This window comes from Schaalia suimastitidis DSM 15538, from assembly GCF_000429105.1.
GTDB classification, from domain to species: domain Bacteria; phylum Actinomycetota; class Actinomycetes; order Actinomycetales; family Actinomycetaceae; genus Pauljensenia; species Pauljensenia suimastitidis.
Genome location: NZ_AUBF01000006.1, coordinates 57,672 through 115,342 on the forward strand (window position 1 = coordinate 57,672; position 57,671 = coordinate 115,342).

The 57,671-nt window shown below is 55.9% G+C and carries 48 protein-coding genes, 2 tRNA genes and 1 pseudogene (1 of these 51 only partly in view); 24 read left to right on the forward strand and 27 right to left on the reverse strand.

The features are described from left to right. Positions 1-344: 344 nt before the first annotated feature. Positions 345-1,427: a transaldolase family protein gene (locus G438_RS0100325; RefSeq protein ID WP_026459667.1), complete on the forward strand. Its 1,083-nt coding sequence runs from the start codon at positions 345-347 to the stop codon at positions 1,425-1,427. A 625-nt stretch (positions 1,428-2,052) separates the two neighbouring features. On the opposite strand, the gene G438_RS0100330 is transcribed toward G438_RS0100325, so the two are convergent. The 4 genes from G438_RS0100330 to G438_RS0100345 are packed head-to-tail and all read right to left on the reverse strand — an operon-like array spanning position 2,053 to position 6,433. Continuing rightward, entirely contained in the window at positions 2,053-3,372 is a 1,320-nt protein-coding gene (locus G438_RS0100330; RefSeq protein ID WP_026459668.1) for an alpha-L-fucosidase, read from the reverse strand. A 1-nt stretch (position 3,373) separates the two neighbouring features. Further along, positions 3,374-4,219: a carbohydrate ABC transporter permease gene (locus G438_RS0100335; RefSeq protein ID WP_026459669.1), complete on the reverse strand. Its 846-nt coding sequence runs from the start codon at positions 4,217-4,219 to the stop codon at positions 3,374-3,376. Continuing rightward, positions 4,212-5,171 (reverse strand): carbohydrate ABC transporter permease, encoded by a 960-nt coding sequence (locus G438_RS0100340; protein WP_240470937.1) that lies wholly within the window; start codon positions 5,169-5,171, stop codon positions 4,212-4,214. Before G438_RS0100340 ends, G438_RS0100335 begins: the two co-directional genes overlap by 8 nt. Positions 5,172-5,197: 26 nt before the next feature. Continuing rightward, the gene (locus G438_RS0100345; RefSeq protein ID WP_026459671.1) at positions 5,198-6,433 is read right to left on the reverse strand and encodes an ABC transporter substrate-binding protein; all 1,236 of its coding nucleotides are present in this window, start codon (positions 6,431-6,433) and stop codon (positions 5,198-5,200) included. A gap of 352 nt (positions 6,434-6,785) precedes the next feature. On the opposite strand from G438_RS0100345, the gene G438_RS0100355 reads away from it, so the two are divergent. From G438_RS0100355 to pknB, 7 genes are read left to right on the forward strand one after another with little or no spacing between them, the layout of a single operon-like run. Further along, complete coding sequence (locus G438_RS0100355) at positions 6,786-7,487, forward strand: FhaA domain-containing protein (RefSeq protein WP_026459672.1); 702 nt, start codon at positions 6,786-6,788, stop codon at positions 7,485-7,487. Continuing rightward, the gene (locus tag G438_RS0100360; RefSeq protein WP_026459673.1) at positions 7,484-7,984 is read left to right on the forward strand and encodes an FHA domain-containing protein FhaB/FipA; all 501 of its coding nucleotides are present in this window, start codon (positions 7,484-7,486) and stop codon (positions 7,982-7,984) included. Before G438_RS0100355 ends, G438_RS0100360 begins: the two co-directional genes overlap by 4 nt. A 2-nt stretch (positions 7,985-7,986) precedes the next feature. Then, entirely contained in the window at positions 7,987-9,315 is a 1,329-nt protein-coding gene (locus G438_RS0100365) for a PP2C family protein-serine/threonine phosphatase (RefSeq protein ID WP_034284523.1), read from the forward strand. Beyond that, positions 9,315-10,703: an FtsW/RodA/SpoVE family cell cycle protein gene (locus G438_RS0100370; protein ID WP_026459675.1), complete on the forward strand. Its 1,389-nt coding sequence runs from the start codon at positions 9,315-9,317 to the stop codon at positions 10,701-10,703. The genes G438_RS0100365 and G438_RS0100370 overlap by 1 nt, the downstream gene beginning before the upstream one ends. Further along, the gene (locus G438_RS0100375; RefSeq protein WP_026459676.1) at positions 10,700-12,154 is read left to right on the forward strand and encodes a peptidoglycan D,D-transpeptidase FtsI family protein; all 1,455 of its coding nucleotides are present in this window, start codon (positions 10,700-10,702) and stop codon (positions 12,152-12,154) included. The genes G438_RS0100370 and G438_RS0100375 overlap by 4 nt, the downstream gene beginning before the upstream one ends. Then, complete coding sequence (locus G438_RS0100380; protein WP_026459677.1) at positions 12,151-13,896, forward strand: serine/threonine protein kinase; 1,746 nt, start codon at positions 12,151-12,153, stop codon at positions 13,894-13,896. The genes G438_RS0100375 and G438_RS0100380 overlap by 4 nt, the downstream gene beginning before the upstream one ends. Then, entirely contained in the window at positions 13,869-15,863 is a 1,995-nt protein-coding gene (gene pknB / locus G438_RS0100385) for a Stk1 family PASTA domain-containing Ser/Thr kinase (RefSeq protein WP_026459678.1), read from the forward strand. Before G438_RS0100380 ends, pknB begins: the two co-directional genes overlap by 28 nt. 663 nt (positions 15,864-16,526) lie before the next feature. Here the strand turns inward: pknB and G438_RS0100390 are convergent. From G438_RS0100390 to G438_RS0100405, 4 genes are read right to left on the reverse strand one after another with little or no spacing between them, the layout of a single operon-like run. Next, a complete protein-coding gene (locus G438_RS0100390) occupies positions 16,527-17,168 on the reverse strand; it encodes an anthranilate synthase component II (RefSeq protein ID WP_026459679.1) in 642 nt (213 codons plus the stop codon). Positions 17,169-17,177: 9 nt separating this feature from the next. Next, positions 17,178-17,336, reverse strand: coding sequence for a hypothetical protein (locus G438_RS12425; RefSeq protein ID WP_026459680.1), 159 nt, complete (start codon positions 17,334-17,336; stop codon positions 17,178-17,180). A gap of 13 nt (positions 17,337-17,349) precedes the next feature. Next, entirely contained in the window at positions 17,350-18,099 is a 750-nt protein-coding gene (locus tag G438_RS0100400; RefSeq protein ID WP_026459681.1) for a class E sortase, read from the reverse strand. Then, entirely contained in the window at positions 18,100-19,143 is a 1,044-nt protein-coding gene (locus tag G438_RS0100405; protein ID WP_338054368.1) for a DUF881 domain-containing protein, read from the reverse strand. A 127-nt stretch (positions 19,144-19,270) separates the two neighbouring features. Here G438_RS0100405 and G438_RS0100410 point away from each other — a divergent pair, with 127 nt between their 5' ends. After that, positions 19,271-19,534: a cell division protein CrgA gene (locus G438_RS0100410; RefSeq protein ID WP_026459683.1), complete on the forward strand. Its 264-nt coding sequence runs from the start codon at positions 19,271-19,273 to the stop codon at positions 19,532-19,534. 1,390 nt (positions 19,535-20,924) lie between these two features. On the opposite strand, the gene G438_RS0100415 is transcribed toward G438_RS0100410, so the two are convergent. Next, the gene (locus tag G438_RS0100415) at positions 20,925-21,305 is read right to left on the reverse strand and encodes a winged helix-turn-helix transcriptional regulator (RefSeq protein WP_026459684.1); all 381 of its coding nucleotides are present in this window, start codon (positions 21,303-21,305) and stop codon (positions 20,925-20,927) included. A gap of 129 nt (positions 21,306-21,434) precedes the next feature. Between G438_RS0100415 and G438_RS0100420 the strand changes: the two genes are divergently transcribed. Then, positions 21,435-22,046, forward strand: a complete 612-nt coding sequence (locus tag G438_RS0100420) for an NAD(P)-dependent oxidoreductase (protein WP_026459685.1) — start codon at positions 21,435-21,437, stop codon at positions 22,044-22,046. A 167-nt stretch (positions 22,047-22,213) separates the two neighbouring features. Here the strand turns inward: G438_RS0100420 and G438_RS0100425 are convergent, their stop codons facing one another. After that, a complete protein-coding gene (locus G438_RS0100425) occupies positions 22,214-22,900 on the reverse strand; it encodes a rhomboid family intramembrane serine protease (RefSeq protein WP_240470938.1) in 687 nt (228 codons plus the stop codon). A gap of 461 nt (positions 22,901-23,361) precedes the next feature. After that, a complete protein-coding gene (locus G438_RS0100430) occupies positions 23,362-23,883 on the reverse strand; it encodes a peptidylprolyl isomerase (protein WP_026459687.1) in 522 nt (173 codons plus the stop codon). A 188-nt stretch (positions 23,884-24,071) separates the two neighbouring features. Here G438_RS0100430 and G438_RS0100440 point away from each other — a divergent pair, with 188 nt between their 5' ends. Beyond that, a complete protein-coding gene (locus G438_RS0100440; RefSeq protein ID WP_026459688.1) occupies positions 24,072-24,680 on the forward strand; it encodes a hypothetical protein in 609 nt (202 codons plus the stop codon). Positions 24,681-25,510: 830 nt separating this feature from the next. Here the strand turns inward: G438_RS0100440 and G438_RS11780 are convergent. Together G438_RS11780 and G438_RS0100450 are read right to left on the reverse strand one after the other, a co-directional pair. Continuing rightward, a complete protein-coding gene (locus tag G438_RS11780) occupies positions 25,511-26,596 on the reverse strand; it encodes an endonuclease domain-containing protein (protein ID WP_051259150.1) in 1,086 nt (361 codons plus the stop codon). A gap of 914 nt (positions 26,597-27,510) precedes the next feature. Then, positions 27,511-28,389 (reverse strand): Cof-type HAD-IIB family hydrolase, encoded by an 879-nt coding sequence (locus G438_RS0100450; protein WP_051259151.1) that lies wholly within the window; start codon positions 28,387-28,389, stop codon positions 27,511-27,513. A gap of 128 nt (positions 28,390-28,517) precedes the next feature. Between G438_RS0100450 and G438_RS10095 the strand changes: the two genes are divergently transcribed. The 6 genes and pseudogenes from G438_RS10095 to G438_RS0100480 all read left to right on the forward strand — a co-directional run bounded on the left by G438_RS10095 (position 28,518) and on the right by G438_RS0100480 (position 35,482). Beyond that, a complete protein-coding gene (locus tag G438_RS10095) occupies positions 28,518-30,545 on the forward strand; it encodes an adenosylhomocysteinase (RefSeq protein WP_240470939.1) in 2,028 nt (675 codons plus the stop codon). Further along, positions 30,542-31,884, forward strand: a pseudogene (locus tag G438_RS10100) (amidohydrolase family protein). The gene G438_RS10095 and the pseudogene G438_RS10100 overlap by 4 nt, the downstream one beginning before the upstream one ends. Next, positions 31,881-32,375: a cupin domain-containing protein gene (locus tag G438_RS0100465; RefSeq protein WP_240470940.1), complete on the forward strand. Its 495-nt coding sequence runs from the start codon at positions 31,881-31,883 to the stop codon at positions 32,373-32,375. The pseudogene G438_RS10100 and the gene G438_RS0100465 overlap by 4 nt, the downstream one beginning before the upstream one ends. Positions 32,376-32,581: 206 nt before the next feature. After that, positions 32,582-33,445, forward strand: coding sequence for an ABC transporter substrate-binding protein (locus G438_RS0100470; protein ID WP_026459691.1), 864 nt, complete (start codon positions 32,582-32,584; stop codon positions 33,443-33,445). Between the two features lie 388 nt (positions 33,446-33,833). Then, positions 33,834-34,733: an amino acid ABC transporter permease gene (locus G438_RS0100475; protein ID WP_084402884.1), complete on the forward strand. Its 900-nt coding sequence runs from the start codon at positions 33,834-33,836 to the stop codon at positions 34,731-34,733. After that, the gene (locus tag G438_RS0100480; RefSeq protein WP_034284527.1) at positions 34,733-35,482 is read left to right on the forward strand and encodes an amino acid ABC transporter ATP-binding protein; all 750 of its coding nucleotides are present in this window, start codon (positions 34,733-34,735) and stop codon (positions 35,480-35,482) included. Before G438_RS0100475 ends, G438_RS0100480 begins: the two co-directional genes overlap by 1 nt. A gap of 498 nt (positions 35,483-35,980) precedes the next feature. Here the strand turns inward: G438_RS0100480 and G438_RS0100485 are convergent, their stop codons facing one another. From G438_RS0100485 to G438_RS10105, 3 genes are all read right to left on the reverse strand, one after another. Beyond that, positions 35,981-36,439 (reverse strand): hypothetical protein, encoded by a 459-nt coding sequence (locus tag G438_RS0100485; RefSeq protein ID WP_131245691.1) that lies wholly within the window; start codon positions 36,437-36,439, stop codon positions 35,981-35,983. 80 nt (positions 36,440-36,519) lie between these two features. After that, entirely contained in the window at positions 36,520-37,872 is a 1,353-nt protein-coding gene (locus tag G438_RS0100490; RefSeq protein ID WP_026459695.1) for a hypothetical protein, read from the reverse strand. An 11-nt stretch (positions 37,873-37,883) separates the two neighbouring features. After that, positions 37,884-38,732, reverse strand: coding sequence for an ABC transporter ATP-binding protein (locus G438_RS10105; protein ID WP_420804709.1), 849 nt, complete (start codon positions 38,730-38,732; stop codon positions 37,884-37,886). Between the two features lie 211 nt (positions 38,733-38,943). On the opposite strand from G438_RS10105, the gene G438_RS0100500 reads away from it, so the two are divergent. The 3 genes from G438_RS0100500 (at position 38,944) to G438_RS0100510 (ending at position 40,951) form a co-directional block, all read left to right on the forward strand. Further along, entirely contained in the window at positions 38,944-39,735 is a 792-nt protein-coding gene (locus G438_RS0100500; RefSeq protein WP_051259153.1) for an NADPH-dependent oxidoreductase, read from the forward strand. 63 nt (positions 39,736-39,798) lie between these two features. Beyond that, positions 39,799-40,440: a hypothetical protein gene (locus tag G438_RS0100505; RefSeq protein ID WP_026459697.1), complete on the forward strand. Its 642-nt coding sequence runs from the start codon at positions 39,799-39,801 to the stop codon at positions 40,438-40,440. Between the two features lie 19 nt (positions 40,441-40,459). Next, positions 40,460-40,951 carry a 2-thiouracil desulfurase family protein gene (locus G438_RS0100510; protein WP_051259211.1) on the forward strand — a complete coding sequence of 164 codons (492 nt, stop codon included), beginning with the start codon at positions 40,460-40,462 and terminating at the stop codon, positions 40,949-40,951. 810 nt (positions 40,952-41,761) lie between these two features. Here G438_RS0100510 and G438_RS0100515 read toward each other — a convergent pair. From G438_RS0100515 to G438_RS0100525, 3 genes are all read right to left on the reverse strand, one after another. Beyond that, positions 41,762-41,941, reverse strand: a complete 180-nt coding sequence (locus G438_RS0100515; protein WP_131245693.1) for a hypothetical protein — start codon at positions 41,939-41,941, stop codon at positions 41,762-41,764. 129 nt (positions 41,942-42,070) lie between these two features. Continuing rightward, positions 42,071-42,331 (reverse strand): GlsB/YeaQ/YmgE family stress response membrane protein, encoded by a 261-nt coding sequence (locus G438_RS0100520; protein ID WP_026459700.1) that lies wholly within the window; start codon positions 42,329-42,331, stop codon positions 42,071-42,073. A gap of 291 nt (positions 42,332-42,622) precedes the next feature. After that, positions 42,623-45,481, reverse strand: a complete 2,859-nt coding sequence (locus G438_RS0100525) for a cation-translocating P-type ATPase (protein ID WP_026459701.1) — start codon at positions 45,479-45,481, stop codon at positions 42,623-42,625. 176 nt (positions 45,482-45,657) lie between these two features. On the opposite strand from G438_RS0100525, the gene G438_RS0100530 reads away from it, so the two are divergent. Continuing rightward, complete coding sequence (locus G438_RS0100530; RefSeq protein WP_026459702.1) at positions 45,658-46,143, forward strand: YchJ family protein; 486 nt, start codon at positions 45,658-45,660, stop codon at positions 46,141-46,143. Positions 46,144-46,485: 342 nt separating this feature from the next. Here the strand turns inward: G438_RS0100530 and G438_RS0100535 are convergent, their stop codons facing one another. Then, the gene (locus tag G438_RS0100535) at positions 46,486-47,199 is read right to left on the reverse strand and encodes a DNA alkylation repair protein (protein ID WP_026459703.1); all 714 of its coding nucleotides are present in this window, start codon (positions 47,197-47,199) and stop codon (positions 46,486-46,488) included. A gap of 296 nt (positions 47,200-47,495) precedes the next feature. Here G438_RS0100535 and G438_RS0100540 point away from each other — a divergent pair, with 296 nt between their 5' ends. After that, entirely contained in the window at positions 47,496-48,164 is a 669-nt protein-coding gene (locus G438_RS0100540) for a phosphatase PAP2 family protein (RefSeq protein ID WP_051259154.1), read from the forward strand. 324 nt (positions 48,165-48,488) lie between these two features. Beyond that, on the forward strand, positions 48,489-49,604 hold the full coding sequence (locus G438_RS0100545; RefSeq protein ID WP_051259155.1) for an oxidoreductase: 1,116 nt from the start codon (positions 48,489-48,491) through the stop codon (positions 49,602-49,604). On the opposite strand, the gene G438_RS0100550 is transcribed toward G438_RS0100545, so the two are convergent. After that, a complete protein-coding gene (locus G438_RS0100550) occupies positions 49,601-50,272 on the reverse strand; it encodes a DUF1801 domain-containing protein (protein WP_026459706.1) in 672 nt (223 codons plus the stop codon). The two genes, G438_RS0100545 and G438_RS0100550, sit on opposite strands and share 4 nt — an antisense overlap. An 821-nt stretch (positions 50,273-51,093) precedes the next feature. Here G438_RS0100550 and G438_RS0100555 point away from each other — a divergent pair. Continuing rightward, complete coding sequence (locus G438_RS0100555) at positions 51,094-52,080, forward strand: zinc-binding alcohol dehydrogenase family protein (protein ID WP_240470942.1); 987 nt, start codon at positions 51,094-51,096, stop codon at positions 52,078-52,080. A gap of 248 nt (positions 52,081-52,328) precedes the next feature. Here the strand turns inward: G438_RS0100555 and G438_RS0100560 are convergent. The 6 genes from G438_RS0100560 to gyrB form a co-directional block, all read right to left on the reverse strand. After that, positions 52,329-52,401: transfer RNA gene (locus tag G438_RS0100560), tRNA-Ala, on the reverse strand. A gap of 12 nt (positions 52,402-52,413) precedes the next feature. Further along, a complete protein-coding gene (locus tag G438_RS12430; RefSeq protein ID WP_165569214.1) occupies positions 52,414-52,551 on the reverse strand; it encodes a DLW-39 family protein in 138 nt (45 codons plus the stop codon). A gap of 32 nt (positions 52,552-52,583) precedes the next feature. Continuing rightward, positions 52,584-52,657 (reverse strand) — tRNA-Ile (locus tag G438_RS0100570). A gap of 110 nt (positions 52,658-52,767) precedes the next feature. Further along, a complete protein-coding gene (locus tag G438_RS0100575) occupies positions 52,768-53,163 on the reverse strand; it encodes a DUF3566 domain-containing protein (RefSeq protein WP_051259156.1) in 396 nt (131 codons plus the stop codon). Beyond that, positions 53,160-55,775 (reverse strand): DNA gyrase subunit A, encoded by a 2,616-nt coding sequence (gene gyrA / locus G438_RS0100580; protein ID WP_026459709.1) that lies wholly within the window; start codon positions 55,773-55,775, stop codon positions 53,160-53,162. Before gyrA ends, G438_RS0100575 begins: the two co-directional genes overlap by 4 nt. Before the next feature lie 48 nt (positions 55,776-55,823). After that, positions 55,824-57,671, reverse strand: partial view of a DNA topoisomerase (ATP-hydrolyzing) subunit B gene (gene gyrB / locus G438_RS0100585; RefSeq protein WP_026459710.1) — the 3' portion only. 171 nt of this gene lie beyond the right edge of the window; the window shows 1,848 of its 2,019 coding nt (coding positions 172-2,019); the start codon falls outside the window, past its right edge; it ends in the stop codon at positions 55,824-55,826.

The following is a 57,671-nucleotide window of genomic DNA, read 5'->3' on the forward strand; positions in this document are numbered from 1 at the left end:
CTCCGTGTCCACACCACCGCCAACAAGCACACTCTCCCCGCGCACGCACCATCGCGTCACTGGCCCCACACCTCCTCGACGATCCCGGACACTCTCCCCGCGCACGCACCATCGCCAATGTGCTTACCCCTACCGCCTACTTACCTCCACCAACCAGATCCCGCACCAGCGCCTCGACAAGCCTCTACGCGACCAACAACCCTGGAGGCACTACGGATAACACCACCAATCTCAATTTGTTCATACAATTAGTTGACATGTTCCATACAAACTATTAGGTTGGTGTCATCTGAACAAAAGACCTGCCAATGGTGGCATGTCTTCGAGACCTTTCAGGAGTCACCATGTCGACGATCACACCCACGCCAGGACCGCTACTGACAGCATCCCAACAATTTCCAACGGTGCTGTGGAATGACTCGTCAGACCTTGAGGAACTTCGTCAATCCATCTCTTTTGGCGGCGTGGGGGCGACGTGCAACCCTGTCATCGCCTACACCACCATTTCAAAACACCGTGATATCTGGGAACCTCGCATCCGACAAATCGCCGCAGATCACCCTACGTGGGGCGAATCGGAAATCGGATGGCAGGCAGTGAAAGATATGTCGGTTGAAGCGGCAGCACTCCTGGAGGATATCTTCGACCAACATCAGGGGCGTAACGGTCGCCTCTCTGTTCAAACCGACCCGCGCTACCACCGTGATGCCAAGAAACTCGCCGACCAAGCCGAAGAGTTCCACAACCTCGCCCGTAACATCGTGGTCAAGATCCCTGCAACCGCTGTTGGCTTAGAAGCCATTGAGGAAGCGGTATGGCGTGGTGTTTCTATCAATGTCACGGTTTCCTTCACCGTCGCACAAGCTGTCCAGGCAGCTGAGGCCATTGAGCGGGGACTTAACCGCCGCGAAGCTGCCGGACTCCCCATCGACCACATGGGGTGTGTCGTCACGATTATGGTGGGACGCCTCGATGATTGGTTCAAATCAGTGGTGGCTCGCGACCGTATCTTTATCGACGCCTCAGCACTCGAATGGGGTGGCATCGCCGCATTTAAACATGCGTACACAATCTTTAGCGAACGTGGATACCGTTCCCGGGTCCTGTGCGCAGCATTCCGTAACGTCAACCACTGGGCTGAGTTCCAAGGTGGCGATGTAGTTGTCTCGCCGCCCTTCGCCTGGCAGGAAATCATCAACGCGTCTGACTACACCGTCGAAGAACGTATGAGCGTCCCAGTGTCCGAGCACTACCTCCACGAACTGTCTCGCATCCCTGATTTCCGTCGCGCCTACGACATCGACGGTTTGTCAGTCGAGGAATTTGCTTCATTTGGGCCAACGCGTAATACGCTTCGACAGTTCCTTGACGCCGATGCCAAACTTGACGCCCTAGTCCGCGACCTCATTGTTCCCGCGGCACACTAACGCAATAGTGCGCGATGCGCCAGCAACATGCGGTGAAACCATTGGCATACCTGTACCCAGTGGAATAGCCGCCAATCGGTCGTGTGGTCTCGTTGCTGCTTGGTCGGGTGAAGCAAGCGTCATTCGTCCTTGACCGACTCCATGACAACCATTTCTGTGGCGAATCTGTTTTGTGACCGACGCTCACGGTCACAAAACAGATTCGCCACAGTTTTTATGCACACGTGGCAATTGCATGAGGAACGAAAGCCACCATGCCAAGCTCCGCCTCGCCAATTGTGGACCGACAACCAGCCTCCGCCCGATCAACACACGGTACGGTAGCGGCACTTCCGTTCCGTGTGTCGACCACGCACAAAACACCCTCCAACACCCCTCCACAGCACCATCAACACACCAAACGGACGCAACACGTCCATTCCGTGTGTCGACCCGTAGAGCTACCCCGCACACCCCACAAAAAGACACAAGACAACGGCACTACCTGCATCCAGCCCAACACCACGCGCGCCAACAACACCCGGAGATAGGGTTAAAGGACAAAACCAACATGTTTTGTCCTTTAACCCCGGAGATACAGTTCGGGCCGTAACCAAACGGTTACGGCCCGAACTCACTCTGCGTCCTAGCGGCGTCTCGCACGAACAATCAGAGGCAAACCTTCGCCAGAAGTCACGGTCAATTCACCGCTAGCCTCGTCAAATGCCACCGCTGCATCTGCACATGTCGCCCGCGCATCCGCCCAATCGAAACCTGCAGGGAGGTCACCAATGCGTACACGTTGCCCGGCCTCGACAATCAATGCGGCATGCTCATCGTGCCCAAGGGCACGTGCCCACCCATCACTTCGAAGCGGGTGAAGAACGTCGACACCAACAAGTTCAGCCTTACCGTCGACCATCCACTGCCCCATCGTCTCAAGACACTCGATCTGCTCAACAGGCAAAGTACCATCAGCTTTAGGACCGACATCAAGAAGCAAACGCCCGCCTCGTGCAACAACATCCACCAGGTGTTTAATAGCGTCATAACCCGACAGGTACTGCTCGGACGTTTCAGCCCGGTTGTATCCAAACGATAGGCCAATGCCACGACAGTTCTCCCACACGGCGGCCCCTTCAGAGGCCAACATGTGCTGATACTCGGATGTCAGAAAATCGGAGTACACACCGCCATAGCGGTCATTAGTGACGCCATCAGGGCAGTGAGCGTAGAAATACTCGAAGAAACGGCCAAGGCCGTATTCTCCAAAGTGCTTGCCTTCATCTGGCCAGTTAATGTCGTTCCAGAACACGTCCGGCTGATAACGATCCACCAGATCAACTGCATGCAGATAGCAGTATCGGGCGTAATCGGCATCCTTAGGCCGACACAAGTCATTGCAATCTTCATCAGCGATGATCGGCCTAAAGGGACGGTAATGCCAGTCGAGGCCACCCGAGTAGTACACCCCAAAGTGCATTCCTGCAGCGCGGGTCGCCTCGGCAATGTCACCAACAAGATCCCTTCGAGGACCTCGCCGAACAGTATTGCGATTACCCGTTTCAGGGGCATCCCACAGTGTCACACCGTCATGATGTTTCGTCGTGGGCACCACGTAGTCGGCGCCAGCACGGGCAAAGAGCGAAGCCCACTGCGCCGGGTCAAAGAGGTGCGGATCCCACATGTCAAGGAAGGCCTCGTAAGGCAGGTTGCCATAAAGGTCGCGGTGACGCTGTTGCGCTGGAGAGTCCTCGATACGGATGGTATTCCAGTACCACTCGGCATAAGCGTTGTGGGTGAACCAGGTTTTCCAATCGGCCTCAGTACCCAGTTCACCATGCGGTTCTGCCCAAGCGGGAACCGAGTAGGGGCCCCAGTGGATGAAGATGCCCAGGGGCGCATCCTTGTACCACTGTGGTGTGGGACGTCGGAGATCATCCCATGTGCGTGCTGAAAACTCCACGTTAACGACCTCCGAATGCGCCCAGCGCGACACCCTTTTCCAGCTGTCGCTGAAGCAGGACCACGATAAAGATCGATGGCAAAGTCGCCATGGTAACGGCAGCCATCATCGGGCCCCAGTCAGTTCCCCGTTCACCTGAGAACATTTGCAGACCCAACGGGATGGTCGCCAAATCAGAATCGTTGACAACGATGAGTGGCCACAGGAAGGTTGACCAATATTCAATAAAGGCGAATACACCGACAACGACGATGGGGGCTTTCAGCAGCGGCAGCAGCACATGGAAAAGGATGCGCAGGTCACCGCACCCGTCAATACGTGCTGCTTCTTCAAATTCTCCTGGCAGTGACATCAAGAATTGGCGGATAAGGAAGGCTCCAAATGCTCCGAATGCGAAGGGAACGATCAGTGCGAAATAGGAGTTCACCAACCCCATCTTTTGCATGCCGATGTACAAAGGGATGACGAGAACTTCCTGTGGCAGTACCAGTGTGCCAAGGAACAGCAAGAACAGGTGGTCACGGAAACGGAAACGCAGGCGCGCAAATGCGTATGCGGACAGGACCGACACTGTCATCACGAGGAGTGACCCTAAGGAGGCAACGATGATGGAGTTAAGGATGACCCGCCCAAAGGGGATGGAGGTCATCGCTGACGGGTAGTTTTCCCACCGAAGCTCAGAACCCATTAGTGACGTGCCCGAAGAGAAGACTTCGGCGGTGGGCTTCAGGGAGGTGACGATCATCCAGAAGAAGGGGAAGAGGAAGCAGATCGCCAAAAAGGTCAGTGCCACAGAAGAAATGATCTTCGCGAGGCGTTCCTTAGTATGGCGCGAAATATTAGGCATCGTAGTTCACCCACCTCTTCTGTTGGCTAAATTGCAGGGCGGTCAGCAGCATGACGACAACGAAAAGCACCCATGCCAGTGACGAGGCGTAGCCAAGTTTGTCGAATGCGAAACCGTTGCGGTACAGGTACAGCACGATGGTATTCGTGGATTCACCTGGGCCACCCATGGTGAGGAAATAGGGTTGTGCGAAGACTTTGAAGGCGCCGATAACAGTCATGACAGTGCAGAAGAAGACGGTCGGCGAAATCATTGGGAAAACAACAAGGAAGAAACGGTTCCATGCGTTGGTGCCGTCAATTTTTGCTGCCTCTAGGACGGAGGTGTTGAGGCCGTTCAGACCTGCCGTCAGCACGACGATGTTGTAACCCAGGCCCTGCCATAGCGACATCACCAGAAGTGATCCCATTGCCAGTGTTGGGTCGTTGAGCCACGGCACCATGTCGAATCCCAGCTTTTCAAGGGCTGAGTTCACCACGCCTTGGTCGTTCAGAAGCAGGCGCCAAATCAGAGCATTTCCTGCCATCGGGGTCACTACTGGGATGAAGAAGATGACACGCATGAGGCGTGAAAGCCACTCGGGGACTGATTGCAGCCAGTAGGAGATGGCAATAGCGATGATGAGGTTGAGAATCGTGTAGGCAATCGCGAAAACCACTGTATTTCGCATGACTGTCCAGAATGCTGGGTCAGCGCCACTAAGCATCCTCTTGTAGTTGTCCAGTCCAACGAATTCAGCACCGCCATGTAATGACCAGGTGAAAAGGCTGATTACAAGCGAGGCGAGGAGGGGGATCACGATGAAAAGTAGGAAGCCGATCATCCCCGGCGCGAGGTAAAGGGCAGCTTTCGCCCCATCACCGCGCGGCGTGTCCGCGGAGCGCTTGGCTCCGCGGACACGCTTGGGGTTCTCAGCGAGTTTCACCGTCGTTGAGGCGGTTGTGGTACTCACGATAGAACCTTTACATTCTCAGGTGGTCACTGTGCAGAGTCAGAAATTGTCTTGAGCATATCCGCAGCGGTCTGGGTGCCGCGGTAGCCTTCAGGGCTGTACTGCACAAATGAGGTGGACACTTGGTTCCACACGGAGTTGGTGACCAGTGGCTTGCCATTTTCCAGGAGGGTTTCGATGGCGGCAACATTGTCGGCGGCCTTGTTTTCGGCCCAGCGGTCGATCTGGCTGGCGACGGAGGGAACAGTGCCTTGCTTGGCGGCGACTGCGCCGATGACCTCGGGAGTGACCAGCTTCATGAGGTTAGCGAAGGCAGCTTCTTTGTTTTCGCAGGACTGGGCGATGCCGAAGCCGGAGCCTTGGATTACCGCTGTGGTCTTGCCTTCGGGGCTGGGGATAACAGCGACACCAAGGTCGTCACCCAGCAATTCGGCGAAGGAGCCGTACATCCACGGGCCGTCGAAGATCATTGCGGCAGTGCCCGAGGTGAAGGCGCCCTGAGCGACGTCATCGCCGTCAGCTGCTGATGGGGCAAGGGCGACACCGTGGCTGTGGGCAAGGTCGAAAGCGAATTGAACGCCTTCAACGAAGGCATCTGAGGTGATGGAGAGTTCACCGTCGGTCGTTACTTCGCCGCCGAAGGCGTAGGCGAGGGTACCGGGGGCGTTATCCATGAGGCCTGGCTTGAGTGCGACGCCGTATTTTCCGTCAGTGGTCAGTGCCTTGGCATCTGAGAGGAACTGGTCGGTGGTGTAGTCGGTGCCGGGCAGTTCGAGGCCCGCTGCGGTGAAGAGCGCCTTGTTGTAGAAGAGGACGTCGGGTTCTGCATCATAGGGCAGGGCAAGGATCTGTCCGTCGACGGTCATACCAGCCATCATGGCTTCGTTGTAGATGGATACGTCAAGGCCAGCGTTCTTAATGAGGTCATCGAGGGGGGTGAGAATGCCCTGGAGTTCTTGGGCGCGTGCGGCCTGAGTGGTGAGGATGCAAGGGGCATCCTTGTCGGTCATGCGGGTCTTGACTTTGGTCCAGTAGTCATTGAATGACGGGCCGTCGAAGGTGAGATTGAAGTTCGGGTCGGCTTCCTTCGCAGCGTCAACGAATGACTGCCATTGAGCGCGGTCATTTGCAGTCGACACCCAGGTGTACATCTCTGCAGAGTGATCAGCGGAATCGGTGCTGGAAGCCGTAGAGCAGGCTGCCAGGCCAAGAGACATTGTTACCGCCACAGCGGCAGCTACGGTTTTGCGTGTAGGAGTCACTGCAATTCGTCCTCTCATGGGTGGGCAGAAGCGCATCTATGCGTTCTACCCGGCAATGATTGTTGGTATGAGAAGAAATGTCAACGATGCCATTTCTTGTCTCCCAAACCTACAAGCACTGGCTGTTAACCTGCATATTTGGAAGTCTCACCCTCGCCTCGTTTTCGAAGCGTAGCACAATGATAACACATACAGGTCAAAAGTCACTACAAATACCTAAATTGTATGTTCATGCATGTGGTGCCCCCTCCCACAGTGAAGAATCGCACCTCAATTCATCGACCCGGTTTAGAATGACATAGATACCGTATTACCAGTCGCCGCCGAGGCGACACCGACATAAGGAGGCGCCATGAGCATCTTCGACCGCTTTGAACACGCGGTTGAACGCGGCCTAAATGGCGCCTTCTCTCGCGTCTTCAAATCCGGCATTAAAGCTGTTGACGTCACCACCGCAATTCGCCGCGCCCAAGACAATAACGTCCACGAAGTGTCCACCGACCGCGTTGTTGCCCCCAACCGCTTCGTCGTCCACCTTTCCCCCACCGACCTAGCAAACCTTGGCCCATCAGCAGATGCGCTCGCTGAAGAGTTCGGCAACCAGGCAAGTGAACATGCAGCTGCCAGCGGCTATGCGCTCCTTGGTCCCGTGGCCGTTGAATTCGCAGCCGATGAGGCTGAGGCCACCGGTCGCCTGCGCGTTGAAGCGTCCAGTGTGCGCGGTAGCGTCGCCCCCGCAGCCAATGTCGCTGCATCGCCGCAGCATCCCATTATTGAGATTGGCGATCAACGCTGGCTACTCACAGAGGCGGTCACAGTTCTTGGGCGCAGCTCAGAAGCCGACATCATGGTGGACGACACCGGGGTATCGCGCCGTCACCTCGAATTACGTATCACCCCCACCGGCGTCATTGCCACCGACCTCGGCTCAACGAATGGCACTTTCGTCGAAGGACACAAAATCGAGGCAGCCACCCTGCTTAACGGAAATGAAATCGTCATTGGCCGCACCCCGATCCTTTTCTGGACTGACAGCTCTGGAGACTACGTATGACTTCAGACCTGACATTTACCGTACTGCGTTTGGGCTACCTGGCCCTCATATGGCTCCTTGTTCTGTGGGCCGTACATACACTGCGTCGCGACATCTTCGGCACCGTCGTTACTCCACGCGGCAAGGGACGTAAAGACGCTGATAGCCGACGTAAAAAATCCATTAAAGAACGCCGGGAAGCACGCAAACAAGGAACCGACGCCTCGGTCACCAGCCTGCTCGTTACTGGCGGCCCTCTGGTTGGTACCCTCCTTCCACTGGGGGCAACACCGGTTGTCATTGGGCGATCCCCTGCCAGCACCCTTGTCTTGGAAGATGAGTACGCCTCGGCCCAACACGCCCGACTCCTGCCCGACCAGGACGGCAATTGGTGGATCGAAGATATGGGATCACGTAACGGCACCACCGTCGATGACGAGAGGCTCACCGCACCTCGCTATGTCAAAGCTGGCGACATTATTCGCATCGGCCAAACGACATTAGAGTTGGTGCGCTAACTATGGCTGTCGTCGAGTTCCACAGTGCCGCCCGCTCTGATGTGGGTCTCGTTCGCGTCAATAATCAAGATTCGGGCTATGCCGGTTCAAATCTTTTGCTCCTCGCTGACGGGATGGGTGGTCCCGCGGGCGGCGATATCGCCTCCTCGGTTGCTGTGGCACATTTTGTGCCACTCGACACCGACACTCACCCGGCGGAAAGTCTACTTCCGCTGCTGCGCAAAGCGTTGATGGACGCCCACGAAGAACTCACTGAACGTTCTTCGCATGACCCTGACCTTGTTGGACTTGGCACGACCTGCATTGCGATTTTGCGTTCGGGCAACAAATTGGCCATGGTTCACATTGGTGACTCACGCGCCTACGTATTGCGTGGGGGAACCCTCACCCAGGTCACCACTGATCATTCCTTCGTTCAGTACCTTGTTGACACTGGTCAGATCAGTGCCGAAGAAGCTGAACACCACCCCAAACGAAATGTCGTCATGCGGATCCTTGGTGATCTGCAGGCCGACACTACTCCAGATGAAACCATTCGGGAAGCCGTTGTCGGTGATCGGTGGCTCTTATGTTCTGATGGCTTATCCGGTGTCGTTTCAACCGACACCATTGGCGAGGTACTTGGCAGTATCGCTGACCCTGGACAGTGCGCCGAGGAACTCATTCGTCTGGCTCTACTTGCTGGCGGCCCTGACAATATCACCTGCGTTGTTGCTGATGTCGTTCCCTCAGGCACCGTGCCACCCGCACCCGCGCAGGTTGTGGGTGCTGCCGCCTCGAATCGCCAAATTCCAACACGAGGCGGTGGCGGCGCTGCAGCGCGAGCAGCGGCCCTAAGTGCGCCCACACCTCAGCCTGATGCATCACCACCAGACACTGACGATGAAACACCACGTCAGCGACGCGGCTCATGGTGGGCGCCGGTGGCCACCTTTCTGTTAGCTGCGGTGATTATTGCCGGCTCATGGATTGGGTGGACATGGAGTCAAACGCAGTACTACGCCTTGGGTGTTGACGGCAAAGTAGTGATCCACCAGGGTATTCCCCAATCCATCGGCCCTTGGGAATTGTCACGGGCCGTCGAAATTACCAACGTGAACCTTGCTGACCTTGAACCTGTGGATCAACAGCGTCTCACAGAACCGGTTATACGATCATCTCGGGAATTGATCGACGCCTATGTGGCGCAGCTTGAACTGGGCATTGCCCAACGACAAGCAGCACAGGCCAATACGCAAATATCGTCTGCCAACTCCGGGACCACAACGACTACGCACACCACCGGGGATGCTTCCGCAACACAAGAGACGCCAACCGAAGGTAACCCCTAATGGCTACCGTTTCGATTGCGCCAGCGCGGCCTCGCCGTCTGTTAGAAATCATGCTGATGTTTGCTGCACTGGCGGTAGGCGTCGGCGGGTACGTGCTGACCTCAATTAACCGCACTGGGGAAGCTCCCGCTGACCTGGTGCAACACGTTATCATCCTTGTCGTGGTGGCAATTATTGCCGAGGTGGGCGTCCATTTTTTGGCGCCCTACGCCGATCCGGTGATCCTGCCCGTCTCGGTAGCACTGACTGGCCTTGGCCTCGCAATGATCCACCGCCTCGACCTGTCGTACGCGGCCCTTGGGGAGCCAACCGTTGGCATGCGACAGCTACTATTCGTCGGTCTTGCTATTGCTGTGGCGGCCTTCATTCTCATTGGCGTGAAAGATCACCGTAAATTACGCCGTTTCACCTATTCATTTGGGGCATTGTCGGTGATTTTGCTGCTGCTACCTATGGTGCCGTTCCTCGGTCGGGAAACCTTTGGTGCACGCGTGTGGATACGCCTGGGACCGTTGTCGCTACAGCCCGGCGAATTAGTCAAAATTACCCTCGCGATCTTCTTCGCAGGTTATCTTGTTGCCAACCGTGACAACCTGGCCATCGGTGGCAGAAAGATCCTGGGTTTGCGCCTGCCGCGCCTACGTGACCTTGGCCCGATCATGGTGATCTGGCTCATGGGTCTGGCCATCTTGATCCTCCAACGAGACCTCGGCACTTCACTGCTGCTCTTCGGTCTCTTTGTGGCGATGCTCTATGTGGCAACCAACCGTGTGTCGTGGCTGCTCATTGGTTTTGCGCTTTTCGTGCCTGCAGTGGCGGTCGCAATCCGCATATTTCCCCACGTAGCTGGGCGTTTTGACGCGTGGCTCAATGCCTTAGACCCGCAAATGTACGAACGTGAATTTGGTGGCTCGTACCAGCTTGTGCAGTCCTTTTTTGGGCAAGCCTCCGGTGGCCTTATGGGCACCGGGTGGGGTCGTGGCTATCCTCAGCTGGTCCCTTTAGCGAACTCTGATTTCATTTTGTCCTCCCTTGCAGAGGAACTGGGACTCACTGGCTTGTTCGCTATTTTGCTGCTGTACCTGATCCTCATTGAACGTGGAATGCGTGCCGCCATCGGTGTGCGCGACGGCTTTGGCAAATTATTGGCAACAGGGTTGAGTTTTTCGTTGGCGTTGCAACTTTTTGTGGTTCTTGGTGGCGTCAGCGGCCTTATTCCATTGACGGGTCTGACGGCACCATTCCTGGCGGCAGGTGGTTCCTCCATGCTGTCGTCGTGGATCACCGTTGCCTTACTCATGCGTGTCTCTGATGCAGCGCGCCGACCAGCTGCAGTTGTCCCGTGGAACGGCGAGGCGCCCAACGACCAGGCGGGAGACGGACAATGAATACGCAGGTTCGTCGGCTTTTCATCATCGTCCTCGTCATGTTTTGCGCACTTGCCCTGGCTGTGACTAATAACCACGTATTCCGTGCAGCGAGCCTCAACGCCGACACACGCAACGCCCGCACGATTTTGCATGCCGCAGAAACCGACCGTGGACCAATTATCGTGGCAGGGGAGGCCATCGCCTCGTCAAGCAAAATTGACGGCACGCAACGCTACCAGCGGAACTACCCACAAGGTGGTCTCTATGCGGCAGTCACCGGCTACTTCTCATCCTCTTTCTCTCAGGCAACGGGCTTGGAGGCGGCGGCCTCGCAAATCCTCAGTGGGGAATCGGACGCATTAATCGTGCAGCGCATCGTCAACCTGTTCACAGGCAAGACCCGCCAAGGTGGTGGCGTCACCCTGACCCTGAATCCCGCGATGCAGCAGGTCGCCGCCCAGCAGCTAGGCAATAGACGAGGCGCAGTGGTGGCTTTGGACGTCAAAACTGGGGCCGTACTCGCCCTGTATTCATCCCCGTCGTACGATCCGAATCTCCTGGCAACATCCGACACAACAGCCGCCAACGCTTCCTATGAAGCATTGCTCGCTGACCCAGCCAAGCCGCTGTATAACCGTGCTATCAACGGTGATCTTTACCCGCCAGGATCCACCTTTAAAATCCTGTCAACCATTGCACTGTTGGAAAAAGGCGTGGCCACAGCTGACACTGTGATGGAATCGCCAGTGTCAACCATCCTGCCTGGCACAACCACCGAAATTGCCAATGACTCGAACGCTGCCTGCGGCAATGGCATGCCAACCCTGGCTGAAGCCTTCGCGCGTTCGTGTAACACCACTTTCGTTTTGGCTTCTCAGCAACTCAGCCACGACGACTTGGCGGATGTTGCCTCTCGGTTTGGCTTCGGCACGGCGCTAGATATCCCGCTGTACGTCACCCCATCGACCTTCCCAGCGTCCACAGATGCGTCACAGCTGGCCCTGTCGTCTATTGGACAGTACGACGTCCGCGTCACCCCCATGCAGATGGCACAGGTCGCCCAGACGATTGCTAATGGTGGCGAAGGTATGCATCCTTATGTCATCGACCAGGTTGTTGATGCGGATTTGCAGACACAGTCGACAACGCGTCCTCAGAGCCTTGGGCAGATCATTAGCAAAGATACGGCGTCAGTAATGACTAGCCTGATGGACGGTGTTGTTTCTGCTCCGTATGGCACAGCCCAGTCAATGGCTATTGACGGGGTACCGATTGCTGCAAAAACGGGCACCGCTCAAGTTGGCGATACGGGTTACACAAATGCGTGGGTTGTCGGTTTCGCGCCCGCAAACGACCCACAAATTGCTTTTGCTGTTGTCGTCGAAGGCGATGAAACGGACCCTGCGCCTTACGGCAGTGTTGCCGCGGGCCCGATTGCTCGCGCGCTGATCCTAGCGGGGTTGCAATGACAGCACAGCCACCCTCACTTGCGGGCCGACGCCTCGGCGGGCGTTATACGCTGCTGACCCACATTGCCCAGGGTGGCATGGGGGAAGTGTGGAAGGCGCGTGACCAGCAAACAGGTCACCTCGTCGCCGTCAAAGTCTTACGTAATGAGCTCTCGGGGCAGGAATTGTCCTTGTCGCGCCTACGTATCGAGGCGGCCAACGCCATGCGTATCCACCACCCAAATGTCGCCAATGTCTTGGACTCTGGGGAGGATGACGGTCGCGGATGGATCGTGATGGAGCTTGTGGAGTCACGCCCCTTGACGGCATATTTGTCAGGCGGACGCAGGCTAAGCGCAGCGCACCTGTTGCCGATACTCATGCAGGTAGCGATGGCGTTAGCCGCTGCGGATAAAGCCGGTGTTGTTCACCGCGACATTAAGCCTGCCAATATTTTGGTCCGCAAAGACGGGGTTGTGAAGCTCACTGACTTCGGCATTTCCCGCACCACCGATCAGGTGACCTTAACTGGGGATGGAATGGTGATGGGAACGGCGCAGTATTTGCCGCCGGAACAAGCGATGGGGAAAGAAGCCACCACATCGGGGGACCTGTATGCGCTGGGTGTGATTGCCTTTGAAGCCCTTGCAGGCAAACGGCCCTACACTGGTTCCACACAGGTCGATATTGCTTTTGCCCACGTCAACGAACCGTTGCCGCCTCTGCCGTCAGATGTGGACGAGGCTGTGGCTGCTTTGGTGCGCCGCATGTTAGAAAAGAATCCTGCTGATCGTCCTGCTTCTGCGACTGCGCTAGCGCGCGAGGTCGCGCAGGTTGCGACCAAACTTGGTGTGGACGTCGCCCCGCATCCACTTCCCCTTGCCGACGGCATGGTTGAGACAGCGCGTACTGCCGCGCAGCCAGTTGTTCCTCCAGTCAAACACGAGACACGCTCTCGTCTTCCGCGCGAGATGCTCCAACCTGTTGATATGGAGAAGGTCCTGAGAGGGCCGCTGGACGGTTCATCTGCGCGCACATCGCCCGATCAGGTGAAGTCGCCAACTGCAGGTCAGGCACTGGCAGATCGCAGGGCGGCGACATCATCCGTTTCGAGTAGTGCCACTCTACCCTCTACCACCCAGGCCTCCACTGGCCGAGCTACCTCACCTGCTTCGCCGGGTTTTAGACAAGGCGCTTCAGGGCGAAGCGTGATCTCAGGACATGACGCTTTGGAACGTAATGCTTCTGGGAAAGGCACGCCTGGCGACCACACCACCTCGGGACCAGGTGCCTCGGGGCGAAGCGGAGCCAGCAGCCGCACCACCTCGGACCGCGTCGCTGCACGGACAGCTGCATCCCCCGCACAGACAGCTGCATCCTCCACCCGGACGTCCGCATCTCCCACCCGAGCGGCAGCGTCCCCCACCCGGACGTCCGCATCTCCCACCCGAGCGGCAGCATCCTCCACCCGGACGTCCGCATCTCCCACCCGAGCGGCAGCGTCCCCCACAGGGGCCACGCCCAGCGAGCCCACCGACCCCCCTTTGGCCACAAAATACAACCGATCCACCGTGGCCAAACCTGAGCCAACAGCTCAAAAAATCGGAAAATGGACAGTAATCTCACTATTCATCCTCACCCTGATACTCGTTGTTGTCGCTACTATCCAAAACAGGTTTGGTTTTTCGCTGCTGGGTAGCGGCGTCGAAACCGTCACGATCGAGGAGGTCAAGACATGGCAGAGCCTGTGGTCCGTCAGTTAGGCGGTCGCTACGAAGTGCGTTCGCTTATCGGACGCGGAGGCATGGCCGAGGTGTACCTCGGCTTCGACGCGCGCCTTTCGCGAGTCGTTGCCATCAAGATTCTGCGCGAAGAACTGGCCCGAGACTCAGTCTTCCAAGCACGATTCCGGCGAGAAGCACAATCCGCCGCATCCCTGAACCACCCCAATATTGTTGCGGTGTACGACACCGGCGAAGAATCGGTGATCGGGGCTGACGGACGCAACCTCGCGCTGCCCTACATCGTCATGGAGTACGTCGAGGGACACACCGTAAAGGACCTCCTGTCCGACGGAACCCCCGTGCCAATCGACGAGGCAGTCGACATTACCTCCGGCGTGCTTTCAGCCTTGGAATACTCCCACTCCAAAGATCTGGTGCACCGCGACATCAAACCGGGCAATATCATGCTCACCACCCAGGGCAAGGTCAAAGTCATGGACTTTGGTATTGCCCGAGCGTTGACCGATTCACAGTCCACCATGACGCAAACAAATGCCGTTGTAGGCACTGCACAATACCTCTCCCCCGAACAGGCACGAGGCGAACAGGTCGATCCGCGCTCCGATCTGTACTCAACCGGTGTGGTCCTCTTCGAACTCCTTACCGGGCAGCCACCCTTTAAAGGCGATTCCGCTGTTGCCGTTGCCTACCAGCATGTGCAACAAATCCCGCCGACGCCCTCGTCAATCGCATCAGATGTTCCCGAACCGCTTGACCGCATCGTCCTCAAAGCGATGGCAAAGAATCCTGCGGACCGCTACCCCACCGCCTCGTCAATGAAAGCAGACCTCATTCGCCTAACCTCAGGCGCACAAGTCAATGCGCCTGCAGCTGCGGTTTGGACAGCAGCAAGTGCTGGAGCGGCAGCTACCACGGTGACTGAAGCAATCAGCGCACCACCGATGCCCGCTGCGACAATGACGAGGCTCGCCGACGGCACCCAAGTGATGGCATCGGTGCCGCCACCTGCCGACAACGAAAGTACACGGAAAAAAGTGCCATGGGGTTGGATCGGGGCGGCACTCGTCGTTGCTGCGCTGGTAATTTTTGGGATATATGCGCTGCTCAACAACAATACGACCCAGACTGAAACAAAACCTGTTCCTGACGTAACCAACATGACCCAGGAAGCCGCGAAGGCAGCTATCGAGTCGGCTGGTTTCGTATGGAAACTTGGTGAATCGGAGCCTTCTGACACGATTGCAGAAAACTCCGTCGTGCGCACCGACCCGCCGGCCACCACCGAGCTAGCTGTTGGCTCTGAAGTAACGGCCTACCTGTCCAGCGGCAAAGAAAGCGTCGACATCCCCGCTGATCTTGTTGGAATGACACCTGAAGAGGCAAAAGCGGCCGTTGAGGCGCTCGGATTAGTGTGGGAAGTTTCCGACGAACAAGTCGCCTCCGAAGAGGTTGAAGCAGGCAAGATCGCTAAAACCAATCCATCGCCGGGGAAGAAAGTGAAGACCGGTTCGACTGTCACTGGGTATGTCTCGTCTGGCAGCGAACAAGTGGCCGTACCTGACCTCAGCGGCATGACGCAGGACCAGGCACGTCAAGCGCTGACTGCGGCGGGCCTGACCGTGGGTAACGTGACGGTGGCCAATAGTGCCGATGTGGCGGAAGGACGCGTGATTTCGTCGACGCCCGCTGCCAACGAAATGCTCCGCAAAGGCGAGTCAGTGGCACTAGTACTGTCTGACGGCAAGGTCACCATTCCGACAGGGATTCTGAATTCCACCATTGATGATGCTGCTGCGAAGCTCCAAGCGCTGGGACTTGAGGTGTATAAGACCGAGGTTTACAGCTCCACAGCGGCCGCTGGAACAGTCGTCGGCATGTCTGAACGTGAAGGCGCAGTGGTGGCTCAACGCAGCCGCATCACCCTCGAGGTATCGCTGGGCGCAGATCCGGGTACAAGTGGCAACGCCAATACAAACGCACCATGAGGTAAGTGCCTGACGACACTGGGCCCTACAGGTCATAGCCTGTAGGGCCCACGCCTTTCACGCCAACTACCAGAGCGTCAACACACGCACATTTCCCCTTTAGGCCCGCTCCTCTTTACTCAATTCTCTTTGGTTTCGACCATGCACTCATCTATAGAAAACCCTAAATAGCCGTAGCCTCAGCGTGGACACACCGAATGGATTTGTGCCTTCCGTTTCGTGTGTCGACCTAAAGAAAAGAAGGCCAACATCTTGGCCTCGCACAGATCAACACACCAAACGGATGTACAGCTACCGTTTCGTGTGTCAATGATGACCAACTGCTCCTTTTGCTCGGACGGCACAACCGATCAACACACCGAACGGACATACAGCTACCGCACGCTGTGTCGACCGCATTGCACGAGCATCCTCAATGCAGCCAACACACCACCGCACAGACCGGCAACCCGACGAAGATGACACCACCTCGTCCATTACGAACCCACCGCGCAGCGGACTCAAATGCCCCCGCTCAGACAAGCCGCCCCACAGCCAACCTGACAGGCAAGCCCCCACAACCAGCCTGTCCAACTTGACAGGCATGCTATCCAGTAGGCTGACTCAACCCCTGGCTCACACCCATCCGAGCACGCCAATCTCCGGCGCCACAAACCGTCCTGTCTACAAGCGTGCCCGCTGTGCAACCACAGGAGACAAAGAAGCGGCGCGAGCCACGGAGTCGTGATCCCCACAGGCAGCCAACCAGTTAGCAAACATCATGTGACCCTGCTGGGTCATCACCGACTCTGGATGGAACTGGACACCTTCAAGCGGCGCCTCACGATGTCGAACGCCCATAATGAGGCCATTCTCAGTGCGGGCACTCACCTCCAGCTCCTCGGGCAGTGTCGCTGGATCAATAGCCAAAGAGTGGTAGCGCGTCACCGTCAGTGGCGACGCCACCCCAACGAAAACACCACGCCCATCATGGGTGATCACCGAGGTTTTCCCATGCATCAATTCAGGCGCATGACCCACAGTCGCACCACACAGCTCACCAAGCGCCTGGTGGCCCAAACACACACCAAGCATCGGAATGGAGTGTGCTCGACAGTCAGCAATCACTTGCAAACTGGCACCAGCACCCTTCGGATCACCTGGTCCTGGGGAAATGAGGACCCCATCGTAAATCGCCCCGGAGTACCAAGAAGGATCAACCTGGTCATTGCGGACGACATCAACACTTGCCCCCATATGGCGCAGATAGCCAACAATTGTCCACACGAACGAGTCATAGTTATCAACACACAGTATGCGCACCATCTGGCTACCTCAGACTGCCACGCTTGAAGCGCCAAGCTCAAAATAAGCCTGCGCCCAAGGGAAAACCCATTTAAACAGAGCAAAGACAATAGCTGCAACAATCACGAGCGCTTCGATGACTTTGAACCACGTCGGCCCCGGTAAGTGACGGAATATCCAGCCGTACATCAGTGGTCTCCTCTTAGCTCTCAGGTTCTTCCAGTAAAACTGCGGGCTTCCCCGTAGATTTACTCATCCAGTACTTATATTTCAGGTGGACGATGTACCGCTCTGTATTGCCCCACTCGGGATGGCAGGTGGTCATCGTCATCCATCGTTCCGTCGGCGTTTGTGACAGGGTGACATCCCCAGGAACAGGAGCAATGACACGGTAGTTTTCCGGATCAGTAGCCGAAACGATTTCCCAGTTGTCCACCTCGTACACGAGGTAGTGATCCTGGAGGTCAACGACTATTTCATCCCCCACCTGCATCTCTTCTACACGGCGGAAATTGTTGCCGTAGGAACGGCGGTGTCCTGCCACCGAAAAGTTCCCGATTTCACCAGGCTGAGCAGTATCCGGGTAGTGGCCCGCCCACCCCATGTCCAACACATCCGCCCCAACGCCTTGAGCGAGCGGAGTCTTCATCCAGTCCCATTTCGGGAAATGGATTAATCCATACACTTCAGCATTTGCGAGGTTTGTCGGTGCGGGAGGAGGCTCGCTCGTTTCAATCACACCCTCACCTGTCGAGGCAGGGGCATGCTCCTCTTCAAATTGAGCAATGACAGCAGCGCGAGGCGCCTCCACCTCGTAACTCGTCCAGAAGGCCTGCCAGAACGCGAAAAGCGCCAAAATGACGGCGGCAGTGATCAGCAATTCTCCAATCACCCCGATTGTGCCGTAAACGAATGACCTTACCCGGGCGGGTCTGCGGATATGTCCGCCCACTCACTCCACCACCTTTGCGTATGAGACCGTCGCATCCGTTGACGCCGCCGGCATATGCATCACTTCTTTCTTTTCGAGCTTCCAGCCCATTTTGTAGAGTGCCACATATTGCATGTAGTTCACCACACGAGGATTCGTCTCCACAGCAGTCACAAGTGCCGAAATATCGCCAATTGCTGCGATTTCGTAAGGCGGTGAGTACGATGCACCATCAACTAAAATCACATTTCCAATACAACGAATCACCGTTCGGCTGGACACGCGCACGCCCTGAACGGTCATTGCCTCGGCACCGCCGTCCCACAGCGCATTCATCACGTCCTCAATGTCTTGTTGATGAATAACCAGGTCGTTTGGTGTCGCACCCTCTGGTATGTCACCCGCAGGAGCATCCGTCAGCGTAATCACCACACCCGGTCCACTAATGGCCGATCTGTTGAAATTACTTGCCGACGCAGACGTCAGTGGCGCAGCGAGGTCAGTATCGCTGTGCTCGGCAACCTGGTTGGCGATGGCGTCGCGTTCAGCCTCGAGTTCGGCGACAACCGCCTGCCGATGTCTCACCAAATTGACGAGGTCACCGTCAGTTGCGGCACCACTTTGACTTGCGGTGGTGGCTGAGGCATGAAAAAGCAAACCGGAGGCGGCAGTGACAAGGAAAACAGACAGTGCTGATCGCAGGTTCAGGGCTCGGTGTGGCGAGGCGTTGTCTGTGCTGGACGTGCCCGAGACGGTGGCTGTTCTAATGCCACCACCCCGGTCGGAAGTTGTGGTCTCGGTGGGCAATGTCGTTGAAATAGGCTCGTCAGTGGATGTTTTGGTAATGGCTGACTCGCCGGTCGGCATCGTGGTAGCTAATTGGTCGGCGGTGTGCGCCTGGTGGCTGTCATCTCCCACGGTTGCGCACGCCTCGTCGCTGTCACCTGCCCCACTGGCCCAAGCCTCGTCACTGTCAAGCACGCTGTCATTTCCATCCGTTGCAACAGCATCTTCAAAGGAGGCCGCCTCATCGTCATGCGGTTTCGTGGGATGATTTTTCCCCAATTCTTTGTCACCTCCCTTTTGTCCACTTTGATAGATTCCCCTGCCAGACTAGGCTAGGCGCAGTACCCCTGCTCGCTGTACACGCCTAGATGTTGTTTTCGAGCCACCTATCAACGGAAGGACTGCCGTGCCTGAGTCAAAGAAGCGTAAGAAGAACGGCCATGAGGTCGCCGATGACACAACGTTGCCTCGTTGGACTGATGGCATACCGTTGTCGCCAAGTTGGTGGGCTCCAACCTTTATCACCTTGCTGCTTGTCGGTCTTGTTTGGCTGCTCGTCTATTACATCTCTGGTGGTCAATACCCAATCCCCGGCGTGAACTGGTGGAACCTGGTCATCGGCTTGTCCGTAATGATGGTCGGCTTCATAATGACAATGAAGTGGCGCTAACTCGATCAATCACACCGCCCACGCGGAACTGAAATCGCACTCCCGCACTCGTCGCGCGAGTAACGCAGAAACCAGCCTCTGAGTTCCCACTACCTTCACGGAACCCCAAACGCACGGTTGCCGCGGGACTGAGAGTGAATGTGCACGTGCCCTCACAGGATTTTTTGAACCTTCGGTTGAGCCACGGCCGCAGACAATTGCTGTAGTAGGCACCGCTTATCTGGGAAAACGATGCTCTTCGGAGCTAGCGTTGCCCGGCATAACGGGCAACGTGAGTAAAATCTGCGTCTCCTGGGATAACACGTACTGCTCGTCGGAACCCGCAGTGCCCGTCGTGCTACGCGTTGGCCGTTGACGCTTATGCGGCTTTTTCGCGACCGTGCACTGATGTTTTCAACGAAAACCTGCCCACGCCTCGTCAATTGACCCTAGCGTGTCCTAGATCCGGGCGCGTGCTTGTCTGCGACCCTGGAGCAAGTGCGCGCTGAATCGTCGAGCAAAGGTGGATCCTCCACGACGACAGTGGGTTGAACTGATGTTGATCCACAATGACCACCACCTCCTCGCTTCCCATGTCTACCGTCGACACACCAAACGGATTTCTCCTTGGCCGTCCTTGGTGCCTTTCACGCCTAGCTCGTCCTATGGGTAATAAAACCATCCAGTACTCTCGTCTCTCGCCCGGGTCGACACATGAAACGGTCGGCGTTCTTCCGTTTGATGTGTCGACCCAATACGGACAGACTCGCCAACGCCGGTATCTCAAAGGTGAACACACGAAACGGTCGACACTCATCCATTCGGTGTGTCGACCCGACACAGAAGTAGGCAACAGACGTGCTATCTGATGGATCAACACACGAAACGGTTGTGGATAGTCCATTCGGTGTGTTGACCGGGATAATTGTTGAATTGGGTGTATTTGCTCCAAGTGCCGTCAAAGCAATCCACAGCTATTTCCCCAGATGTGGATAAGTTACAGGCGTGTATTTTCCCTTTGAGACGTCGTGACCCGTAGTCCTGCCACACCCCTGCTTGATCCGTATTGTCCCAACCGGAGGTAACATCTCAACCAGGCGTGACGGTGATGTCATCACATGAAACAGGCACGAGTTACCACAGAACACGACCTCGACATCGAATCACCATGCGCGAACGACGGTGAGTAGTGTCGACAAACCGAATCCTTATACGCATGAACCCACGACATCGGTCGCAGAAGCGCCGGCGGCAAAGGCCCCGGTATTGGTAGCAGCTCCAGCAGCACAACAGCGGCAAAACTCCCAGCAATCGCAACAACAAAATGATCCACTAGCATGCACCTCAGCGATGGCAGTACCTGCGGCAGCGGCCCCTGCAAGCGGAGCGCAGGCATCTAACCAATGTTGAACTAGTGTTCCTCGTCATACCGCCGTCGGTGAGCCTCCACTTCGTCCACATGCTGCTCCGACCATCGACGCAACATAGCTAACGGTTCAACGACCGTTGATCCAAACTCGGTCAGTTGATAGTCCACTCGCGGCGGAATACTCGCTGTAACCTTGCGGATCACCAATCCATCACGCTCCATTAGCCGTAACGTTTCAGTCAATACCTTTGGAGAAATCCCCTGAACTTTCTCCTGTATTTCTTTAAAACGCACGGGGACCCTCTGCGCCAAAACCGCAACAATCAACGGCGTCCATCGGCCTGTGAGATGCCGCAGCACAGTGCGTGACGGGCACTTCTGTTCAAGGACATTGGCTCGCCGTGAGCTATTTTCTGCACTCACTAATACCTCCAGCGAAGGATCACTTTGTCGCAGATCACAAATATCTTCCAATTACTTACCTTGAGGTAATCAGTATCTAATCCATACCATTGTGGTGTCAATAGGAAACAGCACCCAAAGGAAAACCTCATGCGCATTTCAGTGATCGGAGCAGCCGGCATGGTTGGCACACAAATTGTCGCCGAAGCAACCGCACGTCACCACGACGTTGTGACCTACACGCGATCAGGAAACCTCGAAGGAAGTCAGACACTCGATTTCTCTGACACTTCAGCTGTCCACGCGATTGTCAACACCTCAGATGTCGCCATCATTTCTGTGGCGAGCCGCGACAACTACCAAGCAGCCATTGATGCACATAAGAGGCTCATCGAAAGTCAGCCCACAGGGCGCATCATCGTCATTGGCGGCGCGGGCGCACTGTCCGTAGGAAACGATCACCTACTGCTCGACAGCCCCGATTTTCCTGACGAGTACCGCCCTGAAGCACAAGCATTCGCTGTGGTTTACCAAGAATATCTGGCGTCAAATAATCTCAACTGGACGATGGTCGCTCCCTCGCCCATCATCGCTCCCGGCATCCGCACAGGCAGTTACACCACAGCGCTGAACACACCTGCGGGCAACTTTGTCTCCGCCCAGGATTTTGCAGTCGCCGTCATTGACGAGGCGGAATCTCCCCAACACGAAAAGCAACGATTCACGGTGGCATCCTCCGACGAGCATACTGCACAGAGATAAGGCCACACGCGAACTGTTGACATTTTCAGAGCGCAGCATTGTTCGACGGGTCGCTGTCACAAAACTAGAGCACCAACCATGTGGTTCCTCAGACGATGCTCATGTGACACCCAACGATTAGCCGAGGCGTGACGGAACGACACCACCACGCCTCGGCTTGGGTACCGCTAGGCCAGTGTCGCCTCGAGAATCAGACGGTAGGTCAGTGCAACGAGACCCACCATCGCGAGCGCAATTGCCAACGCAGCCCCAATTGACTGCCACATTTGCTTGCGTGCTGTCACATGGGGACGAGGCGCGGCAACCGCAGTCAGCACCCACGTCGCAAACAAGCCCGTCAGTAGCCCACCGAGGTGAGCTTGCCACGACACATTAGGTAGCAAAAGACCGTACAAGAAGTTCACTGCAAGCAACCCGACGACTGCTCGAGTATCTATACCGGACCTCTTCTGAACGACGAAGATCGCAGCGAAAAGGCCAAATACTGCTCCCGACGCGCCTACCGTAACCTGTTGGAAAGTCGACGGCTGGAACAGTGCCCAGACAAGCACAGCTAAAGTTCCACCTACTGCGCTGAGCAAATACACAGTGAGATACTGCCAGCGACCAAGCACCGCCTCAAGGCTCTGTCCAACGAAATACAGCGCCAACATGTTAAACAGCAGGTGCATAATGCCGCTGTGGAGAAAGGCGGTGGTGAGGAATCTCCACGGTTGGAAATAGCCAACTATCGGGTTAAAGGCTAAAAGTTCCCACGTCGAGGTGGAAATCCACGACAAAAGGAACAACGCAACACTGATGCCGATCAAGCCATAGGTCACCACTGGCGTGCCCGAGGCCACCTGCCGCCTCACATTCCGACCCGCACATTCCACACAAAGGGAACGCACCTCAGTGCGAATCATACAATCGACGCATATGGGACGATTACAACGCTTGCAATAGTCCACTGACTGCACATTGGGGTGTCGCGGGCATGGAGGAGCCGCACGCGGATCAGACCGCTGACCGTACCGAGGTAACTCATTCATAAGGCCAATCTTGTCACTTCAAGCACTTTCACGCCCAGCAGCCGTTCCCCAACCCTCGCCTATCAGCGCTGATCTGTTGAGGCCAATTTCTTCGCCTTCGACTGTCAACGCCACTTCGCACCTATCAGCATTGACCCGATGACGCGGCGACGAGGCAGTCCACACGCCCAAACCCCTCCACCCACACGCCCAAACCCCTCCACGACAAAGGCCGGGCCTACCTGGTGGCAAGCCCGGCCGATGCGGCAAGCCCGGCCCATATCGCCGGTACTACGACCTGAAGATCACTCAACCACATCCACCGATGTGATTGTCACATCTTCGACTGGACGGTCATTGCGTCCCGTCGGTACCGAAACGATGGCATCAACGACACGCTTCGACGCCTCGTCAACTACCTTGCCGAAAATCGTGTGATTGCCAAGCAGCCACGGTGTCGGCGCAACGGTGATGAAGAACTGCGAACCATTCGTGCCGCGCCCCATACGCTTGCCTGCATTGGCCATAGCGAGCAAGTAAGGCTCATTGAAGTTGAGTTCGGGGTGAATCTCGTCGTTGAAGGCGTAGCCAGGGCCGCCGGTTCCAGTGCCCAGAGGGTCGCCACCTTGAATCATGAAGCCTGGGATAACACGGTGAAAAATCACGCCATCATAAAGAGGACGAGTCGTCTTCTGGCCAGTCGCAGGATCAACCCACTCACGCTGACCGAGCGCGAGGTCAACAAAATTCTTGACCGTATGAGGAGCATGATCAGGGAAAAGCTCGATGCGGATATCGCCAAGGGAAGTATGAATCGTGGTTTCCATAGCTCCATCGTCGCAGAGTTCGTCCCTGCATGCGCGTTTGTTCGCACACAACACTCAGGACTTAGGTTGCATGTCACAATTGTGCTGCAGCATCGGCACGTTCAAGGCACAATAGAGGAGAGAGCGTCAACAGGCTGGTCATGCCAACCTGTCGTGAGCAGAGCACTAGGACAAGGAAGGCACCCACCATGGCCAAACCCAGCAATTTCGACCCCGACAAACTCAAGACCGAGGCTCTACATATCCGCGACACCCTTGCTGTTCATGCAGGTCGCGCTGCGGTCGCGGCGACCGATCTGGCAGAGCAAGGCCTGGATTGGGCTGCGCCTCGTGCACAGGCAGCCTTAGAAGGTGCCCTTAAGCGCGCCACCCCCCTCGTAGAAACCGCAGCTGACAAAGCCGTTGACGCCATCGACCGCGCTAAACCTAAGTTGGAAACAGCGCGCCACAATGTGGTTGACGACTACCTTCCGCGCATTCACCGTGCAGTGGAGGACTCCGCCTCGGCGCTCACCTCTGACGCCCCGCTCGCTGAACGAGCCGCCGCCGCGCGTATCGCCTCAAGTCGCGCTCTTACGACGCCCACCCGCACGGTTCGCCGCAAACGACGTTTCCTGCGTGTGCTGGGTTGGACAGCGGCGACCACTGCTGTTGCAGGCGTGGGCTACCTGTTGTGGAAACGTAGCCAACCGATTGAGGACCCCTGGGCAGAAGAGTACTGGGCTGACCTTGATTCTAATGTTGAGGTACCCGAAATGGATGCCGAAAAGGTGGAAGAAGTAACCGAGGAGGAGTGATTTTCCTTCACAGCTGCGAATTCTTTCGCTGATTGACGAGGCCGGGCTTCCTACTGTGTGGGCCCGGCCTCGCGCTGTGCTGTACGTCGGTTCCTGCTGCATCCCAAGGTTGAGCCTTTCAGTCACCTGGATATGAACCTCTTGCCTCTCGCACTCTCGGCTTTCAGACCCACGTCTATCAACCGCACAGCCATCGCACGCCCACCACGTCGACACATGGTGCGGAAATCAGCGGGCGCTAATCGCCGTCCGCAGAAATGTCGACACATGGTGCGGTGCTCCCCACGCCGTTTGCTGTGTCGTTGCTGTCGCAAAAGCAATGAGACACCCCCGCACAAAAGGGTCGACACATGGTGCGGTAGAAGAATGTCCAAAGCATGTGTTGACTCAGATATCGTCAGACTGATATGGCCCGTTTAACAGATGTGAACACGGCGAACGGTGCGAAACCCTGAAAAATGCTGCTAGGAAAAGAAGGTTCGCATGGAATACCTTCGCCCTCATACCCACAAAAATGCTGTGCAGTAGCGTCATCGATGGGTCGGAATGCCTTCGGCGGAAAAGATTTCCACCTTCGTTGGATCGGCAGGATCCGTTTGCTGTGTCGATCCGCAGACAAACAGCAACCTATCCCCGTGACACAACACTATTCGGTTACAACGTCTTCCAGTGCAAATGCCATGAGGTCTGAAATTTGCGCAATGCCACGCCCGTTGACGCCGTAAATAACAACAACCGACGGAAAATATGCATCGCAATCAAAAGCAACGTCTGCATAACTATTGTCTACTGATCACAATGTCGATAATGGTTGATCGTATTACGAAGCGTTACGACATGCTGCGGCGGCGCTGATTTCGCCGACGCCACTGCCGATCAGCAGCCTTCAGGTGACGTTCAACTTGTGACAACAGTGCATCAGCGTGCGAAAAGTCAGTCCATCGCACACGAATCACAGTCCAACCCAACGCTTCTATCTCACGTTGGCGCCGATTTTCCTTCTCTTCGGCACGATGAATATCTTCGACGGTGGTACCGTATTTTGCTCGTCCATCAAACTCCAATGCAACATGTTGCCGAGGAAACGCGATATCAACGAAATACGGTGCGTCGGCATCAGTCCGAGCAATGGGGTGCTGCATCTCCATTCCTGAAAATCCCGCCTCCATTAACAATGCAAGCAGACGAGCCTCCCCTGGAGAGTCACACGCGGGTGAGGCGCCATGAAGCACCCAACGAGCTTTTCTTGTGTCACGTGCGGTCTTGGGCAGGGATCTAATCAACGCCAACAGGTGTTGACGAGATCTTTCCGCCTCCCGGTGACATTGCTGTGCCTTCCACTTATTGAATCGGCTCACCCACTGCAGGGACGTGCACGCAAGCGAGAACGCCGTGATTCGGTCGTGAATTAAAGATCCGACCATCGTGGCAACATCTAAGCGATCACAGACAATATCGAGGATGCGAGTCGTTGTCGGGCCAACATGGGGTCGGTGGTGGACTTTTGCAATTGCTTCCTTTGCGAGGACTTTTCCTTCGAATGTCACTTCCGGAAGATGAGCTTTGGTGGTGCACCTCCGATTTTGTGTGCGCAGATATACGGTGCCGTCTGACGAGGTGGTGGGAAGTCCGTGCATCACGGCTGCACTGACGCCGGTTGGGACGCAGGCGGGTTTGAGCCGTGACAACGCAATGATGCGCGCAACCTCAATCACCTTATCGATGTCATAACGATTCGTACACGATTGCAGTATCGACGCGCAAAGGTAGCATCCGCGGTAGATACGAATGTAGCCCCGTCGGTGGCGGACATTGCGGAATGTTGCTTGTGAGGTAAACACCATGTTTTCTCGGACAAGTGCCACGGTAATTCGTGACGCTTCATGAGCATTGCTGTGCCGGTATTCCCGAAACATTGTGCCTCCTCGTCATCAACGTGTTGCCTATAACCACGATGGCGTTGGCATCCGATGTCAGCAATCCAAAGGTGCGTCATTGTGGAAATACCTTGTCGGCTTCTTTGACTGTGGAAATCGATAGCCAGGAAGACCCGTGTATCTTCGATGGTCGTCCGCTTCGACCCTTAGTGGTAGTGCCCCAGCAACATCATGGTCCTGTTCGCACACAAACGACCCCGTGTTGTGTGAAGAGTCCTGTTGCACGAATCAACCATTCATGTAGGACTGCTAGGACTGCACAGCTTGAGGTTGGATGTTCACCACCGTTCAGCACACCATTCGGATCGACACTCCTTTTCAACACACCATTTGGATGCCGATCGTCCATTCAATGTGTCGATCACTGTTTCGTCCACCTCGTGCCAGAATTATCTGCTAAGTCAACACACCGAACGGCATCGTTTCGACCGTTCTGTGTGTCGACGCGTCAGAAGGCAGGTAGGATCTTGACGCTTCACGAAGGTCAACACACTGAACGGCACTCTTTTGTCCGCATGCTGTGTCGATCAAGGACGGGGGTCAAGCAGACGATGGGGAGTAATCCGAGGAGACGACCGAATGTTGAAGGTGGAGACGACCGAATGTTGAAGGTCACGAGATTGAGGGATATCACGGCATTGTGTTGAAATCGGCCAACGCCGAGTTCAATCACCACAGCGGGGCATTAAGGTCATTCGCATAGCTCACCGTCCACCTCGCCGTAAACAGGCATGTCCCACTACAGATAGGTCAGATCTGCGCGTCCGTCAATCTTCTAGTCGCACCGTGCCAACCCGAACATGTGCAAGAGCCCGATAGTAGCCACGCCGCAAAACACAGGAGCTACGAACCTCAAGTAGCACTGACAACCCAAACACCGCGCAGCGCTCAGATCACAAGCCAAGAAGATGCCTTGTGACGGTAAAGACGCCGCCATCATTATTTGAGGGAGCAATATATCGGGCTGCCTCAACCACATCTGGGTGCGCGTTAGCCATGGCGAAGGACCATTTGGCGGCAGCTAGCATCCCTAGATCATTGTGAAAATCGCCAAAAGCCAAGGTTTGTTCGCGAGTCACGCCCAGATATTCCTGCAATGCTGTGACAGCCGCACCTTTGTCAACGCCCGCCGTTTGCAGGTCCGCCCAGTTGTAGCCCGACACCACGTACTGATGAGTCGAAGCAAATGGTTCCAGCGCCACCTCGGCAATTGGCTGCACTGCATCAAAACAGAAAACTGCGAGTTTAATGATGTCGTCATCGAGTTCACCGGATCCGATACGAGCAAGAACATCAAGTTGATCATCGACCACTGCAGTGCGGTGGTAGTACGGCAGTACCGAGTCCATAAAGGGCTGATCGAAACGTTCTACGTAGCCGCTTGCTTTCCCGCACATCATTAATCCGGCATTAATCCCTCCGGCCACTGCTGAACGCACACGACGTACCACCTCGGCAACCGTTTCATGATCCATGGGGACGCTGGAAACTTCTTTTCCGTCTCGCATGACGATTGCACCATTTTCGGCGATAACGGTTAGTCCTTCGCCGACTCTTTCAAACATATCAATGAGCGTCCAACACTGACGGCCCGACGATGGCGCGAAGGTCACGCCACGCTGAGCAAGCTGAGCAAGCATCGGCCACAGTTGTTCAGGGATTTTCTTGTCATCTCCCAACAGCGTGCCATCCATGTCAACCGCCACGAGGCGAATATCGACATTGGTGGGGAGGCTGGACAGGGGTGTCGGTTCTGCGGGAGTGAAAGTCATACCCGTATTGTCTCCCAGTCATTGCCGAGGCGCCTTCAGGCGCACCATCAATCGGTCACTATTCCCGTCACACGTGTGTTGTGCGAGCATGTGTCGTCACGTGATTTTCCTGTCCACAGTTGGCAGTTATGCGCGTGTTTTCCGCGTGCCACAGCCACGGAGGCACGCATATTCTTGATACGGTTCGACACGTTCCTACCCATCTCTCCTCGCCTGCGTTGCGTGCGCAGGTGATTCTGCGACGTTTTGCTTCGGCTACAAACTTGCTGATCTGCGGTCAGCGTTTCCTCATCATTTGCGGAATTGACGAGGCCACAGCCACTCACCTGCATCATTTGCTGTGCCGCTTGGGTGCGTTTCCGGAGTTGTTGCACCCGTTGACGTCACATAGAGATCGTTGGCTGCCCAGTGGGGATCGCGCTGCGGTGAGTGCTATGCAGTACGCAACGTCTACCGATCCGTGTGTCGACGCAGGCGACAAAACGGCAAAGGAAGCCGATCCGTGTGTCGACCAGGATGTTTCGCCTGTGGCCACTACCGATCCGTGTGTCGATCGGGACGATGTGGGGGGGTTGCGTAGCTCATCTGCAACAATGACGGGAGGTTTTGCCCGTTATAGCGCAGTCTTTGATTTTGTTGGCACCATAGTCGAAGCTGTCGACACTGTCCTTGTGCGTATCCCACGAGCATTCGTGACACATGTACCCACAAGCTCTTCGGCAATATCGACGATTCCCGCGCCTGTCACGAGCACGACAGTCACCCACACGAACTCCATCTCTTCCATTGCTCATCCAGACCAGCCACCTTTTGATACAGCAAGTAGTTCAATTACCGCCAACACCGCGAGCGACCCCCACAACCCATCCACCGCCAACACCGCAAGTGCTTTACTCCCCGGTGACCCCCGCAAGGTCATTCGTATTTTCAGCCCCGACGGACATGAACTTCACGACCCTCACAGTCGTACTCCAAATAGCGCCATTGAATATCTCACTTGGGCACGCCGTCACATGCCCGTCACGTCCGAGGCAGCCAAGCGCCTGAAAGCTTCAGGTGTACTTCAGGGTCGCAGCATCGGATTGTCCCTCGTGTTGGAGCCGAAAACCGCCGTCCTCGCCATGTTCCTCGCCGAAGCAGGCGCCACAGTCAGTGTTTTTGGCCATGCTCAAGAGATCCGGGAAGACGCCGCCTACCTCAAAGGGGTGGGTATCCCAGTATTTGGTGCATCAACTGCCACACGCCAGGAAGAAACCGAGTATGCCACCGCCTTCCTCGCCCAACAGCTCGATGTGCTTCTCGACGATGGTTCTCACCTGATTCGCTTAGCTCATGACTCGACCCTCGCACCTGGTGCCTTGGACAACATGGTCGGCGCCGCAGAAGAAACGACCTCCGGGCTGCGCCCCTTGCGTGACATGGACTCGGCCCGCACTCTCCGTATTCCAGTGATTGCCAGCAATGATGCGCGATCGAAAACGCTTTTTGATAATGCTTATGGCACTGGACAGTCGTGCTTGTTTACCATCCTCGATCTCATTGATCCTCACGAGGCGGGGGTTGATATGGCACGTCAACGTGTCCTCGTCATTGGATATGGTGACGTGGGTAAGGGTTTTGCTCGACTAAGTCGTGCCATGGGCGCCGCTGTGTGTGTCGCTGATACTGATCCGGTGCGTGCCCTTCAAGCTCGCCTCGACGGCTTTGAGGTTGACGAGGCCCCCACCCTCGCGTCGCGCTGCACGTGGATTATTTCAGCAACAGGGGTGCGCCACACGATTGACGAGTTGATCCTTCAGGCAGCCCCAAATGAAGCAGTATGCGCTGTAATCGGTGGTGTGGCGCAAGAAATTGCCATTGACCAGACGGTAGTAGCAGGGGCGCATATGGGACCCTCGTCGATGCGTGCCGTTGACACGTTGACGTTACCCAACGGGAAACGTTTGACAATCCTGGACAAGGGCGGGTGTATCAACTGCACTGCTGGCGAAGGTAACCCTATCGAAATCATGGATTTGTCTTTTGGTGTACAAAGCGCCGCCATTGAATATTTACTTTCGACGGAACTGGAACCTGGAGTAATTCCTGTGCCCGACGAGTCAGACCGTGCCGTTGCCGCATTGGCCCTCAACCACATGATTGGTCGTACCCTATGAGTACCTTCCACAATACTTCAGCGCGCACCGATATCCTTCACGTGTGGTCAGCTGACATGGTGATCCCAATTACGGCGCCTTCTGTCCTTGGTGGAGCTGTTGCCGTGCGAGGTGATCGCATTGAACACGTTGGTTCGCGTGATTGGGTGATTGCTACCCTTCACAGTCGTCGCCTTGCTTTCCGCGAAACGAAGCTACCTGGCGTACTAATGCCCGGCCTCGTCAATGCCCACACCCACCTGCAGTATTCAAATATGCAGGAGGTTGGACAACGCCAGTACGACGGTTTCCCCTCCTGGATGGCTGCCTTCGACGAGGTGTATGACGCCGACGGTCTCGACTGGCAGGCGGGTGCAGCCCAAGGTGCACGTGAACTTTTGCGCTATGGCACAACCTGCGCTGCCGACGTCGTGTCAGATATTGAAGCCGCAAGCGCGCTTCATGATGCTGGTCTGCATGGCGTGACCTATTGGGAGGTGATGGGGTATTCCAACGAAGAGTGGGCTCACAGCGGCCTGGAGGTGGTTGAGTCGTTTCTCGCGCAAGTGCCTTCGCCTCCGGCTGTGGGAATCTCGCCCCATGCCCCGTACTCTCTTGAGGTTGCACCCCTCCTGGAAGTGCCTGATTTGGCACGTAGGCGCGGTATGCGTCTGCATATTCATCTTGGCGAGGCGCACACCGAGGCCCGGTGGGATGACGTCGAAGGTGGTACGCCTTTGGCTGAACTGTGGCACAGCGGCAAAGCGGCATCCTTCACGGCGATGCGCGAGGCGGGGTTGGGTTTTCGGCAACAGAATTCGTTGATCAGCTGGGGGTCTTGGGGCCCGACTGCCATATTGCCCACGGTGTTTATATGACAGCTGATGACCGTCGTCGTCTACGTGCCCGAGGCACGGCCGTCGCATTATGTCCCCGCTCGAATCGCGTCATTGGTTTAGATGAGCCACCCGTTGCTGCCTATCTTGACGAGGGTAACCTGGTGGCTGTCGGTACCGATTCATTATCGTCGTCTCCAAGTTTAGATCTGCTGGAAGATGTGGCGGCACTCTATGACATTGCTCGTCGACAGGGCTATACGAAACCAGAGTTGGCGCGCCAGCTTTTACAGGCAGCTACCTTAGGTGGGGCCACGGCCCTTGGTTTAGCTACTGGCGAGCATCGTGTTGGTCAGCTCCAGGCGGGTGCGTTGGCTGATATGACGGTCGTTGATGTACCAGTGACCGATATTGTTGGCACGATTGAAAATCTTGTTCGCCATGGTGCTGGCCAGCAGATTGCCACCGTCATTGAAGGCCGTTTGCGTTGGGGTGCGCCAGGAGTATTACAGGAGCAGCAATGATGTATTCGTCGCATCACCATGACGAAATGGAAGGTCTGTCCGTTTCCCGGCATCGCGGCGCTCAGCAAGCGTCGGTGATCGCGACTATACGTGGGATGGCTCCTCATCCTGAGGGTGGGTGGTACAAGCGCACCTGGACGGCACCTGACCACATCGTCACCTCGCGAGGCAAACGTGCCTGCGCCTCGGCAATTATTTTCCTGCTTGATCAAGACCAGGAGGCCGCATGGCACCTGGTGCATGCGGATGAACTGTGGCTCTGGCACGGTCCAGGCACGCTGGAGATCCACTTAGGTGGCCGAGGCGAGGCGCCCATCCTCGACCCTTCTCCTACCGTCCTGTCTGGCGAGCCGACGACAGGACAGATGCAGCTCCTTGTTCCAGCCGGAACGTGGCAACGGACTTTTGCTCGCCAGGACATGGCATTTGCCACATGTGTTGTGGCCCCTGAGTTCTCTTTCGACGACTGGCAACTGGCCAACAACAGTTGACAATATCTGCAATTCTGCGCATCTTCCCCGATCACGGCCTTTTGTGTGCGGTACAACGCAGCCGACACGCATCACTATTGTGACGATGTTGCATCGTCTCATTGGAATACATGGAGCCTGGCCACCCCTTTGTGACCCCAGTAGGCTCGTCAACAGCGAACGGTCCATACGGTCCGCTTCAACCCCGTCACAATCAGGGGTTCCCAATGGCATGCCTTAATCGCACACTTGTTGCTCTTGGCGCAGCATGTGCCCTTGTCTTGTCCGCCTGCTCTGGTACAACCACCACCTCAGAAAGCAGCGACGCCGCCGAAACCGGCACCACGTCAGAATCTAGCCTCGCTACCCTCACCGAAGGTAAGCTCACGATCGCCACCGGCCAGCCCGCATTTTCTCCGTGGGTCGAAAACGATGATCCGGCCTCAGGTCAGGGCTTTGAAGCTGCGGTAGCCTATGCCGTCGCAGAGCAGCTGGGCTTTGCTAAGGAAGATGTGGTGTGGGTCCGCTCCACCTTCGACTCCGCCATTGCTCCTGGAGCAAAAGACTGGGATTTCAACCTGCAGCAGTTCTCCATCACCGATGAACGCAAACAAGCTGTTGACTTCTCCACTCCCTACTACACCACATCGCAAGCTGTGTTGACGGTTGAAGGCTCAGCAGCGGCATCCGCGACCTCGCTGGCTGACCTCAAGGATCTTCAATTCGGCGTTCAAGTGGGTACCACAAGCCAGGAAACCTTGGAAGCTGCAGTGGAACTCAGCAAAGATGTGCTGATTTTCAACAACTCTGTTGACGTCGTTCAGGCCTTGAAAGGCGGCCAGGTTGATGCCGTCGTCGTTGACCTGCCGACCGCACTTTACCTGTCTGCTGTTGGAGTTGAAGGCGGCACCATTATCGGTCAATTCGAAGATCACTCTGGTGGCGACAACTACGGTCTCGTCCTACCAAAGGGGTCCGCACTCACCGAGCAAGTGAGCGCTGCAGTCGATGTACTCCGTGAAAATGGCACCCTGGCTGCGCTTGAAAAGACGTGGCTATCCGACGCAGTGTCGGTCCCGGTCCTGAAGTAGTGCCGGTCCCGGTCCTGAAGTAGTGCCGGGCTTGGTCCTGAAGTAGTGCCGGTCCCGGTCCTGAAGTAGTGCCGGACCTGCTCTGATTTAAGCCACAAGCGCCTCGTCCGCAGGCAAAGAATGGTTGCATGCAGCTCCGAGGACAACGCAAAGGTTACTGCTCAGGACACCACATATGGGCGCAGGCTAGCTATCCCCAACACTGGATACGGGCGCAGCGCATGGACACAGGCGCTGCGCCCGCAATCCGAACGATTCACCCCGGCATAGGGCAGCAAATTTGCTCACTGCCCAGTAACTGTCTGTGCCCAGCAACTGCCTCTAAACGCTAAAACCCACCCACCACTCAACAAACCGACACCAATGAATGGCTATTTTGGGAGCTTTCATGACCAGCACGTCCCATACACAACGCTCTGACGTGGTTGAAATGATAGGTGACTTCCGCCACGAAGTGAGCGATGTCGAACTCGCGCGACGCCAATGGCGCAAAAACCGCGCCCGCCGATCGCTAAGCGTCGCCACCGCCTCGTCAATTCTGGTCATCGTACTCATCGCGCTCCTCTTGGCCACCTCCCCCGGTTGGGCCGCAACCCAGCAGGCATTTTTCTCGGGCGAGTACTTCATGGAAGCTCTGCCCAAGGTCCTCGAAGGCATGTGGCTCAACGTGCGCATTCTGGTGGTATCCACCGTTTTTGTTGCCCTTTTCGCGACCCTGCTGGCAGCTGCTCGCTCGCTTCGTGGACCAGTTTTCTTTCCTTTACGCTTCTTGGCGGCCGCCTACACGGATTTATTCCGGGGGCTGCCATTTATCGTGGTGCTCTACCTCGTAGGCTTCGGCATTCCAGCACTCAATCCCACTACACGCATTCCAGTAGCGCTACTTGGTGGCACTGCGTTGGTACTGACCTACACCTCGTATGTCGCTGAGGTTTTGCGTGCCGGTCTTGAGGCGGTACACCCCTCGCAGCGTGCAGCCGCCCGCTCCTTAGGTCTCAGCCACAGTCAGACTTTGCGGCATATTGTGGTTCCTCAGGCGATCCGTAAAGTGACGCCAGCCTTGATGAATGACTTCATTTCGATGCAAAAAGATGTGGGGCTCATTTCGACGCTCGGCGCTGTCGACGCGATCCGAGCGGCACAAACCCACCAGGCAAGCACCTACAATTTCACTGCCTACGTTGTCGCAGGCCTTCTTTTTATCTTGTTGAGCTTGCCGTTCATTCGCCTCTCAGACTGGTATACCGCCAGACTTCAGGCCCGCGAACAACAGGGAGGTGCCTTCTGATGAGCACTAATTCCGCTACGCCTGTGCTTGATTGCCGAGGCGTCGTCAAAGCTTTCGGGTCAAATGTCGTTTTGCGGGGGCTCGATTTGCAAATTGCCCCTCATGAAGTTGTCGTCTTACTTGGCGCGTCGGGGTCAGGAAAGTCCACACTGCTACGCACGGCAAACCTACTGGAACGTGTTGACGACGGTCAGATTTTCCTGTCAGGCGAAGATATTACTGACCCTGGTGTCAATGTCGATCGGGTGCGGGCACGTATTGGTGTCGTTTTCCAGCACTACAACCTTTTTCCGCATCTGAAGGTACTCGACAACGTGACTCTGGCATCTCGTATGGTTCACGGTGAAAGCCGTGCTGATGCTGAGACACGCGGCATGGAACTGCTGGCGCGCATCGGATTGGAAGCGAAAGCCAAGGAGTATCCGGACCGCCTTTCAGGTGGACAACAGCAACGCGTTGCGATCGTCCGAGCTTTGGCCACCAATCCAGAACTGTTACTTCTTGACGAGATTACCTCTGCGCTTGATCCAATCCTTGTTGGGGAAGTCCTCGATTTGGTGCGAGAGGTCAAAGCACAAGGGTCAACAATTTTGATGGCCACCCACGAGATCGGCTTCGCCCGCAGTGCTGCTGACCGCGTGGTTTTCTTGGAGCGAGGACGTATCGTCGAGCAGGGACCACCTGAGCAAGTCATAGACAATCCTCGTGAGGTTGCGACGCAGGACTTCCTAAGGCGCGTCCTCCATTAAGTGCAGAGTCTATCTGGCTTGCCTGCGTGCTAACGCGCGGCTGTATGGAGGCTTGCCGGTGCGCTAACGCGCGACTGCATGAAAGCTTGCCCTTGTGCGACCACTTGCCGACAGCGCCCACCTTCCCGTCGACACACCAAACGGTCCCCGAAGACGACACTCCTCTTGATCAACACACCAAACGGAATTGGATCTTCCATTCGGTGTGTCGACCGCACAAATAGGCATCCAAATCATCGGATTCCCAACAGATCAACACACCAAACGGAATTGGGTCTTCCATTCGGTGTGTCGATCGTTGACGCCATGAAGCCAAGGAAGCCCGAGGTAGCCCACAGTCTCATTGAGGGACCAAGACGCACCAACAAGTAGACGAACCGACCTATCAGTGATCCGCAAACGGTCTGCCTGGGAATGGTCTCAGGCAGCACATCCCCACGTCTTTAGCCACACAAGCTCCACAGACCCGCACCTTTCAGCCCGATACCGTCGTCGAAATTAGTTGGAGCCTGGCGTCACCGTCAATGTGAAAATCACAGTTTCACCACTTGGCGACGTGAGCGTCGCCTCGGTAGAACCTTCAGTAACCGGTGTAAACCGCGGCCTCATGTCGGCACTACCAGCCGCGAATTCTGCGATTGATGGATCCGACACCGACGCTTGCCATTTGTCTGCGTCGCTGTCGACCGAAAGTTCAAGTCCACGAAGCATCGGCACTTTGACTTCAGAGTCGGCAAGAAGCTCCGGTTTCTTTACAATCGCAGCAAGTTCTCGTGTGCCGGTGTTCTGGCCGCTTGTCGAGGCGGAGGCGTCCGAGGCGGAAGAGCCAGAGTCTGCAGTTCCCGAGGTCGCGGCACTTTCGGATGTCGATTCGCCCATGGTTGTTGCTGACTGACATGCAGCCAACGACCCAGCTGCCAACAGAAGCACTATCGATGTGGTAACAATCTTTCGCACACTTCTATAGTAACCATACGTACCGCTGACAACCTACTTGTATGACACCACACGACGCACCGCCAGTGTGCATCTGCTACCTACGATCCGAGCCGACGTATGGCCTGCTTTCCAACAGGTGCCGCCACTTCTGACGCCACTAGGACCAGAAGCGTGCCTGCGATAGCCAGCCCAACGGTGGATGCTAGGGCAGAAAGCATACCCGGAGAGGTAATTGCTGGAATCATAAAAGCAATACCTGCCCCCATCGAGCCGCCAATAAGCAACAGAGCGGGAATTCCCACTTCAATGCGACGTGAGCGAGCAAGGAATGTTGGTTTCGCCCCTGCGCGTAATAGAGCTTTGCATTGAGAGGCGGAATCGACAGCTCGGATCGATTGATTAACGGCGGTGGCAATTGCCGCAAGGACGAAGGTGATCGCCAAGGTCAGAGCGATTCCTGTACCAATATCGCGCGAAAAGATGAGGACTTCTTTCGGAATCTCGTCCCCAGCTTGAAGTTGGCTTGTTTGAACTGCCAGCACGGTCATCACGGGATACAAAATGCCCGCAATGAAGCCAACAACGGGGATTGAACCGTAGGACCGCCACACGCTTTTGGGGTCATCGGCGAGGCGCCGACCTGCAAGCAGCATCTGCGGGCTTCGCGCAAAGCGTGCCATGATGCGTCCAATCACTGACAGTGACCACGTGCCAACCGCATTCACCAGCGCAATCATCAACGCGGTGAAACCAAGAAGTATCCCGGTACCAATCGTTCGCCCAAGACCAAGGAGCTGCGCTCCAGCAGCGAGCCACACAACGCCTAGAATCAGCGCGATAAGCACACCCCAAGGCTTGATATGTTGCGCCTCACTGCGGCGTGCGACACCCAGCGGCGTGATGGCAACTTTACGCATCCCCATCCACGAACTTGCCGCGGACAGAAGAATCATTGCACCTGCGGCACCAAGCAGTACAAGCGGGCCAGTCCACATTTCTGATGCGGACAGGGGCATTTCTTGGAATGTAATGAGTGACCAGATGGGTAGCGTCGCGGCATATATCACTGAACCGGCAATCACACCCACCACCGCATGAAGGCAGGTGTCCACCACACATGCGGCACGTGCTGTCACACCGCTGACACCAACGAGTCGCAGTACAGCGAGGTCTTGTGCGCGTCTACTCAAGCCGAGGCGTGCCGCAGCAGCACCCATTGACGCGGCCGGTACGACAAGGAGTACCGTCGCGAATGCTGCCAGTGGCACATAGGCTTCTTCTCCCATCGCCATGTTTATTGGCGAGGCTGCCCTGTCGATGAAGGCGAAAAGGCCACCTAGGACGGCGAGGAGTACCGCATGAGGTAGTGCAAATGCGAGGATGGTTAAGACTGATGTGGCTTTGTCTCGACTGGCCACGATTGCCCGGGTGGCGACAATGATGCTGTTCATTGTGTGGCTCCTTAGTTGTGCGGTCGGGCGAGGGCCACGGCCTCTACTGACTGGGAGGTGTCAGGGACTGGAGTGCCACCATCTGCAGCCTCAAATGTTGCCGTCTTAACCTCTTTGGTCTGCGTCGGTGCATTTCCAGCCCCATTGGCCGCCACTTGGATGTGCCCGTCACGCACGTGGATGGTGTGGGGTAGCCGTTCGGCAACTTCACTATCGTGGGTGACCAGTACGAGGCTCGCGCCAGTTGCGGCACATGCCTGCGTGAGCACTTGCATGATTTCCGCGCCTGTTGTCCGATCAAGCGACCCAGTTGGCTCATCAGCAAATACGACAGCAGGTCCGGTAATAAGCGCACGAGCGATGGCAACACGTTGGGCTTGTCCACCAGAAAGTTGACCAGGACGGTGAGGGCCAAGGCCTGCCAATCCGACTTTGGCCAGCAAATCGCGTGCGCGAGCAACCGCCTCGTTTCGCGAGGCTCCGAGCAGCATCAGCGGTAATGCCACGTTTTCCTCGGCGGGCAGTTCTGCCAAAAGTTGTCCATCTTGGAATACGAAACCGAAATGTTGAAGCCGAAGTTTGGATATGGCTGCATCTGAAAGGCCGGTGAGCTGTTGTCCATTGACAATGACATTTCCCGAAGTGGGAGTCAGTATGCCAGCAAGACAATGAAGTAGCGTGGTTTTTCCTGATCCTGAAGGACCCATGATCGCCACCTGTGTGCCTTGTGGCAGATGAAGGTTGACATTGTCGAGGGCGTGAACTGGCTGTCCGCCTCGCTGATAGATTTTTGTCAGCCCAGTGGCGACAATTCCTTGTTGTTGATTCGCAGGTACTGTGTTCATATCTCCATGCTGCATCCACCGTTGACCTGCAAACTATTGCGGTTTGCCCTGATTGAACCCTTATGTTGCCCCGACAACCCTCAGGGAAAGCGTCGTTGATCTGCAGGACAAAAGCAGTGCGGGAGCTCAATAAAAGCAGTATGGGTACTCAGTGTCCATTATGCGCTCCAAAGGCAGTGCAGACACTCAACCCCTACCATTGAAGCAACATGTGGAAAGGATTGTCATGACGCCTCAATCACTCACTATTCCCGAGACCACGCCCGTTTCGACGCCTACGATCGATCTTCAGCTCCGGCACCGCACCATTCGGTCTTTCACCGATCAAAAGGTGAGCGACGACGTGATGCAGACGCTTTTCGAGGTGGCACGTCATACGGCAACGTGCGCCTACTTGCAACAACTCACAATAATCCACGTAAAAGACCCGGACATACGCCAGACGCTCTGCGAGGTATCAGGACAACCCTATGTTGGTGGCGACCGTGGTGAATTAATTGTTTTCGTGGCTGATCTTCATCGCAATGCACAGATCCGTGCCGAAGTGGGTATTGCCTCGCAATCTTTCGGGCGAATCAACATGTTCCTTTCCGCAGCCGAAGACGTGCTCCTTGCCGCGCAGAATGTCGTCGTCGCGGCAGAATCATTAGGTTTGGGTACGGTGTATCTGGGCTCAATTGGAAATGATCCTCAGCGTGTTGTCGACGCACTGAAATTGCCGTCGTTGACCTACCCTGTGCTTGGCCTGGTGGTGGGCTACCCCAATCAGGAGCCACAATTCAAGCCTCGTTTACCTCTCGCTGTGACAGTCGGGGTCGACACGTATCCGCAGGTTGATTCCTACACTGAGGCCCTTGCCTCGTACGACGAGCAAGTTACCGAATACTACGACTTACGCAATGCCAATCAACGCGTTGATTCTTTCACCGCGCAGGTTCGGGCACGAGCGGGTGACTTACCTGCCGAAAACTCTCCAGTCCTTGAGGTCCTTCACCGCCAAGGCCTCGCGCTGTCGTAGCGCGGAGCCAGCCACGAGGAACACCCATGAACATGGTTTCCTCAACCTCCCCAAGGAGAGAACATGCAGACGACACTTGGTTTTCAAACATATGTCTTCGTTGAACGAGTGAGTCAAAACGCCGCACTACTCCACCCGTTCCCCGAATACTCCTACCAGACGGTGGCGGATGCGCTCACTGAAGCCGGGATAGATGCCCGCCCTTTCGGCCCCGACATGCCTGAGCGTGGGGAACTCATGTATTTCCAGGAAAGCGCCTTTGATGACGACGTTCTTGGCCTCATCGCTGATTCGTTGACACTGCGCGGGATCGGAGCCTACGCCTACAGTTTGCTCGACGAAGATATTGGCGATGCGTATGTTCACGTGTTTCGGCGCGAAGGACAGGCGTGGCCACGGTCAGGCAGACGCATCGTGTTGACGCGCCTATATGTGGGCGACGACGAGGATGGTCCTGCTGCGACAACGTGGATATTTGGGGCCGCCAACGATTTGGAGGAGGCACTTACAGCACTATCGGCACATTTCACAGTGTCCCCGGTTGCCGATCCTAGTGGCGTTGCAGCTCTTGAAATACGGCATCCGGAGTTCAGAGTAGGACTGCAATCCCCAATGGAATTAATGGATCAGGTCCTTCAGGTACTTGGGTCGGCGGGCTTTGAAGGCCCAGCTTTTTGTACCAATGTTCGCGAAGGAAACCTGTGATGAACGCCGAGGTGGCACAGTGAGTCACGACGCGGCACCGCCTCGTGACGCTCAACCGATTCTCGTCAGTGCTTGTCTTGCGGGCATCGCCTGCCGTTACGACGGTGCGGCAAAGCGTGATGGTCACATTGTGGCGCTTGTCGAGGCGGGCTTGGCCATCCCGGTGTGCGCTGAGATTCTGGGAGGCTTAGCTACGCCTCGGCCACCTGCAGAAATCTCTGGTGGTGACGGACACGATGTGCTTGCCGGACGGGCGCATGTGATAACAGCCAGTGGTGAAGATGTCAGCGAAGCTTTTGTTGAGGGAGCAAGTCGGGTGGTTGACCTTGCCCGCGAGCGAGGCGTTACCGTGGCGGTGTTGCAGCCGAAAAGTCCCTCATGCGGTGTTGGCCAGATTTACGACGGTTCTCATGAGCGACGCTTACGTGAAGGCGACGGCGTGCTCGTTGCTGCTTTGAAACAGGTCGGTGTTGAGGTAGTCGCTCATCGCCCTGAAACGACGAACACCTGATTACGAGTTTCAACCGTAACTGTCGCACCCCCACCCACCCGTCCTGATCAACACACCAAACGGTTCAACACACCAAACGGCACACACTGTTCCGTTCGGTGTGTCGTCCTTCGCCAGGAATGCTCTGCCGCCTCGTTCCAAATACGATCAACACACCAAACGGACGCCCTCCTACCGTTCGGTGTGCCAACCTCTACGATCGTCGGCACGACTTCTCACTCGTCGCCCCTTCGACACACCTAATGGACGCAGACCTACCGTTTGGTGTGTTTACACGGCTAGAAAAGAGTGCCTTGCCCGTCCTCGATACGCATCGACACACCAAACGGCATCTGTCCTTCCGTTCGGTGTGTCGACCCCGGCTAGTAATGGTCTATTGCCTCGTTCCAAACACGACCAACACACCAAACGGAAATGATGCGACCGTTCCATGTGTCGACCAGTTGAAGGAAGGGCAACAAGTGCCGCCAATATGTGCGTCGACACAGCACACAAGCGGTGTGGTCGACGAGGTAGCAACGATCTCAATCGTTTCCAGCCGGTTTGTGATGCCTACACTCAACTGCAGGCAAAAACAGCCTTCCCCTATGGGCCAAAAGCAACATTGATGCTCCCCAGGGACGAACAAGGTCCCGGCGCAAACAACAACACCAAATAAACGTCAGCTCCGTCCTAATGCGGGTCTAAACGTCAGCGAGCATGCCCACTAGTGGTTCAGAAACAAGAGGGCTTGCCCGCCATAAGGTCTAGAAACAAGAAGACCTGCCCATCAGCGGTTCCAAACATGGCAATGTCCACGAAGAAGCAGATCTACACACAAACGACTGCTGAGACAAACGCTACGCGAACAGTCGCAAGAATCAGGTTGAGCACGCGAACAAAAATCAGGTTGAGCACGAGCAGCCCTTCGCCATCGACGTGATCGTCCGCTTCAGCAATAACCTGAGCCGCCGCACACAAGGCGTATGTGGCGGCTTCAAGGAATGCCAAGGTCACGACTTACGAGGCGATAATCTGGTCACTAGTCCTGTGACCTAAGCGGTCGGTAGAGTCACTCGGTAGCATCGTTCATCCTACCGTCGAAGCCCCAAACTCAGGTCGGTTCTAGTACCACGGGCCTTATTTTTTCTTCCCAGTCAGGAGTCCCCAAATTGCGAGGGCAACAATTGAACCAGCAATGGCCAAAACCCACGTTTGTATCGACCAGAAACTCGTCAGATTAACGTTAAACAGTACCGAGCCGAGCCAACCGCCAATATTTGCCCCAATAACACCAAGGGCCAAGGTGGCGAACCAGCCACCACCTTGTTCACCAGGCATCAGGCCCTTGGCAATGGCTCCTGCGAAAAGTCCAAGTGCAAGAAACGAAATAAAGCCCATCATGGCTCCTTCTATCGTGGAATAGTCGATTCCAGCCTGTCATGTTTTTTCATCATTCGCACACCATGTGGTGTGCGAAACGTGCCGGTCACACAAGGACCTCACGCAGTGTTGAGGTAGCCAACACGCGCTGCCTCACACAAATGCTGTATGAAGCGGCTATTGACGCCGTCACGCAAAAGGGCCCACTTCGCCGCCTCACGCAAAGGCTGGTTGAAACACCCCTAATTGGCATTACGCACACGCCGATGTTGCCTCAAACTGACACCCCTACGCCACCTCAAGCAAGGGCTATGCGACGCCTGCGACGTGAGCTACACGGGCACGCCTCACCACTTTACGTAGCTCGTCAAACCACAGAACACACGAAGCAAAGGCCACACATATCAACCAGTGGTGCAACTGTAGGGATGTTGTCGAAAAGGCTGTTTGCAACAGCGGCAATTCAACAACGGCAATTTGAAGGGTCACGCCCAAAGCCAACGATGCCCACAGCCATTTGTTAGTAAAGAGGTGCTCGAAGGCGCTGATGTCTTCTGACCGTGAATTCACTGTGTTGAATAGCTGGGTAAAGACCAAAGTGGTGAAGCCTGCTGTGCGTGCAACGTCAAGGGAATCCACACCAATCCATGGTGCCAGCGTGCTGGTCAACAAACCGCCCGGAGAGAAAAGATCGATCGTCAACAATGTCACCAGTGCCATCACTGCACTGATGCTGATTACCCCTGTCCACATTGCGCCGTCGATCACGCGGTCACCAGTACGCCTCGGACCGCGCCCCATAAGGTCACCTGAAGCCGGATCAACACCCATTGCCAAGGCTGGACCTGAGTCGGTGACAAGGTTAATCCACAGGATCTGTGTGGCCACCAGGGGTACAACCACGGCGCCATTGGCGTCTGTTAAACCAATGACACCTGCAAGGAGGACACCACCAAAGACCGTCATTACTTCGCCCATATTTGATGACAGGAGGTAACGGAGGAATTTGCGAATATTGTCAAATATGCGGCGTCCTTCCGCGACAGCATCAACGATGGTGGCGAAGTTATCGTCAGCCAATACCATCGCTCCGGCCTCTTTCGTCACCTGGGTACCCGCGATTCCCATGGCAACACCAATATCTGCCTGCCGCAAAGCGGGCGCATCATTGACACCATCGCCCGTCATCGCCACGATTTCCCCGCCTGCTTGCAGGGACTTCACAATGGCCATCTTATGAGCGGGCGCAACGCGGGCATATACGTTGACGGTACGCACCGCCTCGTCAAATTGTTCGGGCGTCATCTGGGATAACTCGCTACCGGTGAGGACACGCGCGCCGACACTGACAATGCCAAGGTCTTCAGCAATCCTGCCGGCGGTAGCTGGATGGTCACCTGTAATCATCAGAACACGTATGCCTGCCCTGCGTGCCTGAGCAACGGCTTGCGCCGCCTCGGGACGAGGTGGGTCGATGATGCCGACGACGCCCACCAATATTAGGTCGCTTTCTACCTGCTGCGCCTGCTTGTCGTCGATTCCGTTGTCACTGTTGTCGTGTGTATGAAGAGGACGATAGGCCACGGCTAGTGTGCGTAGTGCCCGGGACGACATGTCCGCAACCTCATCGAGCATATGGGAGCGCATATCGTCGGTCAGTGCCTCCACGGCGTCACCAATTCGTACCCTGGTACACCGTTCCATCAATACATCCGGCGCACCTTTGGTGAGTACGACGACGGCATCATCAGCAGTGTCGCGGTGAATGACGCTCATAAGTTTACGTTCCGAGGTGAAAGGAATCAGCCCTACGCGCGTAAAGCGGCCTTCTCGATTGGAATCAACTCCCAGCTTCTTCTCGGCCACTAAGAACGCGCCTTCAGTGGGGTCACCAAGGACCTGCCAGGCGCCTTCCTCGTCACGGAACAGTTCCGCGTCCGAGGCCAAGGCGCCGCCCGACAGCACAAAGGCGACTTCGCTTCTCCTGGGGCCCGTCAACTCTGGATGGTCCATCACGTAATCGCGATCCTCGTCCGGGCCGAGGTCACCTGCAGGTTTGTAGCCTACACCGCTGACGATGGTGGCACCGGAGGCGGTGACGACCTCTTGTATGGTCATTTCCGACCGGGTCAGGGTGCCAGTTTTGTCTGAGCAGATGACACTGGCGGAACCGAGGGTTTCGACACTCGTGAGTTCTTTGACGACGGCATTTCTGCCTGCCATACGTCGTACACCTAGTGCCAACACCAGCGACAGGATCGCAGGGAGGCCTTCGGGTACCGCTGCAACGGCCAGGGAGACACCAAGCAGCAGTGAGTCAATAATGCCTTGGCTTGTCGAGGCGCCGCCAAGGGCAAGCATGACGGCAACAACGACGATGGCAATGATGCCCACGATAATGCCCAGCATCTTTGAAATGCGGTGCGTTTCTTGTTGGAGCGGCGTTGGACTTTCTTCCACGGAGTCCAGCAGGGTGGCAATATGCCCCATCTGTGTGTCTGCTCCAGTTGCGGTCACCACTGCCATGCCTGAGCCTCGAGCGACTGCTGTTCCTCTAAACACCATGCAGGTTCGATCGCCAATCTGGGAGTCTTCAGCGACGACGTCGGTCGTTTTTGCCACTGGTTCTGATTCACCGGTGAGCGAGGATTCGATGACTTTCAACGCGTCAGCTCGTAGGAGTCGCGCGTCAGCTGCCACTTGGTCGCCTTCTGCTAGTACAAGGAGGTCACCTTTGACCAGGTTGGCTGCGACAACGCTTTGTTTACGGCCATCGCGGATCACAACGGCGGTGGCTTCAGTCATTTTTTGTAGTGCCGCCACTGCCTCGGCGGCTTGTGACTCTTGGGTGATACCTAGGGCGGCGTTCAGGAGGATGACCAACGCGATGACGATGGCATCGACTGGCGCCCCATGTGCTCCTTCAAGGATCCACGCCACTATTGAAATGGCAATGGCAATGAGGAGTAGGACAACTAACGGGTCAGAGAATTGGGCAAGGATCTTGCGCCACAGCGGTGTTGGTGGTTCTTGCGGGAGGACATTCGGTCCATTGGCAGCTAGACGAGCTGCTGCCTCTGCCTCAGAAAGACCGGTTTCGTGGTTGCTGCCAACTTTGTCGAGTACTTCGCCCGCGTCCAGGGTGTGCGGAGCAAAATGAGTTCCCATATGGACGATCCAAGCATGTGGTGAAGGCGGCCGCTCAACAAGGTCCACTTCGTGGCATAGCGCCCGCTCAACAACACACTACCTGCGGCACCGCTCACCCAACAAAGCCCGCCACGTGCAATACCGCCCACCCAACAAAGCCCGCCACGCGGTGCGGGTAACGCTATTGTGCAGTTATGGTTATCTCCGCTACAGCACCTTGTCCTTGCTGTTCTGGTGCATCATTTGAGTCGTGTTGCAGCCCTTACCTGGACGGATCTGTTCCAGATAGTGCCGAGGCGGTGATGCGTTCGCGCTATACAGCATTTGCTGTCGGTAATGAGGACTACTTGTTTCGCACCTGGCATCCGCGCACTAGGCCACAACCACCGTATTTTGATCCGGCGATTAGCTGGTGTGGCCTGACTATTGTTGAGGTCGTTGATGGTGTTGGTGATTGTCCGACAGGAATTGTTGAGTTCGTTGCTTCCTATCAGTTTCGGGACGAGGCGGGGGCACTTCACCAGGCGGACGGGCGCGGCAGCAGTCAACGTCCCCATGCGGGCGCGCGCAGCAAAGAACGCACACCCCACCGCCACCAACTCCGCAGCGGTCAGATCCGCGAGCGTTCCCTCTTTACGCGACGAGGCGGACGTTGGGTTTATGTGGAGGCGATCTCTTAGATCACCCTCGCGACGTGCAATATCCAATTCCCAGGAAACTCTAAGGGAGTCTGGGGGTGTCTACACAGGTTTGTGACCTACCGTTATTTCCACAAGGGCGGGAGCCGGAAGCGACCCAACAGGGGGCCGCAAGAGCCCCCAACTGGAAAGGTTGCTGCATCGGGAGAACTCGCACTGTGTTGATGGGATACTTTGAGGGGCCAGCCATTAGGCTGGCCCCTCAAAGTTTGCCTCCCCATAATCGGAGCAATAACCCGGACTATCGGGGACATTGGCCAACCCCTAGGTGAAGGTCACCAAAATATGAGTGGATTCTCTCCACACCCCACAAGGGTTCAACCGTTAATTCGGCTTCGCCAAAGGTGCCCGGGGCAACCCTGCACGTACTAAGCGCAACTGCACCTTCGCCTCGTCACACACACGATAGGACTCCAGTGCTTTTTGGATCGCTTTGCGACGGATAGGCATATCCAATCCGCGGTCTTCAAGGAGCCACGGCAAAGCCGCTTCCTCCTGTTTCGCGCATGCTTCCGCAAAATACCACGCCACCATCATTTGCAGATAGTACTCGGTGGTATCGATGGCGCCGACTAAGTCAAGAAACTCGGTGCGGAAGTGCTCGGTGAGGAAATGGGACATTAGGATGCCGACGCCGAAACGGCGAGTGTACAGGTGCGTGTGAGCGATCCACCGCCGTGCTGCAGCCTCCAGCATTTGAGGATCACGCCCCAAGGCTTTGGGGTTCAAAGAGTCGCAGGTAGCCCAGTTGTCGATATATGGCACGAATGCCTCAACGTGCGCAAGACAGGTGTTGAAGTCTTTTTCTTGGGTGATGAGGAAAGCGTGGAGTTGATTCTCATCGAAATAGTGGTGCGGCACCTCGGCAAAAAATGTGAAAGCGTCGTCGCGGCGATGTCGCCATATCTCTTTGGCTAAAGAACGCAAAATTGGCGTGCGTATGCCGAGAACCGTTTCTGGATCGACTGTCGGCATTAATTTGGCAATAAATGCCGCATTATCGGGATCAGCGAGGGCTTCAATTTCTTCACGAAACATAGGATTATCTTTGCAAATCGGCCACTGGACGCCAATGCTTTGACGCGCCCTATTTTTCCATAGGATTTTCTAAGGTTAGACCAGGGCTTTTCTTAAGGTTCACCACGTAACTTATGTACCAACAAGGCAGGAAGCCAGAAGTAATCCAACCGGGGGTTGCAAGAGTTTCCTTCGCCGGGAAGGGTCGACATTCGGGAGAACTCGCACTGTGTTGATGGGATGCCTCAAGGGGTCAGCCAATCGGCTGGCCCCTTTTGGTGCGTAGAAGATATTGAGAAGAAAGTAGGCTAGCGGTTATGTCTCGCATTCACACCGTGTATTTACCCGCTGTGGCGCTGTTTGTGATATCTGCAGTGACACTGGCGGGTTACGTGGTCACCCCCACCCCCACAATTGATCAATGGGTTCTTCAATCGTTTGTCGCTATGCGCACGCCTGGCACTACAGTGGTGATGGAGGCTGTGACATGGATATTTGACCCTTGGAGAGCGACGGTACTAGCCGTAGCACTTGGGGTTGTCACCGGTTGGGTGACGAGGCAGTGGCGAGCGGGGGTGTATGTCACCGGTTCGGTTGCGGTGGCAGCGTTGATCACTAGCGGCATTAAGAATCTTCACGATCGTCTGCGGCCACCGGAGTTTTTGCGACTCACCGTAGAACACACGTACTCGTTCCCGTCTGGTCATACCACGGCTGCTGCTGCAATCGGTGTTTCCCTTGCCATTGTTTTCATACTTTTTTCCCGCAAAGTGACACTCGTTTCTCGCGCACTGGTATGGATCGGGGCCGTCGCTCTGATAGTCCTGATCGGTGTGACACGCATGTACCTCGGGGTGCACTGGTTGACCGATGTCCTGGCCGGCGCATGCGTGGGCAGTGGTGCGGCACTGATCCTGTCCCCCATTTTGCTCAAGCGCCCTGTGCTGACCAAAATGCAAAGGTATGCGTCCTCAGAGAATGCCTGAGAGACGAAGAGAACCTCACACAGGGCATAGACCTTATGCCCACCACACGTAGCGATTGACCCGCGAAATACTGATTTCTTCCACTCAGCGGCTCAGTATCGTGGGCCATATCTGACTGTGCCAAGTGATTTCAGATGCCCTGCCCCATGCGCGCCTCGGGCAGCCGGCCTTGGCGTGCTCCGCTCCCCCCTTTTTTGCACATTGCCTGCACAGGTACCCATAGCCTCGTAACACACACTCCTCACGTCGCAGTACCAACACCTTCACCTATTCACCATCGTTGTGGCGCAGTAGACTACGACAATCAACGCTGATGGAGGCCTTATGTCTGCACAACTTTTCAAAAAACTTGTTATTCCTACACGCAGCGGCAACGGACTTACCATGAAAAACCGGGCAATCGTTGCCCCCATGTGTCAGTACAGTGTGACAGCAGGCGACGGCAAACCGACCGACTGGCATTTCGTTCACTACGGCGCGTTGGCCGCAGGTGGCTTCTCCTTGGTCACCGTTGAAGCAACAGCGGTCGAGGCGCGAGGCCGCATTTCCCCATTTGATCTTGGCCTATGGGACGACGAGCAGATCGAAGGGCACAGGCGCCTCGTCGATTTTGCTCATAGCCTTGGCACGAAGATCGCTGTTCAACTTGGCCATGCCGGCGGTAAGGCATCCACCCCACCGTGGCTACCTGGAGCCTTAGGTGGCACCCTCGGTATCAACGACGGCGGATGGTCCACGGTGGCACCCTGCGCTACGCCAACCCTGCCCGACCTGGATACCCCCCAGGCATTATCCGCCTCTGAAATTGACCAGGTGGTAGCCTCTTTCGCTGCGGCGGCACAGCGAGCGAATGAGGCGGGGTACGACGCTATCCAACTCCACGGCGCCCACGGATATCTGATCCACCAGTTCCTTTCGCCGCTGAGTAATACACGTGACGATACTTACGGCGGCAACTGGGATGGTCGGACGCGTTTTATTCACGAGGTTGTGGCGGCCGTAGCCGACATATGGCCCAAAGACAAAGTGCTGGGACTGCGTATCAGCGCAACTGACTGGATTGACGGTGCATGGGATGTGTTCCAGTCGGCGCGCCTCATTCGCTCGTTGTGGGAAGAGTCTGGCCTGACGTGGGTGGATATTTCTTCGGGCGGACTCACCGACCTGTCGGCCATTCCTATTGGTTTTGGCTACCAGGTACCTTTGGCGGCGCAGCTTGTCCGCGACCTGGCCGATACCGATGTCGTCATCTCGACGGTCGGGATGATCAACAACCCTGTGCAAGCAGAAACAGTGCTGCGTACACGGCAGGCTCACGCCTTATCTTTTGGTCGTGTTGCCTTGGGTAATCCTCACTGGGCATCACATGCTGCCGCGCAATTACGGGTACATCCAGAGCATATGCCAAGCCCCGCACCCCTGTGGCGCGCCCAGTATTAGTGCCGTTCCCACGCCTCGGCAATCATCACCCGCAATACTGAGAGGTCAACCTTGGCAAGATTGGTGACGTAGAGGCACCCCACCCCTAACTTATGCGGGCCGAGGCGGGCGACGTTTTCAGCAAAATGCGGCCCACTTTGAAGACCGTAAAGGCTGAGACTTGCTTTCCGGGGACTAAATCCGACAGCGAACCAATCGCCTTCGCGACCTGAATCAGACTTGTAGTGGACCTCGCCATAGCCCACCATGGTCGGTCCCCACATGGTTGCTTTTTCACCGGTGACCTGGTCAAATAAGTCGAGGAGAGTAAGACCGTCATCAATGCGACGCGGCCACGTCAATTGTCGAATAAAATCCTCGGGTGCAATATCAGTGGGGCGCGTCTTGATGTCCTTGGCAACCTTGCCTGTATGTCCTTTCGTGATGGTGACCTTCGTTGTGGCAGCCTCAATGTCAGCATCTGTGGGACTATTACTCATATCTCCGCCTTTTGCCCGCAATGCTGCCAGCACGCGGTTCAAGCCTTTCGCACCAACACCATGCAAGGACAACAATTGGCGATAGTCTGCCCCGTTGAGCTGGTCAAGGCTATGGAATCCCGCGAATGCTAAGGCAGAACGCAGCGGCGCTCCAACACCAGGGATATGTAGCGAGGTATCGTCAGTCATGGCACCAGATTAGTCCCAATGCCACCTTGTGGTGACAAGGACACTTGCCACTGTGTTCGTGGGAGCCACTGAAGTCATTGTGAGACACGTGTAGATACTTGAGATATTGCTTGTTACAGACAGTGACATCCCTTTCTTTGATGTTGGCGTCTTCACCCCCAGCATCTATCAGGTCTATTAGGTCGACACACCGAACGGTACTTTGACGACCATTTGGTGTGCTCACCCTAGGTCACCACATTTGTATTTCCCCGGATCAGTCTGATCGACACACCGAACGGACCTTCGTCGTCCGTTTCGTGTGTTGATCATCAGCATTTGGCATTAGAAGCGGCCATCGCGCACGGTCGACACACCGAACGGTACTTTGACGACCGTTTGGTGTGTCGACCGGTGGCAGATCATGTTTCAAGGCTGAGGGCAACACTGGTACATGCACACGAAGAGCCGTGATGATGGAACACGGGATCACAAACTGGTGAGTATGCGGCCTGGTGAGTATGCAGCGATTTCAAATGAACCAGCTGCTCAGCAATAGGCGACACCTACTGGCGTGATCTTCTGGTGACACCTCGGTCATTTCACCACCGATAAATCCACATGAATTATCCTGTTGATTAGCCCGCGATTCACACCCATATCACTGAACACTTCCCTCGCCTGAACTCACAGTCCAAGTCACTCAGAGATTCAAACGAGTGCCTTGGCCCGACTCGAAGAACGATTCCCCCTCACCAGAGAAGATTCTCCACTCGACGCTACCCTGCCTCGTTGACTGCCCCCACCTGGCAAACGCCCAGACAATAGAAGGAAAGTGAAGAATGCGTGTTGCAACTATGCGTGCCATTGTCCTTGCAGAGCCCGGTCCTGTGTCCAACCTCCACTTTCATCACCTACCCGTTCCACAACCACGCGACGGCTGGGTCCTTATTCGCATCAAAGCCTTTGGGTTGAACCGCTCAGAGCTACACACACGCCTTGGTCTGGCCGAAGGTGTCACCTTCCCACGCGTACTCGGTATTGAGGCTACTGGTGTGATCGCTGCCGACCCAAGCGGAACCTTTACTGAAGGCCAGAAGGTGATGACGATGATGGGAGGGATGGGTCGCGTATTTGATGGCGGGTACGCAGAGTACACCTGCGTTCCACTGAACCAAATTATTCCTTTCACTTCTGATCTTGACTGGGCTGTCCTGGGAGCTATTCCAGAGATGCTTCAGACGGCCTACGGTTCACTCACCGTCGGCCTCGATGCCAAACCTGGGCAAAGCATCCTTATACGAGGCGGTACATCGTCAGTGGGGATGGCTACTGCCATACTCGCCAAGCGCCTCGGTATGAGCGTGTTTGCGACAACTCGTAACCCAGCGAAAGTTCCGTCCCTCATCAAACTTGGTGTCGATCATGTCCTTGTTGACAATGGTGATATTGCACAACAAGTTCGAGCGATTCTGCCTGACGGTGTCGACACCGCTCTGGAGCTTGTTGGCACACCCACCCTTCCCGACACGCTCCGCGCAACACGTGTTCATGGTGTCGTTTGTTTTACTGGCATGTTGTCCAACGAATGGACCGTTAAGGATTTTTATCCGATCGCTTACCTGCCTCACGGCGTGCGACTCACCGCCTATGCCGGAGAAGCCGCTGATCTTCCACCACACATCCTTCAGTCCTACCTTGACGATGTGGTATCAGGTAAAGCCATTGTTCCGATTGATCGCGTCTATGCCTTTGATGAGATCCGTGATGCGCACGCACGCATGGAGGCCGGTCACGCCGCAGGCAAACTCGTCGTCGTCACGCCATAGACTCGTCGTCGTCACACCACAGAAACGCTCGCCAGTGGCACCGTCCTCCTGTCTGATCCGCAGGATAGAACGCCCTGAAATCTGAAGGTACAAAAGGCGAAAATGCCTAGAACGGCACCTTTTCATATCGCAAAGGAACAGCTTCGACGGGGAAGTGAGAACACGACCGACAAAGGTCCAGAGCAGAAATACAAAGCAAAAATACAAACGCTAAAGGGCCGAAAGCACTGACCTTTCGGACCTATCTGTGGAGCCAAGGGGACTCGAACCCCTAACCCCCTGCTTGCAAAGCAGGTGCGCTACCAATTGCGCCATGGCCCCGCGCGTTCCCTACTAGGGTAACGCAGGTTCGTCCGTTACGGACTGCCACAAGTCTGCAGAGTCGGAAAGATCCTCAACGATTTGGCGAACCACAAGACCAACGGCCACCAGGCCGCCGACAACCACGAGGGTTGTGATCCACTTTTTCATCGGGAACCTCCGAGTGCACACGATGTGGGCAGTGGGCCTAGGTGGGCTCGAACCACCGACCTCAGTCTTATCAGGACTGCGCTCTAACCTACTGAGCTATAGGCCCAACCTGACCCCAGGGCCAGATCCGTTACCCTTTGAAGGGCACCGGATTATGGTACACGGCAAGTAAGGTGAGAAACAAACTGATGAACGTGACGTCCAGCACCTATGTCGTTATTCGTCCATCAACGACACGCGAATACCACCAACGAGGGATGCCACAACGTTATATAACAGCGCACCCAGTGTCGAGATAGCGGTCAGTAACACCACATTCACCACGGCGATAATCGTTGCATACGACATCACCTTCGGCAGGCGCACATAGTCCAGGAGTGCCTTGAAGCTTTCCGCTCCGATCGTGGTGAGGAATTCTTCGATGGTGGCAAAGACGTGCATACTGTCAACGAGGAACCACAGCACCGCCGTGGCCACCACTGATGCAATACCAAGACCAACGCTCAGAAGGAAACTCACCTTGAGCACAGTCCATGGATCAACGCTGGCAACAGTGAGGTCCACTCGGCGCGGCGCATCCTCTGACTCATGCACCTGTGTTGTCACACTCATTGGTCATCCTCCTGTGTATCCGTCACTGTAGACGCTACAGCCTTTTCGTCGCTTTCGTCTGCCGCTTCACTATGAGAGTTTTCTTCTTCAGCCTCAGCGGCACTACCCGCAGCCTCGTCGTCAATATCACGTTCCGAATTGCGGGTAATGGCAATAATGCGGTCATCAGCGTCGGGGCGAGCGAAGATCACTCCCATTGTATTGCGTGCAGTTGGGCGCACATCGGAAGCGTTGACCTGAACAAGTTTGCCTGATTCGGTGATGACCATGACGTCCTCGTCGGGATTGACGATCAGCGCACCAACCAGTCCGCCTCGTTCTTCGACAAGTTTGCCAACGCGCACACCCAAGGTGCCACGACCCTTCGTGGGGTACTCCTCCACCGGAGTACGTTTGGCATAACCAGAATCGGTGACGATAAGCAGGTCAGCACCGGCACGAGGCACCTCCATCGAGAGCAATTCGTCATCCTCACGGAAGCGCATACCTCGCACGCCGGCGGTGGCTCGGCCCATGGGGCGTAGTTGCTCGTCAGTAGCACTGAAGCGAGCTGCTTGGCCGTCGCGTGAGACCAGCAGCAGGTCATCATCAGCATTGACAAGTTGAGCGCTGACCAGTTCGTCAGGTCGTCCTTGTTCGTCTTCGCGCAGGTTGATGGCGATAATGCCGCCTGTGCGGGCACTGTCGTAATCGCCCAGTCGAGTTTTCTTCACCAGGCCAGATTTGGTTGCTAAAACCAGGTAGTCTGCCGACTCATAGTCAGGGATAGCTAAAACCTGAGCGATCCGTTCATCCTTCTGGAATGCCAAAAGATTGGCGACGTGTTGGCCTTTCGCGTCACGGCCACCTTCAGGGATTTCGTAGGCTTTCGCACGATAAACGCGACCAAGGTTGGTGAAGAACAGCAGCCAATGGTGCGTGGTAGTGACAAAGAAGTGTTCCACTACATCGTCACCACGCAGCTGTGTACCACGCACACCCTTACCGCCGCGTTTTTGGCTGCGGTAGTTGTCGGTGCGTGTACGTTTCGCAAAGCCATCGCGCGTAATGGTCACGACGACGTCTTCGCAGGGAATAAGGTCTTCCATGGACATTTCGCCATCAAATGGCACGATCGTGGTTCGACGTTCATCACCGTATTTATCGACGATCTCAGCCAATTCAGATGACACGATCGAACGTTGACGCTCAGGACGTTCCAAGATGTCCTGCAGATCCAAGACGCGTGCCGTCAGCTCGGCGTGTTCGTCCATAATCTTTTGACGCTCCAGTGCAGCCAAACGACGTAACTGCAGGGCAAGGATTGCGTCAGCTTGGACCTCGTCAATAGCTAGCAGTGACTGCAAACCTGCGCGCGCCTCGTCAACAGTGGCACTACGTCGAATAAGGGCAATCACTTCGTCGAGGGCGTCCAGGGCTTTGAGGTACCCCTCAAGGATGTGGAGCCGTTCTTTGGTTTTGGCCAAACGGAATTGGGTGCGTCGCACAATGACATCAAGCTGGTGACTCACCCAGTGGCGGACAAAGCCGTCAATGGACAGCGTGCGTGGCACACCATCAACTAGGGCCAGCATATTGGCCGAGAAATTTTCCTGTAGTGGCGTGCGCTTATACAGGTTGTTGAGGACTACTTTGGCCACGGCGTCGCGTTTGAGGACAATGACGAGGCGTTGGCCTGTACGTCCAGATGTCTCGTCGCGAATATCGGCGATACCTTGTACGGTGCCGTCACGTACCAGTTGAGCAATCTTGTCGGCGAGGTTGTCAGGGTTGACTTGGTATGGCAGTTCAGTGACGACTAGGCACTGGCGGCCATGTATTTCTTCAACGCTGACCACCGCACGCTGAGTAATGGAACCGCGACCCGTCCGGTAGGCATCGTCAATACCTTTGCGGCCCAGAATGGTGGCGCCCGTTGGGAAATCAGGGCCAGGAATAATCTTGATCAGCGCTTCAAGGAGTTCTTCGCGACTGGCCTGCGGGTTGTCAAGGTACCACTGCACACCTTTGGCTACTTCACGGAGGTTGTGTGGCGGTATGCGTGTGGCCATACCTACCGCGATACCTTCGGAGCCGTTGACCAAAAGGTTGGGGAAACGGGCAGGCAAAATGGTGGGTTCTTGGTCGCGCCCGTCGTAGTTATCTTGGAAATCAACGGTGTCTTCGTCAATATCGCGCACCATTTCCATGGCCAGCGGCGCCATCTTACATTCGGTGTAACGAGGAGCTGCTGGCCCGAGGTTGCCAGGTGTGCCGAAATTGCCTTGGCCGGCTACCAGTGGGGCGCGCATAGACCACCATTGGACGAGGCGGGCCAGGGCATCGTAGATAGCACTGTCACCGTGGGGGTGGTAGGTACCCATGACGTCGCCGACGACACGTGACGATTTAGAAAATGATGATGTGGGGCGGTATCCACCGTCATACATGGCGTAGAGGATGCGCCGGTGTACTGGTTTGAGTCCGTCGCGTACATCGGGCAGTGCACGTCCAACGATCACGCTCATGGCGTAGTCGAGGTAGGAGCGTTGCATTTCCAGCTGCAGGTCTACCTGCTGGACACGGTCGTATTCGGTGACCTCGTCGGCAGGCGTGGAGGGTAGGTCGCTCACGGTGTTCCTTTGTTCATTTGCCGAGGCTTGGCGGCCTCGGGCGGTCGATTAAATGTCGAGGAAGCGCACGTCCGTGGCGTTGCGCTGGATAAAGGAGCGACGACGGTCAACGTCATCACCCATGAGGATGGAGAAGATTTCGTCGGCGTCGGCGGCTTCATCAAGGGTGACCTTCTTGAGGATGCGCTGCGCAGGATCCATTGTGGTTTCCCACAATTCGTGATCATTCATTTCGCCCAGACCTTTGTAGCGTTGAATACCGCCTTCTTTAGGGAGTCGACGGCCCTTCTCAGCGCCAGCTAGGAGGAGGGCATCACGTTCCTTATCGGAATAGGCGAATTCGTGTTCCGCATTGGTCCATTTGAGCCTAAATAGTGGCGGCATTGCGATGTACACATGCCCGTTTTCCACCAGTGGTCGCATATAGCGGAACAGCAATGTCAGCAGCAGTGTGGCGATATGTTGACCGTCCACGTCTGCGTCGGCCATGATGACGATTTTGCCGTAACGCAGTTTCGCAAGATCAAAGTCTTCGCCGATGCCTGTGCCGAATGCGGTGATCAATGACCGGATTGTGTCGGAGGATAAGGCTTTGTCTAGGCGCGCTTTTTCAACATTTAAGATTTTGCCGCGAATGGGCAGGATCGCCTGATGTTCAGGGTCGCGGCCACCAACAGCTGAGCCGCCTGCGGAGTCACCTTCGACAATAAAGATTTCGCATTTTTCTGTTTCGCGGGACGAGCAGTCGCGGAGTTTTCCTGGCATTGAGGCTGATTCCAACACGCCTTTGCGTCGTGTTGCTTCACGTGCTTTGCGTGCAGCAACACGGGCAAGTTGTGCCTGCTGCCCTTTAGCTACAATGGCTTTGGCGTCGGCGGGATGTGCGTCTAACCAGTCTGTCAGCATCTGGTTCACGGTTTTTTGTACGAAAGTCCGTGCCTCAGTATTGCCCAGTTTTGTCTTGGTCTGGCCCTCAAATTGCGGTTCGGTCAGTTTTACCGAGATGACGGCCGTTAAACCTTCACGCACATCATCACCGGTGAGGTTATCGTCCTTATCTTTGAACAGACCCTTGTCGCGAGCATAGCGATTAATCACTGAGGTAAGCGCTGTGCGGAAACCTTCTTCGTGCATCCCACCTTCGGTGGTGTTAATCGTATTAGCGTAGGTATGCACCGATGAGGAATATGCCGTTGTCCACTGCATCGCAATTTCCAACGACATGGTGCCTTCGTCATTTTCACACTCGAAATCAATGATTTCAGCATTAATCACATCGGATTTCTTGGTGGAGTCAAGATATTCGACATAGTCCCGCAACCCATGTTCATACATGTAAGAGACCTGACGATAACCGGGAATGGGGTCATCATCAATGCCACCGGAATCGCCAGTAATTTCATCGCCTTCGTCGGTTGCCCACGGACGTTGGTCAGTGAGTGAAATACGCAGGCCCTTATTCAGGAAGGCCATCTGTTGGAAACGTGTGCGTAATGTTTCAAAACTGAACTCGACAGTGTCAAAAATCGCCGGATCCGGGTAGAAAGTTTGGGTTGTGCCCGTGGCGTCGGTCGGCTCGTCCTGTGATAGGGGCGTAATGGGTGTGCCGCCGTTAGCGAAAGACATGCGCCACACGTGGCCTTGACGACGCACTTCAGTGTCAACGCGAGTGGATAAGGCATTGACAACTGAGATGCCAACACCATGAAGGCCACCGGAAACAGCGTAGCCGCCGCCACCGAATTTGCCGCCGGCATGAAGGATTGTCATCACCACTTCAACAGTGGGTTTGCCTTCGGTTGGGTGAATATCAACAGGGATACCGCGACCATTGTCAGCAACGCGGATACCTCCGTCAGCCAGGATTGTGACATCGATATGGTCGGCGTAGCCAGC

What these genes read in the sequence shown, in the direction of transcription:
- G438_RS0100375 (WP_026459676.1), top strand. Translation starts at nt 10,700, where the DNA reads ATGAATACGCAGGTTCGTCGGCTTTTCATCATCGTCCTCGTCATGTTT.
- G438_RS0100490 (WP_026459695.1), bottom strand. Translation starts at nt 37,872, where the DNA reads ATGAACAGCATCATTGTCGCCACCCGGGCAATCGTGGCCAGTCGAGAC.
- G438_RS0100500 (WP_051259153.1), top strand. Translation starts at nt 38,944, where the DNA reads ATGACGCCTCAATCACTCACTATTCCCGAGACCACGCCCGTTTCGACG.
- G438_RS0100550 (WP_026459706.1), bottom strand. Translation starts at nt 50,272, where the DNA reads ATGACTGACGATACCTCGCTACATATCCCTGGTGTTGGAGCGCCGCTG.
- G438_RS0100335 (WP_026459669.1), bottom strand. Translation starts at nt 4,219, where the DNA reads ATGCCTAATATTTCGCGCCATACTAAGGAACGCCTCGCGAAGATCATT.
- G438_RS0100390 (WP_026459679.1), bottom strand. Translation starts at nt 17,168, where the DNA reads ATGGTGCGCATACTGTGTGTTGATAACTATGACTCGTTCGTGTGGACA.
- G438_RS0100450 (WP_051259151.1), bottom strand. Translation starts at nt 28,389, where the DNA reads ATGACTTTCACTCCCGCAGAACCGACACCCCTGTCCAGCCTCCCCACC.
- G438_RS0100360 (WP_026459673.1), top strand. Translation starts at nt 7,484, where the DNA reads ATGACTTCAGACCTGACATTTACCGTACTGCGTTTGGGCTACCTGGCC.
- G438_RS0100575 (WP_051259156.1), bottom strand. Translation starts at nt 53,163, where the DNA reads ATGAGTGTGACAACACAGGTGCATGAGTCAGAGGATGCGCCGCGCCGA.
- G438_RS0100365 (WP_034284523.1), top strand. Translation starts at nt 7,987, where the DNA reads ATGGCTGTCGTCGAGTTCCACAGTGCCGCCCGCTCTGATGTGGGTCTC.
- G438_RS0100465 (WP_240470940.1), top strand. Translation starts at nt 31,881, where the DNA reads ATGATGTATTCGTCGCATCACCATGACGAAATGGAAGGTCTGTCCGTT.
- G438_RS0100470 (WP_026459691.1), top strand. Translation starts at nt 32,582, where the DNA reads ATGGCATGCCTTAATCGCACACTTGTTGCTCTTGGCGCAGCATGTGCC.
- G438_RS0100325 (WP_026459667.1), top strand. Translation starts at nt 345, where the DNA reads ATGTCGACGATCACACCCACGCCAGGACCGCTACTGACAGCATCCCAA.
- G438_RS0100380 (WP_026459677.1), top strand. Translation starts at nt 12,151, where the DNA reads ATGACAGCACAGCCACCCTCACTTGCGGGCCGACGCCTCGGCGGGCGT.
- G438_RS12425 (WP_026459680.1), bottom strand. Translation starts at nt 17,336, where the DNA reads ATGTACGGCTGGATATTCCGTCACTTACCGGGGCCGACGTGGTTCAAA.
- G438_RS0100540 (WP_051259154.1), top strand. Translation starts at nt 47,496, where the DNA reads ATGTCTCGCATTCACACCGTGTATTTACCCGCTGTGGCGCTGTTTGTG.
- G438_RS11780 (WP_051259150.1), bottom strand. Translation starts at nt 26,596, where the DNA reads ATGTTTCGGGAATACCGGCACAGCAATGCTCATGAAGCGTCACGAATT.
- G438_RS0100475 (WP_084402884.1), top strand. Translation starts at nt 33,834, where the DNA reads ATGACCAGCACGTCCCATACACAACGCTCTGACGTGGTTGAAATGATA.
- G438_RS0100430 (WP_026459687.1), bottom strand. Translation starts at nt 23,883, where the DNA reads ATGGAAACCACGATTCATACTTCCCTTGGCGATATCCGCATCGAGCTT.
- G438_RS12430 (WP_165569214.1), bottom strand. Translation starts at nt 52,551, where the DNA reads ATGAAAAAGTGGATCACAACCCTCGTGGTTGTCGGCGGCCTGGTGGCC.
- G438_RS0100480 (WP_034284527.1), top strand. Translation starts at nt 34,733, where the DNA reads ATGAGCACTAATTCCGCTACGCCTGTGCTTGATTGCCGAGGCGTCGTC.
- G438_RS0100505 (WP_026459697.1), top strand. Translation starts at nt 39,799, where the DNA reads ATGCAGACGACACTTGGTTTTCAAACATATGTCTTCGTTGAACGAGTG.
- G438_RS0100420 (WP_026459685.1), top strand. Translation starts at nt 21,435, where the DNA reads ATGCGCATTTCAGTGATCGGAGCAGCCGGCATGGTTGGCACACAAATT.
- G438_RS0100535 (WP_026459703.1), bottom strand. Translation starts at nt 47,199, where the DNA reads ATGTTTCGTGAAGAAATTGAAGCCCTCGCTGATCCCGATAATGCGGCA.
- G438_RS0100355 (WP_026459672.1), top strand. Translation starts at nt 6,786, where the DNA reads ATGAGCATCTTCGACCGCTTTGAACACGCGGTTGAACGCGGCCTAAAT.
- G438_RS10095 (WP_240470939.1), top strand. Translation starts at nt 28,518, where the DNA reads ATGCGCGTGTTTTCCGCGTGCCACAGCCACGGAGGCACGCATATTCTT.
- G438_RS0100525 (WP_026459701.1), bottom strand. Translation starts at nt 45,481, where the DNA reads ATGGGAACTCATTTTGCTCCGCACACCCTGGACGCGGGCGAAGTACTC.
- G438_RS0100370 (WP_026459675.1), top strand. Translation starts at nt 9,315, where the DNA reads ATGGCTACCGTTTCGATTGCGCCAGCGCGGCCTCGCCGTCTGTTAGAA.
- G438_RS0100530 (WP_026459702.1), top strand. Translation starts at nt 45,658, where the DNA reads ATGGTTATCTCCGCTACAGCACCTTGTCCTTGCTGTTCTGGTGCATCA.
- G438_RS0100440 (WP_026459688.1), top strand. Translation starts at nt 24,072, where the DNA reads ATGGCCAAACCCAGCAATTTCGACCCCGACAAACTCAAGACCGAGGCT.
- G438_RS0100520 (WP_026459700.1), bottom strand. Translation starts at nt 42,331, where the DNA reads ATGGGCTTTATTTCGTTTCTTGCACTTGGACTTTTCGCAGGAGCCATT.
- G438_RS10105 (WP_420804709.1), bottom strand. Translation starts at nt 38,732, where the DNA reads ATGCAGCATGGAGATATGAACACAGTACCTGCGAATCAACAACAAGGA.
- pknB (WP_026459678.1), top strand. Translation starts at nt 13,869, where the DNA reads ATGGCAGAGCCTGTGGTCCGTCAGTTAGGCGGTCGCTACGAAGTGCGT.
- G438_RS0100555 (WP_240470942.1), top strand. Translation starts at nt 51,094, where the DNA reads ATGCGTGTTGCAACTATGCGTGCCATTGTCCTTGCAGAGCCCGGTCCT.
- G438_RS0100545 (WP_051259155.1), top strand. Translation starts at nt 48,489, where the DNA reads ATGTCTGCACAACTTTTCAAAAAACTTGTTATTCCTACACGCAGCGGC.